The sequence below is a fragment of the Dyadobacter linearis genome (assembly GCF_907165045.1).
Taxonomy (GTDB): domain Bacteria; phylum Bacteroidota; class Bacteroidia; order Cytophagales; family Spirosomataceae; genus Dyadobacter; species Dyadobacter linearis.
The window spans coordinates 980414-1038084 of the sequence record NZ_CAJRAU010000002.1 but is presented as its reverse complement, the minus strand read 5'-3'; the positions used below and the strand labels follow the sequence as shown (position 1 = coordinate 1038084).

The window sequence follows — 57671 nt, the reverse complement described above, 5'->3', positions numbered from 1 at the left end:
TTATCAACTTGCGTATAAAAACTTCAATTTTATTGGCAGCGACAAGGAAGATTTTATGCTCGAAAATGTGGTATTTGATGCAGCAGGTAAAACGGTCGTCATTTATCAGAAAGAGATTTTGAATGGATTTACAACAAAGGCACAGTTCATCACTATTTTCGGCAGCGAGGTTGAAAGACTTTTCGAAAACGGCCAGAACGGCAATACCGTTCTCCTGCAAAGTAAAGATAGCGACGACGGGCTGATGTTCACTTTTGAGCGGGGCAGGCTCGTAAAAATGGAGTATTGGTCGCCGTGCTGAATAGTCTAATATCAAAATGTGGGCAGCTATTATGCAGTTAAAAAACTGATTGAATGAAAAAGGAAAATGGTTTGACAGCCGGCGTGTCCGAGCCCGAACAAGTAGCCGAGTTTATGCAGAATTTGGAGCATCCGCTTGCATCTACCGTCCACTATCTCCGTGAAGTAATCCTGGGCACGAGTGACGCAATAGGAGAGGGCATTTACTGGAATACCCCAACCTTTTATTATACCGGTCCGATGCAGCCTTTTAATCCCAAAGATTACAAGCGCTATCTCGTGAATTTCAACCTTTTCAAGCAGGATTCGGTGCGGCTGATATTTCTGCGCGGAACCAGCGTAACAAATGCCGGCGGACTGCTGGAAGGTGATTTTAAAGATGGACGGAAAATGGCGCTATTTAGTAGCGCCGAAGATGTAAAAGCGAAGGAACAATACCTCAAAGCGATATTAACCGAACTATTGAAAACCGCCGACAACTGATGATTTCAAAGATCTACTACCTCATTATCACAGTATTAACAATCAATACCGTCTATTCGCAGACTATTGACAAAGCGAAGCTCGACGCATATTTCCAGGCGCTGGAAACGAATAATAAGTTTATGGGCAGCGTGGCGATATCACAAAGCGGCCAGCTTATTTATAGCAAAACAGTGGGATATGCGGAAGTTGAAACCCAAAAGAAAGCGAATGCGACTACCAAATATCGCATTGGCTCAATCTCGAAAACATTTACAGCAGTGCTCGTTTTCAAGGCAGTGGAGGAAAATAAAATCGCATTGACGCAAACCATAGAAAAGTATTTCCCTACTGTCAAAAACGCCGAAAAGATCACGGTAGCGCAACTTTTAAACCACCGCAGCGGGATTCACAATTTCACCAATTCCCCCGACTACGAGAAATGGAATACGATCAAAAAGAGTGAGCAGGAAATGATAGACCTGATCGCCAAATCAGGTTCCGATTTTGAGCCCGACACCAAAACGGCTTACAGCAACTCTAACTATGTACTGCTGTCCTTTATACTGGAAAAGCTCTATAAAAAACCGCTTGCTACGCTACTTAACGAGCACATTGTCAAGCCTGCCGGTTTGAAAAATACCTCATTAGGCGGGAAAATTTTAGTAGCTGACAACCAGAGTTATTCGTACAAATACCAGGACAAGTGGATCCGGCAGACGGAAACGGATATGTCGCTTCCGATGGGCGCCGGGGCGGTAATTTCCACGCCGGAAGACCTCACGAAATTTGCCGAGGCGCTTTTTGGCGGCAAGCTGGTCTCTGAAAAAAGCCTGACGCAGATGAAAACGCTGAAAGATAATTTCGGAATGGGACTGCTGCCGATTCCTTTCTACGATAAAATAAGCTTTGGGCATAACGGGAGCATAGACGCATTTCAATCTATTTTCGGCTACTTTCCCGACCAGAAAATTGCATACGCGATAACCTGCAACGGCAATACGCTTGCGATCAACAGTATCACGATCACTTTGCTCAATGCAGCATTCGGGAAGCCCGTCGAGATACTGGAATTTAAAGTTTACAACCCGGCGCCAGCTGATCTGGATCAATATGCAGGCGTTTATGCGAGCAACCAGATCCCGATCAAGATTACCGTCACCCGTTCCGGAAATTCTCTCACCGCACAAGCGACCAGCCAGCCTTCGTTCACGCTGGAAGCTACGGAAAGACACAAATTCAAATTCGACGCAGCCGGACTGGTTATGGAATTTAACCCGCCCGAAAAGAAAATGATCCTGCGGCAGGGTGGAGGCGTTTTTGATTTTAGGAAAGAGTAGCGGTTTTTGGGAATATTGATAAAAAAGTTGGAAGCTGCTGACACACGGTTGTCACCCGCGCTTTTTAGTTTTGGTAAAAGACCTTTAACACAATGAAAGAGCACACAACAAACTACGAAAACACATTGATCGAAGTGGCTGTCGACTGTCCGGTGACTGCTGCTGAGAAGCCGCCGGTGAAAGGCGACAAGAAAACGGTGGCGAATATTGCGTTCGATCTGATCAGCAAAAATCCTTACAAGTTCACATCCGACGATGTACTGTTCCAGATTTACGCTGAAAAAAACGACTTGACAGAGGCAGAAATGGAAGGCGCCCGCAAACAATATTTTTCCAAAGGCCAGGCCTGCATGCGCGCTTCACCACTGCCGAAACGTTACGGCTGGGGCATTCATAATGATGAAAAGGGTAAGGTCGCAGTGATCGCCCGGGAGTCTCAGGAATATGAAGAAATGCTCAATGACAGCACATTGAAAAAGGTTAAGGCAATGAAATCCAGTAGGTAGTAATGCAAAAACCATAGGCTCGACCCTCAAATTTGAATGTAGGAACCTTAACGATGTGAGCATGAAGAAGCCGATTTTAGGAAAACAAACATTCCTTCCCGACAATACCGAGCGCGTGTTGTCTTTTGAGAAATTTGTAAAAGAAGTTTACGACAAGAATAAGGACGAAAAGCCGCTTTATACCGGTCGCTATTTCGTCATATTCCGTGACGGAATTTCCGGTTCACCCCGCGCGATGAGCTTTTTCAAGTCCGAATGCGGCCTCTCGGTCGCGAATACCAGGGAATTTGTAAGTACCCCGATCGACGAAACGCAGATTGGCGATGCGGACGCATTGATTTATGAAGACCTGGGCATTGCGCTCGTCGGTGGAAATGAGGAGCAGATCAGGATACTCGAAAATGCCGGGGCAGGTTATATTATTGAGCCTGAAAAGATCGTGTACGTGCCGGACGAAATGCCGGCAGTTTTGAATGTGCCTTCCACCTGGGGAATTGATGCGACGCAGGCAATGGTATCCCGATATACCGGCCAGGGTATTAAAATAGCCGTTTTGGACACCGGTTTTGACGCTACCCACCCGGACTTCGCGTCTCGCAATGTGGTAACCAATTCATTCGTTCCTGATGAAACCGCCGAAGATATGCACGGTCACGGAACGCATTGCATTGGTAGCGCGGCAGGCAATCTGGATGTGAACGGAATGCGCTACGGCGTCGCGACAAATGCTTCAATCTATGCCGGAAAAGTATTGAGCAACGAGGGCAGCGGCGCGCAAGCGTGGATATTGAACGGGATAACCTGGGCTGCCGACAATGGTTGTCAGGTAATATCGATGTCGCTGGGCTCACGCGTTTTTCCCGGCCAGAGCTATGATGTAGCCTACGAAAGGGCTGCGCAATATGCCAATTCCAAAGGTGCTGTGGTGATAGCGGCGGCGGGGAATGAAAGTCGGCGGTCCCAAAATCAGTTTAGTCCGGTAGGAAGTCCGGCGGATTGTCCGTCGATTCTCGCGGTTGCGGCTGTGGATTCTAATCTGAATGTAGCCGAATTTTCAAACCGCGGTATCAACCCGGGTGGCGAAGTGGATATTGCTGGTCCGGGCGTGGAGATCTATTCGAGCTGGCCGATGCCAATGCAATACCGCACCATTTCCGGTACAAGTATGGCGACGCCGCACGTGGCCGGGCTGACTGCCTTGCTTTGGGAAAAGTACCCGAACGGCACGCCGCACCAGATTATGAGCGAGTTACGTAAGCTGGCCAAAAGGCTGCCTGTTTCAAATATGGATGTAGGAGTGGGCTTATCACAGGCACCTGTTGAACAGATCGTATGAAAAGCATTGTCATAACCATTTCAGAAACCTACCTGAGCAACTTGCGCACTGTTGCCGACGAGCTGTGTGAAGAGGGGCTTACCATTACCAATCTGTTTGAATTTGGTGTGATAACCGGCCACGCAGACGAAGAAATTTTGGGCAAGCTACGCGACCACAAAGAGGTAATTTCATTAACTGAAGAGAAACAGGCGACCATTCCGCCGCCTGATTCTCCTGTTCAGTAATTTTATATTAAATACTATCCGAAGATGGAACGATCCTGGCTTTAAGGTCGGGATCTTTCATGTCCTTGTCGAGTGGGAAAATAGGTCTTTTTACCCTTTTATAATCCAGCCCTTCCAGATTCTGGTCCACGCCGCCGGGCGTCAGCGACAATATCCAGTCAGCGCGCATATTGTACAGTTCCGGTTCCAGATAGCCGATCTTGACCACTACCACATCCGATTTCCGCGGAGCTAATCCCAACCTTGTAAAATCCGCTTCCTTGTGATACGGCTTGCGCTTTTTGGTGACGATCACACTTACATTACCTACTTTCACCACCACCTCAGTTTCCGCATTCCTGTCTCCATGCTCGATCGCCGTAACAGTTCCGACCAGCCTGATCGGAGGCGCAAAACGGGAATCGACTTTGGCGCCAGCGAGTGCATCAATTTTTCCACCTACACCCATTTCCACTGCTTTTGCAACTAGTTCAGGTCCGGGAATGGAAGCATAAATGAGCGATTTACCCTTTTCGCCCTGAAATTCTGGCCGTTTCAATATTTCCGTAATGGTCCAGGTTACGTCTCCCGCACCCCCTGCGGTTGGATTATCGCCTGAGTCACTGATAAAAAACGGCGTTTTGTCGCTGGTAACAGCTTTGTCAAGCGCCTCTTTCAATGTGCCGGTAGGAGCCACAAACTCAAATTCGCGCCTTACGTCCCAGAAGCTTTTGGCCAGCTTTTCAGCCGTTGACGTAACTGCTTTTTTGTCGTCGCCAGTCACCATTACAACTGCGTGGTTCCGGGGCTCATCCGCCCAGGCATAACCTACCCACATCGCCGCGTCGATCACTCCTTTTTGCAGGGAAGCCGGAGTTACAGCTGCATAAATGCGTTTGCCCGGTTCAATTCTCGTGCTCGTCTTTTCACCCGGAAGCAGCACCGGAATTGGGATCCAGGCTTTGTAAGCGGGTTTTCCTTTTCCACTTTCCAGTCTTGAAAGCAAATTCGTCACCGCGCGTTTCTTGGTTTGCATGGCATCTTCGTGCGGTGCCATGCGGTAGCACGTGATCAGGTCGGTGTTTTGAGCAAGCCGCCAGGAAACGTTTCCGTGCAGGTCCATCGAGGTCGAGATCACCGTTTTTTTACCCACCACTTCCCTGATCCTGACAATGAAATCTCCCTCCGGATCATCCAGCCCTACCACGCTCATTGCCCCGTGAATATCAAAAAACATACCGTCGTAAGGTCCGTTTTTCTTCAACAAATCCAGCGTTTGCTTCACCAGCGATTCGTAAGCTTCGCGGGTAACTGCACCGCCGGGCAGCGATTTTCCCACCAATGCAGGCAGCCACGTAGCTTTCGCGCGAATACCGGAATCGGCCGACATAAAAGGATAAGCCGCATAAACCTGATCGCCGTATCTGGCGTGAAAAGCTTCTTCGGTAGTCAATGCGGGTGAAAAAGTGCTGGATTCGATACCAAGTCCGGCGATGGCAATGCGGGGCAGCGCCTTGTTTTTTGAGCTGATCTCTGCCTTATTTTCTTTAAAATCTTTTTCCTCTAACCTCGAAGAAAGAGGCTGAAACGTCGCTGCGAAGAAAGAAACAGCTAGTAAAAAAGTAGTTTTCATATATATTATTTTAACAAACCGTCTTTGGGGTTCTATTTTGTTTAAACATAGTGAAAAAAGGAGAATCTCAGTCTTTGGTCTTTACACGATGAGTTTGACAGTATCTCCCAAAATCCGAGCCGACGATGGAATTTGTTTATAGATATTACTATACCTGTTTCTATCTGCATCAGAAAACCAAAGGTATGCCGCCAGATCTTGCGTGGGCGAGGGCATTACAGCAGATAGCCGCCGGATTATGGTGTCTTTATTTCGGATTGCTCATATCCATTTCGGTTCTGCTCGATAAGGTGGATTCGGTTAAAGGCGGAAACGGCTTTCTTGTCGTGGCAACCGGGTTCATTCCTGCATTTTTTCTGTATTATTTCCTTTTCAATGTATATGAAGTCTGCAAGGAAACCGGACGTACACCAAGATCTGATTTCGAGATCACGGTTGGCTGGAAACGGTTTTTTTGGTGCTCCTGGCTTGCTGCGGCTATATTCCCGTTTATAATTGGCTTGTAATCAAACGGTTATACCTGGCACAATATCCAGGATATTCCCTGGTCTGAGTGAGATTCGGCTTATACTTCACTTGCGATTTCTTCTTTAATTCAAAAATCAGGTACCAACATGAGGCTATTCGGGATTTGCTCTACGCTGTTTTCGGTTCTTTTTTGTGTAAATGCATTCGCGCAAACTTTCACAGTCAGCGATAACAAGCGCTATATATTGAAGGAAGGCAAGCCGTTTTTCTGGCTGGGCGATACGGCGTGGGAGCTGTTTCACCGGCTCGATCGCGAGGATGCTGAGTATTATCTGAAAAAACGGGCCGCGCAGGGTTTCACGGTAATCCAGGCCGTGGCACTTGCCGAGTTCGACGGCCTAGAAGTGCCTAATCCCTACGGAGATAAACCACTTTTAAACAACGACCCGACTACTCCAAACGAAGCGTATTTCAGGCACGTAGATTTCGTCATCGACAAAGCGGCCGAAGTTGGGCTGAATATCGGTTTCCTCCCGACCTGGGGCGATAAAGTTTTTAAATCAACCTGGGGAAAAGGGCCGGAGGTATTTAATGAAGCAAATGCGGAAGCTTACGGAAAATGGCTGGGTAACCGCTACAAAAACCGCAAAAATATCATCTGGATCATCGGCGGCGACCGTAACCCGCGCGCAGGTACACGCGACGTGGAGATATGGCGCTCCATGGCAGCGGGTATTACCGCAGGTGCTGGCGGGGCGGATAAAGTGATGATGACCTACCACCCGCAACCCAACAAAGAAGGCGCAAGTGAATGGTTTCACAATGACAACTGGTTCGATTTCAATATGTTCCAGAACGGACACTGTCGCGACGCTGCCGTTTACGACAATATCAAGGGCGCTTACGACCGGCAACCAGTTAAGCCCGTGATCGACGGCGAGCCGATTTATGAAGACCACCCGGTTTGCTTCAATGCGAAAGAGCTCGGCACTTCCAATGCATACGATGTTCGCAGAGCGGCTTATCTCGATCTCTTTGCAGGTGCTTTCGGGCACACGTACGGCTGTCACGATATTTGGCAAATGCATGCGCCAAACCGCGAGGCTGTCAACGGGCCGCACTTTTTCTGGCAGCAGGCGATGGATCTGCCCGGCGCATTAGAAATGAAATTTGTACGCGGGTTAATGGAATCCCGCCCAATGCTCGACCGCGTGCCCGATCAGACGATCATCGTGGAAAATGACCTCGCCTCGCACGAACGCATTCAGGCCACGCGGGGTAAGGATTACATTTTCATTTACAGTTCAAAAGGCAAACCGTTTTCTGTAAATCCAGGTAAAATATCTGGAAACCAGCTGAATGCATTCTGGTTTGATCCAAAAAACGGAAAGACAAAAGACGCGGGACAAGTCGATAACAAAGTATTGAACAAATTCACCCCGCCCGATTCAGGTTATGGAAAAGATTGGGTACTCGTGATCGACGATGCTTCGAGGAACTATCCGGTCATTAGTAGTCACTGATTGTCATTTATTGTCATTGGTAGTCACTGATTGTCATTTGTTGTCATTGGTAGTCATTTGTTGTCATTGGTAGTCACTGGTAGTCATTTGTTGTCATTGGTAGTCATTGATGTCATTTATAGTCACTGGTAGTCATTAATAGTAACTAGTGGTCGTTCTTATTACTTACAATTCTTTCTCTCAAACAAAATTCAACAATCAATGACCACAATGACAACCAATGACAACTATTGACAATCAATGACCACTAATGACAATTCAATGACAATCAATGACAACTATTGACAATCAATGACCACTAATGACAATTCAATGACAATTCAATGACAATCAATGACAACTATTAACAATCAATGACCACTAATGACAATTCAATGACAACTAAATGACCACCAGTGACCACCAATGACCACCAATGACCCCCAATGACCAAAAACATTGCAGTAATTCGTGGTTATCTTTGACTTAATAAAGAAATACTAAACTCTTTATTAAACATTTTGCCCGGTTCCGACGCGATGCAAGAGGATTTGATACGCTGGAAAAGATTTAAGGATGGCGACGTAGCTGCTTTTGAGTCGATTATCAGGGACGAATTCCGTGCCTTGTTTGAATATGGTACCCGCTTCATACACGATCGCGACACGCTCAACGATTGTATTTACGATCTTTTTACCTCACTCTGGGACCGGAAAAAATTTCTGGCAGACACCGACCAGATCCGCCCCTATTTACTTAAAAGTCTGAGGAACAGGCTGCTTAAAGAAAAGGAACGCGCCAACCACCTGACCGGCTTCGATAGCTGGCAGGAACAAACAGAGCCTGAGGACAATGCCGAATCAAGGATTATTACTTCGGAAACTTCCGCACTTCGAGAACGCAGGATCAGTTCTGTGCTCGGCTCCCTTACGCCACGTCAGCGCGAGATCATCCATTTAAAATTCTTTGAAAATCTCTCCAACGAGCAAATCTCCGACGTGCTCGAAATCTCCCGTCCCGCCGTGTCCAACCTGCTTTCGCAAGCTTTAAGGCTATTCCGCGACAAATGGCAAGCGACTATTTCTACATTATTTTTTCTATTAACTTTCTGATTTAGAGTTAGTTATATATCATTCAGGTGTTACTGGAAAATATTTTTTCAGTTTTTCCATGATGTTTCGCCTGTTCGCTGATTATCCTCCTGTAAATCGTGAAGCTTGGTGTTTTATTATGAAAAATTATAAGGATTACAATCTGGAAGACTTTCTGCTCGACGACAGTTTCCGGCTTTGGATTACCCGGCAAGATGGATCCACGAGTGATTTGTGGGAACGGATTGCGAGGGAATATCCTGATAAAAAGGTCATTATGCAGCAGGCGGGCGATCTGATCCGTTCGTGGAAAGCGCATTCGGCGGGAGTAAGTGACTCAGAGCTGGAAGAGCAGGTGCAGCGGATCCTCGAAACTACAACTTCGAAACAACCTGAGCAGAAGCCTGTTACAATGCTAAGCCGATGGTTTGCAATGGCGGCGGCAGTTGCGGTTGTCGGGTTCGGAATAGGCTGGTATGCATGGACCGGGAGCCCCGAGAAGCACACCGCCGTCGCCTACTCCGACTATGTTGCCAAAACTTCCCTTCCCATGAAGGAAATGATCAATACCAGCAACAATATAATGCTGCTGACACTGCCGGAGGGAAGCAAAGTAAAGCTCCACCCAAAAGGCAGGATTAGTTATCCGGCTCAGTTTGTGCACGATAAAAAGCGGGAAGTGTACCTGTCGGGAGAAGCTTTTTTCGATGTGGTGAAAGATGCGCAGAATCCATTTTTTGTATATGCCAACGGGCTTGTTACCAGGGTTTTAGGAACTAGTTTTCGCGTAAAAACGACCAGCACAAACGTAGAGGTACTGGTCAGCAGCGGGCGGGTTTCGGTGTTGCCTATCAAGGATATAGATCACCCCGGCGATCATAATGCCGAACTTTTGCTGACCCCCAATCAGCAGGCGATATTCTCGGTGAAAGACCATTTGATCTCCAAATCAATCACCAATATGCCGCTGGAACTAATCAAACCTGACCCGGAAGATGGATTTGTGTTCGAAAACCAGCCGGTCAGCAAGATCTTCTCAGCACTTGAAAAAGTTTACGGAATACCGATCATCTACGACGCCTCCGTCATGGAAAATTGCTCGCTCCGGGTCGAGCTCAGCCACGAGCCATTTTTTGTAAAGCTGGACGTAATCACCCAAACAATCGGCGCTGCTTACCGGGTAAGCGACGGGCAGGTGATCGTAACCAGTGAGGGATGTAATTAAAACAGCACCTTTTCACCTAAATCCATCAATACCTTATGAAAAAAAATTGTGTACCATTTAAATATCTGGTAACTGTGATGAAAGTTACGTGCATACCGTTTCTTGTGTCCCTGTTTTTTCAAAATCTGGCCATTGCAAACGACGGGTTGGCGCAGGAGCTATTGAACCGCGAAGTTACTTTACAGGTGCAGCAGCAGGATTTGATACAAGTCCTGGCCACGCTTGAAAAAACCACGAAAGTCAAGTTTTCCTATATCCCGTCGCTTGTCCGGGACCAGAAGGTTTCGGTTGACGCTTCCAAACAAAAGCTCAGCCGGGTATTGAAAGATCTGCTGGTCCCGCTGGAAATCAGTTATTCTGTTTCAGGTAAATATATTATTCTGGTAAAAAAGCCCGATGAGGCATTTGCTACGCCCAATGCATTGAATCCGGTCCCGTTACCTTATCTGCATCCGGTGGATATTACGGTTAAGGGAAAGGTAGTCGGCGGCGACAACAATGAGCCGCTTCCTGGCGTGAGCGTGGTCATAAAAGGGTCGCAGCAAGGCGCGATCACGGGCGGCGACGGAAGTTACAGCATCGTGGTGCCAGACGAAAAAGCCGTTTTGGTATTCAGTTTCGTCGGTTATATATCGCAGGAATTTCAGGTTTCCAACCGCTCGGTGATCAATGTAACGCTGGTTTCTGACATCAAGGCGCTGAGTGAGGTGGTGGTAACGGGTTATACTGCCCAATCGCGGCGTGACATTACGGGTTCCGTGAGTGTAATTGATGCGCAAAAGTTGCTGGAAGTGCCTGCTACCAATCTGGCGCAGCAGTTGCAGGGCCGCGCGGCGGGAGTAACTGTCGGTGTTGACAATACACCCGGCGGAGGCGTTTCTGTCCGGGTGCGGGGTTATGGTACGCTGGGTAACAATGATCCGCTGTATGTGATCGACGGCGTTCCCACAAAAGGTAATCTCAATACCATTAACCAGAACGATATTGAATCCATTCAAATCCTGAAAGATGCTTCCTCCGCTTCCATTTACGGTTCGCGGGCTGCAAACGGGGTTGTTATCATTACCACAAAAAGAGGGAAATCCGGCGCACCAAAGTTCACTTTCGACGCCTATTATGGTGTTCAGAAGCTGGGCAAAAAAATGGATCTGCTGAATACCGCCGAATATGGTCAGTACCTGTGGCAGAGTAAGAAAAACGCAGGTGTGGTGAATCCGACCACCGGAAATCCCGAGCATGCGCAGTATGGAAAAGGCGCCGAGCCAGTAATTCCCGATTACATTATCCCCGACGGCGCGCCCGAAGGTGACCCGCGCGTGAATCCCGCCAATTATAGTTTCAACAGGTACAACGATCCGCAGTTTGGCAAAACCAAATTCTCGATCACCAAAGCCAACAAGCAGGGTACAGACTGGATGGAGGAGGTTTTCGATGCCGGGCCTATTCAGAACTATCAAATGGGCGTTTCGGGAGGATCAGAGGTGAGCCGCTATTCTTTTTCAGCCAATTACTTCGACCAGACGGGTATCCTGATCCACAATGGATACAAGCGCTATTCCGTCCGTGCGAATACTGAATTCACTATTAAAAAGAAGCTGCGCATTGGCGAGAATTTGCAGGTCGCTTATGGAAAGCGCCAGGGCAACTACGGCAACAATTCCGAAACCAGCCAGGTATCCAACACCTACCGCGCCCAGCCGATCATTCCCGTTTACGATATCGGAGGGAATTTTGCAGGTACGCTGGGAAGTAATCTGGGTAATGCAAATAACCCGGTCGGTCAGCTGGTCAGGAACAAAGACAACGGTTATCAAGATCTCAGGTTGTTCGGAAATGCGTACGCCGAAGTGGATATACTGAAAGACCTTACCGCTAAAACCAGTTTCGGGGTCGATTTGACGGCTAATGCAGGGAAGTACTACACGCCGGTCGAGATTGAGCTGGCACATGGTACCAATGTAAATAGTTTGAGTGAAAACCGCAGTTACAGCTATTCCTGGACGTGGACCAACTCGCTGACTTATGACAAGCATTTTGGCGAAAACCACCATTTGAATGTATTCGCAGGAATTGAATCGATCGATTCTTACGGTAACTTTTTGAATGCATACCGGCAGGGTTACTTTGCTGATAATATCGATCTGAGATATATTGATGCAGGTAATCCGGCGACTTCGACGAATAGCGGCTATGCGTCTTCGATGTGGTCGTTGTTTTCCTATTTTGGTCGGTTGGACTATGCGTTTTCGGATAAATACCTGTTGCAAGCAACCCTCCGCCGCGACGCTTCTTCCCGCTTTCAGGCGGCTTCGCGCTACGCAACTTTCCCTGCGGCGAGTGTGGGCTGGCGGATTTCGAAAGAGCGTTTTATGGCGGGCGCTGAATTTATCACCGACCTTAAATTGCGTGCAGGCTGGGGACAAACCGGAAACCAGGAGATCGGCGATTTCAATGCCTATTCCACTTACCAAAGTAATCCGGGGAGCAGCGGCTACGGCATTGGCGGCAACCCGATCGGCTACGTGCAGGGTTTTGACCTCGGCAGATTCGGTAACCCGAAAGCAAAATGGGAAACGACTACTACCTGGAATTTTGGTGTTGATGCCAATTTGTTCAAAGGCAAATTTGACCTCAGCCTGGATATTTTTGATCGCCAAACGAAAGATCTCCTTTACACAAAAGCCTACGATCCGCGACTTGGCGACGCCGCCATTCCCGCTCAAAACATCGCTTCTCTCGAAAACAAGGGGCTTGATCTTGGTTTGAATTACAATGATGCGGTCATGAACGGCGAGCTTACTTACAGTCTCGGGGTTAATTTCTCGACTTACCGCAACAAGATCATCGCATTGGATCCGCAAAATCCAAACGACTTTCTGCCGGGCTTTTCACTGCGGACACCGCCGGTGACCCGCTCCATTGCCGGCCGGCCGATCTCTTCATTTTATGGGTACATCATCGATGGGATTATGCAGAATGAAGAGGAAGTGCAGTCGCATGCGAAGTTTCCGGGATACTACGATTCCAATATCAATATCAACGGCGTGCGGACGCAGGGTGTTGGTAAATTCAAATACCGCGACGTGAATGCTGACGGTGTGATCAATGCGCAGGATCAGACTTATATCGGCAGCCCGCACCCGGATTTCACTTACGGGATCAATGCCAATGTAGGCTACAAAAACTTTGACCTGACCATATTCGCGCAGGGTGTACAGGGAAATGATATCTTCAATCACGTGCGGTACTGGACTGATTTTGAGGTATTTCAGGGAAATCGCTCTACGAGAATGTTGTACGAATCGTGGCGGCCGGATAATCCGAATGCGAAGCTGCCTATCCTGGATGCAAACGATGCGCAAAGCGGCGAGCCTTCCACTTACTTTGTTGAGGACGGATCTTATCTGCGCTTTAAAAACATCCAGCTGGGCTATTCATTGCCAAAATCGGTATTGAATAAAATCGGTGCAGACCAGCTGCGGTTTTATGTGCAGGGACAAAATCTGTTCACATTCACCAAGTATTCCGGCCTCGATCCGGAAATCAACCTGCGCAATTTCAACAGCGGTTCCGATCGCCAGATCGGTGTGGATGAAGGGGTGTACCCAACTCCGAAAGCGATCATTGTAGGACTTAGTTTAGGTTTTTAAAATCGACCCATTATGAAAAAAATCATCATACTCGCAATTGTTATCCTGGCCTCTTCCTGCGGGGACAGTTTTCTGGAAAAAAGACCTCAGGGACAATACAGTCCCGATATTATATTGACTACCGCCGGAATCGAAGGCGCATTGGTTGGTGCTTACGGATTACTTGACGGAATTGGTACCAGCGGCGTAACTGCCTGGCACGGAGCGGTTTCTAACTGGATTTTCGGCAGCGTCGTTTCCGACGACGCCTATAAAGGTTCAGACGCAGGTGACCAGCCGGAGCAGACCTTTCTGGAACGCTACGTCTGGCTGTCAACCAATACCCACGTTTACGGGAAATGGCGGACACTTTACGATGGTGTTGCACGCGCAAACGACGTTTTGAAATCGCTCCCGAAAGTGACCGGGCTGGACGATGCACGCAAACTGCAAATTCAGGCGGAAGCGCGGTTCCTGCGTGCGCATTATCATTTTGAAGCAAAAAAAATGTGGGGGAATATCTCTTACATTGACGACGCGACCTGGGATACTGAAAATCCGGAAAGTGTACAAATACCGAATACAGAAGATGCTTGGCCAAAAATTGAGGCTGATTTTCAATTCGCTGCTGAAAATCTTCCTGCAAGCCAGGCACAGCCGGGCCGCCCCACCAAATGGGCTGCACTGGCGTATCTGGGCAAGTGCCACATGTACCAGGGATTCCCAAAAGGAGTACCCAATGTAACACACCTTGCAGCGGCGAAAGCGGCTTTGATTCAGGTGGTTAATAGTGGTAAATACAAACTCATGGAGCATTTTCACGACAATTTCGCGGCCGAAACGCGCAACAATGCGGAGTCTGTTTTTGAAATACAATACAGTGTGACTGCGGCCGATGGTTCGAGTGGAAATCAGGGGGATGAGCTTACTTATATGTACCCGAACGGTCCCGGCGGCTGCTGCGGATTTTATCAGGGTTCGCAAAATCTGGTCAACGCATTCAAGACTGACGCGAAAGGTTTGCCGCTGACTAAAACTTTTAACGATTCAGACGTGAAAAACGACGAAGGGCTGCTTTCTTCCGCGCCTTACGAACCTTATACCGGGCCGCTTGACTCTCGGGTGGACTGGACAGTGGGCCGCAGGGGCATTCCTTATATTGACTGGGGCGTGCATCCGGGCCGGTTCTGGATCCGTGACCAATCTTATGCGGGGCCGTATTCTTCCAAGAAACAAATTGTAAGCAAAGCTGAATCTGGTAAGACCGGTAACCCTCGCCAAACCACCAACAATTATCGGTTAATGCGCTACGACCATGTGCTGCTTTGGCTGGCCGAATGCGAAGTGGAATTGGGTAACCTGGAAGAAGCAAGGAAATATGTGAACCAGATCCGCGCCCGCGCCGCCCGGCCAGACGGTTTTGTGCTGACCGATGACGGAAAGCCAGCCGCCAATTATGTAGTGGGGCTCTACACTGCGCCCTGGGCCGATGTAACCAGCGCCCGCGATGCCGTCAGATTTGAAACGCGCCTTGAATTCGCCATGGAAGGTCACCGCTTTTTTGATCTGGTTCGATGGGGAATTGCGGTGCCCGTTCTGAATGCATATCTTGATAAAGAGAAAACAAAACGTACCTATCTCAGCGGCGCGCGGTTCGAAGAGAAACATCAATACTACCCGATCCCGCAGCAGGCGATTGTGTACAGTACAAAAGGCGGACAGGCCAGTTTGGTGCAAAACCCTGGTTACTAGCGAACTGAATACCAATCCGTCGGGTTCTTACTTTGCGGATTGGTATTAATCCGTTAATTTCATATACGATTGCCCGAAAGAATACCCATACAACATTCACCATTCATGCCTAAGTCCTTTTTAAAATACAGTCTGATATTTTCGGTTGCGGGGTTGGTTTTCACTTCCTGTGATAAAAAGGTAGAGCTGCCCGACGACGTAGCGCAGGAAATGTCCCTGCTCGTGCAGCCTGTTGACTATACTTATGATGTGAAGCCGATTTTGTCGGACAGATGTTTTGCCTGTCACGGCCCGGACGCTAACCACCAGAAAGGCGACCTTCGGCTCGATGTGGCGGAGGTAGCTTATAAAAAAGAAGCGGAAAGCGGGCTGAAAGCGATTAATCCTGGCAAGCCTGGCAGCAGTGAACTGGTGCAGCGGATCCTTTCCAAAGATCCCGAAATCCGCATGCCGACGCCCGAATCGCATCTTTCGCTGACAGCGCGGGAGAAGGCGATATTGATTAAGTGGGTGGAAGAAGGGGCCGAATACAAGCCGCACTGGGCATTTACCAAAGTTGAAAAACCAAAAGTACCTGCGGTCAAAAACAAGAAATTTGTAAAGAACGATATTGATAATTTTATTCTTAAAAAGCTGGAAGACAAGGGGATGATCCCTGCCCGAGAGGCGGACAAAACCACATTGCTGCGCCGCGTGTACCTGGATCTCACCGGCCTGCCGCCGACGCCCGAGGAAGTGACAGCTTATCTTAACGACAAATCGCCGAATGCATACGAAAAAGTAGTTGACAAACTGCTGGCATCCCCGCATTATGGCGAGCACATGGCCGTTCCCTGGCTCGATGCGGCACGCTACGCAGATACCCACGGCTACCAGGACGACGGCTTGCGAACTGCCTGGCCCTTCCGCGACTGGGTCATCAAATCATACAATCAGAACCAGCCTTATGATCAGTTTGTGACCTGGCAGCTGGCCGGGGATATGCTCCCGAATCCAACCCGCGACCAGCTGGTGGCGACCGGTTTTAACAGAATGCACCAGCAAAGTCAGGAAGGCGGCATTGTGCCCGAGGAATACCGCGTAGCCTATGTAGCCGACCGGACCGATACTTTTGGCAAAACTTTCCTGGGTATTACGGTTGAATGCGCACGCTGCCACGATCATAAATATGACCCGATCAGTCACAAAGACTACTATTCGCTTTATGCGTTTTTTAATAATAATAATGAAAACGGGCAGATCCCTTACAATGGAGAAGCGAGCCCGACGATCACTTTGCCGACTCCCGAAGCTGATGCAAAACTGAAGTTCATTCACCAGAACTTATCCAGAGAGAAAGCCGCATTGAATGCGCATACAAAAGTGGCCGATCAGAACTTTCAAAAATGGCTCGTGACAGCACGCGCTGAACCGGAAAAAGCTTTGGTTTCTGAAAAATCAGACCTGGTCGGACATTTCACTTTCGACGAACCGCAGGGTAAGGAGTTCCAAAATCTGGCTGATCCGAAGCACAAGGCGACAGCGGAAGGTGACGATAGTTTGTCTAATGTGGCTTCCAGAAATGGCAAGCTCGGGAAAGCAAGATATATTTTTGGTGAGAATGCAGTCTCGTTCGGAGATAAGTTTGCCTTTTTTGAGAGAAATCAACCTTTCAGCGTCAGTATCTGGCTTAATCTGCACGATCCTGGCGTAACTGGTTCTTTGTTCCATAAATCGAATGGCGTAATGAACGGTTACCGCGGCTGGAATGTGTTTCGCGAAGCAGACGGCCGCATTAAGCTGATAATGAGCCACGTGTGGCCGGAAAATGCGATCGAGATTCAGACGGTTGATAAATTTCCACTCAATAAATGGACGCAGATCGGTTTTTCTTATGACGGTCTGAGTAAAGCTGCCGGACTGAAACTGTACGTAAATGGCCGCCCGGCGAAAATCACTGTGCACAATGACCAGCTCACTGAAAGTATTCTTTACGGAAAAAACAAAACAAACTGGTACGTCGACAGGCTGAATATCGGCCGCCTTTCAGACCAGCGGACGAAGAATTTTGAAGTGGATGAATTTAAGATCTATACTAAAGCATTGACGCCGCTGGAAATGCTGGGCATGTATAGTTTCAAAAACGAGGTGGTAAATGCATTGAAAACACCGGCCGCTCAGCTCAAACCGGAGCAGCTCAATGCATTAAAAGAATATTATCTTGTTAACATCGACGAAGAATACAAAAAGCTAAGAGCTAAAAGCCAAGAGCTAATAGCGAACGAAACCGAAATTCTGGATAAGGAAATTGACGTAATGGTAATGCGGGAAAGAAAATATCCGCGTAAAACTTTCATCCTTAACCGTGGAGCCTACGATGCGCCGGGAAAACCAGTGACGACCGACACGCCGGACAGCTTCTTCAAAATACCCAAAGAATTCCCAAAAAACAGGCTGGGTTTGGCCAAATGGCTGCTTCATGAGGATCATCCGCTATTTACAAGAGTTTCTGTAAACCGGTTCTGGATGATGTATTTCGGGAAGGGATTAGTGGTTTCAAGTGACGATTTTGGCAACCAGGGCGAGCTGCCTACACACCCGGAATTGCTTGACTACCTGGCTGCTACGTTCCGCGAATCGGGCTGGGATGTGAAGGCAATGCAAAAACTGATCGTAACATCTGCGACTTACCGCCAGTCTTCCAAAACGAATGCGAAGTCGACCGAAGCTGATCCTGAAAACCGGTTGTATACCCACGGGCCAAGCTACCGGATGAGCGCCGAGCAGATTCGGGATAATGCGTTGGCATCGAGTGGGTTACTTACGCGTGAAGTAGGGGGCAGGAGCGCCTATCCGTACCAGCCGGCCGGACTTTGGGAGGCGCTCGCTACCCGGAACGAGGTTACTTACAAGCAGCAGCACGGCGATAGTTTGTACCGGAGAAGCTTGTACACGATCTGGAAAAGAAGCTCGCCGCCTCCTATGATGCTGAATTTCGATGCAGCTGAAAGGCATTTCTGTGTCACAAAAAGACAAAAAACGAGTACGCCTTTGCAGGCATTGGTCGTCATGAATGACCCGCAGTTTGTGGAAGCTTCCCGCGTATTAGCGCAGCAAATGCTAAAAAAGGGGAAAACGCTCGACGAGCAGATTACCTACGCATTTACTGCATTGACCGGCCGCGCCCCGGATGCAAAGGAAAGGCAGGTTTTGAAAGAATTGTACGAAGAAGAATACAGCGATTTCAGCAAGCATCCGGCCAAGGTGAAATCGATATTGGCGGCAGGGGAATATCCGGTTGACAAATCGCTGAACCCGGCTCAGGTTGCCGCAAGTACCATCGTGGCGAGCACGGTTATGAACTTTGACGAATTTTTGATAAAGAGATAAAAATCAGCAGCATGAGCTTTTACAACGAACTTGAAAACCATGTCCACGAGCAACTGAGCAGGAGAAATTTCCTCTCAAAAACGAGCCTTGGACTAGGCGCAGCGGCGATGGCTTCCCTGTTGAACGCCGATAATAGTATGGCGAAAAAGCCGGTGCAGGCAGCAGGAGAAGCCGCAGGTTTGCCGCTCGGCCACCCGCACTTCGCCCCGAAAGCCAAGCGGGTCATTTATCTGTTTCAAAGCGGAGCTCCCTCGCAGCTGGAACTCTTCGATTATAAGCCGAAACTGGAAGAAATGTGGGGCAAGGACCTTCCCGAATCCGTCAGGAAAGGGCAGCGGCTCACTGGAATGACAGCCGGGCAGAGCAGCTTTCCGCTTGCGGCGTCCAAGTATAAGTTTGCGCAGCACGGTGATCATGATATGATGATCAGCGAGTTAATGCCTTATACTTCGAGCATTGTCAATGATGTGACTTTCATCCGCTCGATGTTTACCGAGGCCATCAACCACGATCCCGCGGTGACGTTTTTCCAGACGGGCAGTCAGCAGGGCGGGCGGCCTTCGTGGGGTTCGTGGATCAGTTACGGGCTTGGCTCGGACAACCAGAATATGCCGTCGTTTGTGGTATTGTTGTCCAAAGGCCGGCCGGGTGACCAGCCGCTTTACGCCAAGTTGTGGAGTAACGGATTTCTGCCTTCTGTGCACCAGGGCGTGGTTTTTCGCTCGGGACCTGATCCTGTTTTTTACCTCAATAATCCCGAAGGTATCGACCGTACTAGCCGTCGGCGCATGCTGAATTCACTTGCCAAATTGCAGCAGGGACAGTTTGAAAAAATCCTTGATCCGGAGATCAATTACCGCATGGCGCAATATGAAATGGCTTACCGGATGCAGACGGCCGTGCCGGAAACGATGGATATCTCCAAAGAACCAGACTATATTTTTAATTTATACGGAGAAGAATCGCGCAAGCCGGGCACATTCGCGGCCAACTGTCTGCTCGCGCGCAAGCTGATCGAAAAGGATGTGAAGTTTGTGCAGCTCTATCACCAGGGCTGGGACCAGCACGGAAATTTGCCGAACGATATCAAAACAATGGCGAAAAGCGTCGACCAGGCTTCTGCCGCATTGATCACCGATCTGAAACAGCGCGGGTTACTGGATGAAACGCTGGTAGTGTGGGGAGGAGAATTCGGGCGCGGCGCTTATTCGCAAGGAAAACTTACACGCGATAATTACGGTCGCGATCACCACCCGCGCAGCTTTACAATCTGGATGGCGGGTGCCGGGGTAAAAAAGGGTTTTGTGTACGGGCAGACCGATGATTTTGGATATAATGTGATCAAAGATCCTGTTCATGTGCATGATTTTCAGGCGACTGTCATGCATTTAATGGGTGTCGATCACGAGCAGCTGATCTTCAAGCACCAGGGCCGCAGGTACCGCCTGACGGACGTGCATGGAAAAGTAGTTAAGCCGATCCTGGCATAAATTTCACTTCAGAACAAAAAAATGGCCGGATTCGCATTGGATCCGGCCATTTTCTTTAAAACGCTTCGTAATCTTTTACATGCCCTCGCAGCTCATGAAGTATACTATTGAACTTGACACTGAGATGCGTATTAAATGCCAGTAACTCTTTTTCTGATTTTAAAATGGTGCGGATCGCATTGAATTTGCCGTTTCCGACATCCAGCAGTTCCACATTGTAAATAGTCGCCCGATATTTGCGGTTAACACATTCTATTACAAGCGCATATCTGAACTGGTACAACCCACCCGAAGTCAATTCGGAGCGGGGGATATTAATGCTGGTCATAGCCTGCACGACAAGATCGCCGGTTTCTTTGTCAGAAACGAGGACTTTTCCATCAGGATGAGCCTGTGCTACCCAAAGTCTTGCGCGGCGAAAAAGGTCGATTTCAGCGACTGAGCCGCAATCAACCGTTTCTGAAATAAATATTTTCTCGTTTTGTGGTGGAGAAAGAACCGGACTTGCCTGTGTGATCATAACAGAGAAACAGATAATGAAGAAGGATAGTTTTAACATTTTGAAGGCTTTTAACATGTTTATCAGATTCGCAAAATTGAGACCGTCCGCAGACCGGTGCAATTCGACTTATCCAACGGTACAAAATCAGCCGTGAAAGGTTCTGATGATTGTAAACATGGTATTGAAGCGATTCAATTATCCTGTGAAAATATAAGGATTATTTTGCTGGGGTGTATTAAAATAGGAATGATTATGCAAAACGAATTTGGATTTCAATCTGGTTACGAGCAGGTTAACGGCATTAAAATGTACTACCAGATCCACGGTGCCGGCGACGTTCCGCTCGTTCTCGTGCACGGAGGCGGCTCTACGATCGAAACGACATTTGGTAACATTATACCTTTTTTCACAAAAACCAGAAAAGTGATCGCTGTTGACCTGCAAGCGCACGGCCGCACCGGTGATCGGGAAGCAGGCGTTAGTTTCGAGCAGGATGCAGACGATGTAGCAGGTCTTCTCAAAAACCTGAATTTCGAAAAAGCTGATTTTCTGGGATTTAGCAACGGTGGCAGTACGGTATTGCAAATTGCGAGTCGCCACCCGCATTTGGTCAGGAAATTGGTAACCGTTGCAGCGACCTGGAAAAGGGCAGGCCTGATCTCCGGATTTTTCGAATTTATGGAAACTGCTACGCTGGACAATATGCCTCTGCCGCTACAAAGTGCCTACCTCGAAGTGGCTGAGAATAAGGAAGGCCTGCAAGTGATGCACGACAAAGACCGCGACAGAATGCGCGCATTTCAAGACTGGCCGGAGGAAATTCTCACTAATCTCGACGTGCCTGCTCTCATTATTTCGGGTAATCAGGATGTGATCACGATCGATCACGCGGTGGAAACGGCGAAGCTTATTCCCCGTGCGGAGCTGCTCATACTGCCGGGTATTCACGGTGCTTGTATCGGGGAAATATGCGCAGCCCGGCCGGGTAGTAAAATGCCGGAATTCACAGCGGCGGCGATCGCGGAGTTTTTGGATAAATGATGACATTTCTCAGTTGTCACAGCAGATTCTGTCAGTTTTTTTGAATTCGGGCAGCGATACTTTTGGATGCAGATTGTTAAATCTAATCCAATAAAATATGTCGCATACCTTCCATATTCCGGTTCTCGGGCTGGGATATTCCATTGATACGCCCGTAAAAGTTGCTCACTTCGGTATTTCTTCCGTTATCTCGATTGTCGATGATGAGCTGATCGAACGAATGCGCAGATACTATTATAAACAGCTGGACGAGGATTTCGAGCCAATTTCAAAATCAACAGAAGATTACCGCGCCCGGCGGATCACAGATTACCTTAACCTGATCAGGCGCATTGCCGACCAGCGTTTTAAAAGCTTGATCCAGTCACCATTCCAAAATAATTCTGAGATCGACCGTTACTTTCAGCTGCTTCCGGCGTCGTCGTCTCTGAAAGCTGAATATGAAAAGCTTCGCCGCCTGCCTGGCACTTCGCGGACTGCTGCCGAGGCAAGGTTGCGGGCGCAGCTCACGCAGGGGGAAATTGATGTGAATATCATGTCGAAGGTCGATAAGGTGAATAGGGATGGGGAAGGCGAAAGTCTGGGAGATATGTATACCGACGCGCTGGCTGCTATGCGTGGTTTTGCGGAAAGTAACCTGCGATCTTCGCTCGTTTTGTCAGCCGGAATGAATCCCAGGCTATATAGTTATCTCGAAAATTTCCCCGACTTTTTCCCGGATTCGAAAGGCGGGTTTAAGAAAAAGCTGATCCTCAAAGTGAGTGAATTCAGATCTGCACTTATTCAAGCGAAGTTTTTGGCAAAAAAGGGAATCTGGGTTTCTGAATTCAGGGTTGAATCCGGGCTGAATTGCGGCGGGCATGCATTTGCCACGGAAGGTTACTTGCTGGGACCTGTGCTGGAAGAATTCAAAGTGAAACGAGAAGAAATGCGTTCCGAGCTTTTTGAACTTTACCGTGACTCCATTGCTAGCAAAGGATGCGAGATTTCGCAGGCTCCCAAGGTAAAAGTGACCGTGCAGGGAGGCATCGGTACAGCCGCCGAAAATGATTTTTTAATACAACATTATCAACTCGACGCTACGGGCTGGGGGAGTCCCTTTCTGCTCGTGCCGGAGGTTACAAACGTGGATCAGGAAACGCTGGATGCGCTGGCGACTTCGGAAAGTGAGGACTATTATGTCAGCGATTCGTCACCCCTCGGAGTACTATTCAACAACTTCAGGAAAAGCAGCGCCGAGCGCCAGCGGCTTGACCGCATTGCAAAAGGCCGGCCGGGAAGTCCATGCCACAAACGTTACCTCGTTTCGGATACAACATTCACAAAAGAGCCTATTTGCACTGCGTCGCGGCAGTTTCAGAATTTAAAGATCAGGGAATTACGTGCTTTAAACCCAGTCAATCTGGAAGAGCAAATTGACAAAGTAACCGAAAAACTGTGCCTTTGTGATGGGCTAACTACGGCCGCATTACTAAAAAATAACCTGCTCAATCCACGCGAAAACAAAGCGGTAGCAATTTGTCCCGGGCCAAATCTTGCCTGGTTTTCGGGCATACTGACACTCGACGAATTGGTAGGCCACATTTATGGAAAAATCGATCTGCTTTCAAGAAAGCCGCGGCCGCACATGTTCATCAACGAACTGCGGCTTTACGTCGATTATCTGAAAAAAGATATGCAGCGATTTGCAGGTTCCGCAGATGTTAAGAAGGAAAAATATTTTGCAAAATTCAAAGATCAGCTCCTCAACGGAATTGCTTATTACCGAGAGCTGATCCCGCTATTAAACGAACCTGAGGCTATTCAAAAAGAAATGCTGACACAATTGGCCAGCATTGAAAATGAGTTAGTACCGGTTAGTTCCGCATCCGAAGCAGCTTGTCATATTCCAAAACGGTGATCAGGCTGCCTTTCATATCGACCAGCTTTTCATCCTTGAAATCAGAGAGGGTACGGATCACAGTTTCAGTGGCCGTACCCACAATGGAAGCAATATCCTCACGCGTAATCGACATCGAAAACGGCTTGGTACGATCCTCCTGGTAACGTTGGACCAGCATCACCAGCGCCTGTGCCACCCTTTTTCGTACAGAATTGTAAGCGAGTTGCAGCAAACGCTCCTCCCGTTCCTTGATTTCGTTCGAAAGCATTTTGATAAACTTCGAAGCCACTTCACGGTTCCCCTGCAATAGCTGAAAAAAATCGTCTTTGGGAATCATCGCCACTTCCGCTTTTTCCAGCGCGATCGTCGATTCCTGATAAGGCTCGCCCTGTAAAAGATCGAGGTACCCGAAAAAATCGCCCTCCTTATAAAGGTCAGTAATGTATTCTTTTCCGTGATCGTTGGATTTATAAGCCTTTACCTTTCCCGTTTGAAGGAAATAAACGTGGGAGGGGTAGCTGCCTTCGGTATATACCGTTTCTTTCTTTTTTAAATGCTTAACCTTCTTGTCCTCAGCGAGTTTCGCGAACAAGTCGAAGGATTTTGCCTCTTCAATGAATCTGTCCAGTCCGTCGGCCGAGCGGTCGAATTGTTTTTTGAGGCGATCGCTTTTTTTTAGCCGCATCTCAACCGCATTCAACAGTTCCACGTCATCGTAAGGCTTGGTCAGGTAGTCGTCGGCGCCCATCGTCATACCTTTCCGGTAATCGTCTTTTTCAGCTTTGGCAGTCAAAAACACGAACGGAACGTGGGCGGTACGCTCGTCTTTTCCGAGCATGTGCAATACTCCGTAACCGTCGAGCTCGGGCATCATGATATCGCAAATGATAAGGTCGGGCTCGTAGCTGGTCGCCAGCTGTACACCTTCTTTTCCGTTTTGCGCGGTAACTACCTCGTAATTGGCCAGTTCCAGAATTTCAGCCGTATTCTCCCGCATTTCGGGGTTGTCTTCGATCAATAGTATCTTCTTGGTTTCCAAGTGAATGCGTTTTAAATGTCTGTTTCTATAACCGGGCCAGCGGGTGCGTGATTGGGTAGGAAGAGATTGAAAATAGTGCCTTTACCGGTGTCGCTTGTAAAGTCGACTTTGCCGCCCATCAGGTCCATGTAGTTTTGAACGATATTGAGCCCCAGCCCGGTACCCTGCGTATTTCCCGCATTCTGAGCGCGAAAAAAGCGGTCGAAAATATGCAGCTGGTCCGTTTGCGGAATACCGATTCCCTGGTCTTCTACCTGAATATCAATCGATTGTTCCCCGGTTTTTATTCTTAAATAGATAGATTTTCCTGCCTCTGAATATTTAATCGCATTGGAAAGCAGATTGAAAAGTACGTTGCGCAGAAGTTGCTTGTCCAGCCACACTTCCTCAGCGCCTTTATAATCAAAATATATAATTTGCCCCTCTTTACATTGATTTCTGATCTCCTCAATGAGGTTCTGAGAAAATTCGCGCAGGTTCGTCTGCACAGGAATACTTTTCACGCGGCCTTCTTCCAGTTTTCCAATGGACAAAAAATCGTTTAAGATCTCCGTCAGGTTAGCGACGGTCGACTTGATACGCTGTACATGTTTCTGGCGTTTTTCTTCATCTTCCGTTTTCGGATATCGCCCGATCAGCGATGCCGAGGACAGGATGGTAGCGAGCGGCGTGCGAAATTCGTGGGAAGCGATGGTCACGAACTGGCTCTTCATATTGTTCAGCTCGCGCTCCTTTTTCAGAGCCCTGATCACTTCCTCCTGCGATTGCTCCACACGCTGAATAGCCAAAGCCAGCTCCCTCGTGCGTTGTTCCACGCGCTCTTCGAGTTCCGCATTCAGTTTTTGTATTTCAAGATTTGCCTCGATAATGCGGTTTTCCTGCTTTTTTCTTTCTGTTATATCAATAACAAAACTCACTACAAACTCTCCGTCGGAGGTTTTAAACGGGCTCAGACTTACTTCAACCGGAAACTCGGAACCATCACGGCGCCGCGCAAATAGGTCCATCATGTGCCCCATACCTCTTGCCCGGGGCATTTCGAGGTAGGTATCGCGGTAGCCGACGTGGTTTTTTGAATAGCGTTGCGGGATCAGCGTCTCGATCTTTTTGCCTATCAATTCCTGATCGTGGTAACCAAAAAGCTCCCTGGCCTTGGGGTTCAACATTACAATACTGGCGCTTTTATCCACCACGACGATTCCTTCCGTCGCGTGTTTAAACAGTGCGTCCAGCATTTCGATGTGCCGTGTAATCACCTGGGTATGGATTAGAATATCTGTATCAAACATACCAAGGTACTTGACTCATGTGAATGGCGCAAGGAAGCGCCGGTTAAATAGTTTGGCTAAAAAGATTAGTTTGCGGCAGATCTGCCCACAATCTGGCATCGAATGCCATGCATATATTACGGACAAATGCCTTCCCTTTTTCAGTAACGCGGAGAAGAAAAGGTTCTATTTCGATCAGTTCGTCTGCTTCCAGTTCCGATAGTCTGTCCAGCGCCTGGTACACTTCTTCACTCGTTTCGGACGGAGAATGCCAGGAAGTTTCAAAACGCGTCATCAAGTTCAGTATATGTTTGCGGAGGATCAGGTCTTCGCGGCTGAGCAGGTGGCCTTTGGTAATCGGCAGCTCATTCGCGGCGATCCTTTTATAGTAATCCTCCACTTTCTTCTCATTTTGAACATAGCCCCACCAGGAGTCACTGATGGAAGAGGCACCGAGGCCGATCAGCAGCTGCGTGCGGGTGTCGGTGTAGCCCATGAAATTACGATGGAGGCGGCTTTCCTGCTGGGCAATGTAGAGTTCGTCTGTTTCCAATGCAAAATGGTCCATGCCAATATCCTGATAACCTGCGAGTTCCAACGCATTTCTGCCTGTTTCGTAAATTGCCATTTTCTTGTCGGCATCGGGAAGGTCAAGTTCGGTAAAATTGCGCTGGCCGGGTTTGATCCACGGGATGTGGGCGTAGCTGTAAAACGCAATGCGATCCGGTTTAAGCTGGATCACGCGCATCATCGTCTGCATCATCGAGCACAATCTCTGTTCGGGCAGCCCGTAAACAATGTCGTAATTCACAGAAGTATAGCCGATCTCCCGCGCTTTTTCGGTGAGGTGACGGACCTGTTCGTAGGTCTGGTGGCGATTGATCACAGCCAGCACGAGCGGGTTAAAATCCTGGACACCAATACTGATCCGCCTGAAACCTACATTAAATAGCGCGACCAGATGTTCGTCCGTCGTATTTCCGGGATGTGCTTCAAAGCTGAAACTGGCTTTCGGGTGCACGATTGCTTTTTTGAGCAAACCTTCAATTAATCGCGTGAGGTTTTTGGGGCTGAAAAAAGTGGGTGTCCCGCCGCCCAGATGCAGTTCGCGGATCACGGGTGTATTTTCACCAAACACGGAAAAATACATTTCCCACTCTTTCAGAACCGCATCGATATATTTGTTTTCTACCGCGTGATTAATCGTAATCCGTGTATTGCAGCCGCAATAAGTACACAAACTTTCGCAAAAAGGAAGGTGTACATACAAGCTGATACCCTCTGCCAGATTGGAAAATGTAAAGGCGTCGTGAACGAGTTCTTTCCATTTTCCTTCACCGGGAGGCGTTTTTTGCCAGTAAGGTACAGTGGGGTAGCTGGTATATCTGGGGCCGGGGGTATTGTATTTGAATAACAAATCCTTATCCATCGTAGTATTTGAATGTAAATGATCTTCTATCAAAACTAGCCAGGCTGTCATTTTCAAAACATGATGCACGTCATGAAAAAAACATACTTTAATGGGTTGCTGAAATGCTATTTGCAAACGGTAACCGACGTGGCTTTACCTGACTGAGGCTGCGGTAGCTCTGTCAGAAACCCACGGGCGACCAGCCAGATTCCAGCCAGCGCCAGCACGAAAGGAGTGAAATAGTTGATCTTGGATCGGATCGCCGGGGTTATCTTTTGCCGTGCGAAACCCACCGCGAGCATAGCCGGAAATGTGCCCAGTCCGAACAGCAGCATATAAACGCCGCTCCCTGCTATCGAGCCCGTTGCGACCGAGCTCAGCAGCGCCATATATACCATTCCGCAAGGCAGTAATCCATTCAGAAAACCGAGCAATGCGGATTTTTCCAGATCACCGCTTTGCAGTAACAGCGCCATTTTCTTTTTTAAATCACTTACTATTTTTACCCAAAAAACCGGCGGACGAAAGTGGCTATTGAACGAACCAGGCCAGAAAACGTACAAAAGCATTGTGAAACCCACAGCAATTGAAAGGTATTTAAGTAACCCGATCCAGGCTAGCGAAGCGCCGATAGATCCGACGAGCAAGCCCAGCAGAACATACCCGCCTGCCCGACCAAAGTTATAGGTAAGCAACCCCGCCGCCTGCCGCCACCTGCTACCCCTGTGTACGGGCATTGCGAGTGCAATCGGGCCGCACATTCCGATGCAATGCAGGCTGCTCACGAGTCCCATTGTCAAAGCCAGCAGGGGCAGGGCTGTGGTCATTTTTGGGGTTGATTTTTAGTTTGTTCCAATGTCAGCACACCTTCGTTCCAATAGGTTTCCGGGCCGGCTTGCCAGTCAAATTGCAGGATATACCTGCCGGCCGGAGTGTCTTTTAGCGAGATAAGCTGTTCGTTATGAACCGGTTCGAGCTTGAATGTCCGGTCGTTTTGGTTATTGGAAGGACAATATAAATTCAGTTTGCCTGAGATCGAATGGTCTTTAAAACCTTCGGGAAAATGAATGCGGATCTGGTCGCCTGTCAGTTCCCACGACAGGGGCTGCGGCAGTAACAATGCGCGCTTCGTCTTATCGATCTTCTCCTGAAATTTCAGTTCTGCATCGTAATATTTATCAGTAGCCAGGTCGATTTTCTGACTTGCGCTCATCCCTACGAGTACCAGGATCATGATCACAAACCCGAGATAAACCGCCGCAATTCCCGTTCCCCAATTCATTTTCAACTTTTTCATAAACATTTTCAATTAATCCTGTGGTGCCATAAATGTGGTTTCAAAGTCTTCGAGGAATGTATCACCCTGGTAAACAGACATTTTGATCACTGTTTTTCTGTTGGGTAAACTGGTTTTTGGTATCGTGACGAACACCGTTCCCTCCGCCATTCCCGCCGGCTGCATGGTAAGGTCGGGTGAGCCGGCGAAAAGCAACGTACCCTCCGGCGCATTTAGGCGGATCGTCGGTGTGATCGTCCTGTTTGTTTTATTAAATATCTTAAATGTGTATAAGTTGCTGACAGTGTTGTCTTTATTCTCGATATACCGGCTACCGGGCGTGCGCAGAAACGACGTTTGCGTGTCGCTCCTGGTGGCGATCATCCCCACAAGCCCGCCGCATAGCAGCAGCAACACAGCCGCATATCTCCACACCCGCGGACCAAAGGATTTGCCGCTTTTCCGCTCGATCTCATTCTCGGAAGTGTAGCGGATCAGCCCTTTTTTGAAATCAATCTTTTCCATGATCGCGTCGCAGGCATCAATGCAGGCGGTGCAGTTCACGCATTCCATCTGGTTTCCATTCCGGATATCAATGCCAGTCGGGCAAACTGCCACGCACTGGAAACAATCGATGCAATCGCCATTTGTGCGGATTTCATTTTTATGAAGTTTCCCCCGCATTTCGCCCCTTTCGTGGTCGTAGGCGACTGTAATCGTGTTCCTGTCGATCAAAACGCTTTGTAATCTCCCGTACGGACAAACAACTGTACAGGCTTTTTCGCGCAGCCACGCAAAATTGAAATAGAATATTGCGGTAAATGCGACGATCCCCGAAAACAGTGGAATATGGTCTTCCAAAGGTTCATGGACGATCCTGGAAAGTTCATCAACCCCCACAATATAGGCTAGCAGCAAATTGGCGATCACAAAGGAAACAGCGAGGAATATGCTGTATTTCAATGCTTTCTTGAATAGTTTGTCAGCAGTCCAGGGTGCTTTGTCCAGCAGCTTCTGTTTTCCCGCATCCCCTTCAATCGCATATTCGATCTTCCTGAAAACCATCTCCATAAAAACCGTTTGCGGACAAGCCCAGCCGCACCATAACCTGCCAAAAACGACCGTAAACAGCACGATCATCACCATGAAAGTCAGCATCATTACCCCAAAAAGCCAGTAATCCTGCGGCCCGATGAAGAGTCCGAAAATGATGAATTTCCTTTCCAAAACATTCAAAAGCAGGATAGGCTGACCACCGATCTTGACAAATGGGGTAATGAATAAAATGCTAAGCACGACCACAGAAAATACGACGCGTCGGTTATGCCACTTGCCTTTCGGTTTTTGGGGATGAAGTTTGCTGTCGGCTTTTAGCTGTTGGCTGTTAGCTTTTAGCTGTTGGCCTTTGGCTGCCGGTTTTTGACCTTGTGGAATATAATTGGGGATGCTCATGGGGTTTTGAGTTTTGGCTGTTGCCTGTTAGCTAAAACCTAATAGCTGAAACCTAATACCTAATAGCTAACACCTAATAGCTAACGGCCAAATCCGTACTCAACAGCTCGCCTTGCGGCTCTTTTGGGCTGGCGGGTTTGGTGCCTTTTAGAGAAATGACGTAGCTGGCCACCTTTTGAATGTCGGTAGGAGAGAGCTGTTTTTCCCAGGAGATCATCCCTTTTTCAGGAACACCATATTTGATCACTTTGAAAATATTCTGAATACCCGCGCCGTGGAGCCAGTAATCGTCGGTCAGGTTGGGGCCAACTGTACCACCACCGTCGGCGCCGTGGCAGGCTGTGCATTTTTCCTGAAAAATCGTTTTTCCTTGTTCCATTACCGCTGCTTCTGTGAGTAAGGTCACTGAATTTTCGTCCAAACTTGCACCTACTTTGGCCATATAGGCTTTTTTGTCTACTTCCGCCTGCGCGATCTCGTTTTCCAGCTCGGCGAGTTGCAAGTCACCAAATCCACCAAAATAATAGGCTGAATAACCGATCGCAATAATGATCGTAGCAATGAATAGGGATTGCAGCCAGGGCGGCATCCTGTTGTCGAGCTCCTGGATACCGTCGTAATCGTGGCCGTCGATCAGGATCTTCTTTTCATCGCCCAAAGCGACGCCGATACCTCTGAACTTCCGCCACCATTCCGTAAACGAAACGGTTGGTTTGCCATTTTGAACTGAAACCTTCTGCATCAGCGACCACGCATTCACCAGCAGGATCACCAGCTGAATGGAAATGAAAAACAACCCGGCGAGTACGACGTAAAACAGCAGGTCGGTGCCGGTAATAGCCCTCACTTTTTCTGTTTCCTGGGCAAATGCAGACAGCCCCGTGCAGCACAAGAATGTGACCGACAGTATTGTTTTTTTAACAATACCATCATTCAGCGGCAGGCTACGCATTTTGTTAAGCGATTTTTTGTCAATGCTGAACACATAAATCAGCAGCCCAACAAAGAACACAAAGAATATGATCAGCGAGATAAGCGGGAAAATCCCCACACCAGCGATCGTTTCAAGATAAGTCCGGAATTTCATGTTTCAATTTTGAATGATTGAATGATTGAATGATTGAATGAGGGAGGAGGGAGGAGGGAGGAAGGAGGAAAGGGAGGAAGGAGGAAGGAGGAAGGAGGAAGAACTTAAACTTTAAACTAAACATCAAGCCGGAACTACCCCAAACCACTCCGAACAATATCCAACTACACAATCCCCCTTCCTCCCTGCTTGGGCCGCCTTTCCTCCATCCTCCCTTACTCCCTTACTCCCTTCTAATATCCGTCCCCAGTCGCTGCATGTAGGCGATCAATGCGATGATTTCCTTGTTTTCGCTGGTTTTGATACCACTTTGTTTCAGACGTTCCTGGATCTGTTTTGATTGCTGGTGCAGGTTTGCATTTGCCTCGTTTTCAAACCCTTTTGCATAAGGTACACCCAGCTGCTGCATCGCTTCGATCTTCGCTTTGGTGTTGCTGGTATCGAGGTCATTTTCCAGCAGCCAGCCATATCTAGGCATAATAGAACCCGGCGACATGCTGGTAGGGTCTTCCATGTGATTGTAATGCCAGGAATCGGGATACTTGCCGCCGATCCGGTGCAAATCGGGCCCGGTACGTTTGGAGCCCCACTGGTGCGGATAGTCGTAAACGAACTCGCCGGATTTAGAATATTCACCAAACCTTTCAATCTCGGACCGGAACGGACGGATCATCTGCGTGTGACAAACATAGCAGCCTTCGCGGACGTAAATATCCCTTCCCTGCAATTCCAGCGGGGTATAAGGCTTCACGCTGGCGATCGTGGGCACATTGGACTTGATCAGAAACGTAGGTATCATTTCAATCATCCCGCCTATTGCGACGGCGATCAGGGAGAATATTGTCAGTGCCATTGGTTTGCGTTCAAAGATCCGGCGGTGCCAGTATTCGCTTTTCGGCGCGTGCCAGATCGCATTGAGCGGCATGGCTTTGGCAGTTTCAGTTGCAGAAAGATTTCCTTTCAGCGCGGTCATCCACAAGTTGTAGATCATCACGATAAATCCGATGATATATAAGGTGCCGCCCACACTTCTCAGGAAATACAGCGGTGCAAGCTGGGTTACGGTTTCGAGAAAATTAGGGTATTTGAGCAAACCTTCCTGCGTAAATTCCTTCCACATTGCACTCTGTACCCAGCCAGCCCAGTACATCGGAACCGTATAGAAAATGATCCCGAGCGTCCCGATCCAGAAGTGGAAATTGGCGGCTTTCTGAGAATATAACGGTCTGTTGTAAATGCGCGGGAAGAGCCAGTAGAGGATACCAAAAGTCAGAAATCCGTTCCAGCCGAGTGCGCCTACGTGCACGTGCGCCACGATCCAGTCGGTATAATGTGCGATGGCATTTACATTTTTTAAAGAAAGCATCGGGCCTTCGAAAGTAGCCATTCCATAAGCTGTGATCGCTACCACCATGAATTTCAGCACCACATCTTCCCTTACTTTGTCCCACGCACCGCGCAGCGTCATCAGCCCGTTCATCATCCCGCCCCACGAAGGTGCGATGAGCATGATTGAGAAAACGGTTCCGAGCGTTTGTGCCCATTCGGGTAATGATGTGTAAAGTAAATGGTGCGGGCCCGCCCAGATGTACAGGAAGATCAGCGCCCAGAAGTGGACGATCGATAACCGGTACGAATAAATAGGCCGGTTGGCCGCTTTTGGTAAAAAATAATACATCAAACCCAGGTACGGCGTGGTCAGGAAAAAGGCGACCGCATTGTGTCCGTACCACCACTGCACCAGCGCATCCTGCACACCGGCATATACAGAGTAACTTTTAAAAAGTGAGATCGGCAATGCAATACTGTTCACCACGTGCAGCATCGCCACGGTCACGAAAGAGGCGAGGTAGAACCACACTGCCGCGTAAATATGCTCGGTCCGGCGGTTGATCGTGGTCATGATCAGGTTCACCAATGCAGAAACCCACACCACCGCGATCGCGATATCGAAAGGCCATTCAAGTTCAGCGTATTCTTTGGAAGTCGTAATACCCATCGGCAGCGTGATTGCCGCGCCGACGATGATCGCCTGCCAGGCCCAAAAGTGAAAGCGGCTCAGTACCGGGCTCCACATCGGCGTGCGCAAAACCCGGGGCGCGGAATAGTAAAGTCCAGTAAAAAAGCCATTTCCGACAAATGCAAAAATCACTGCATTGGTATGCAGCGGGCGAATGCGGCTGAATGTAAGGAATGGCAGGTCCATATTCAGGTTCGGAAATACGAGCTGAAATGCGGCCAGCAGGCCGACCAGCATACCGACCAGGCCGAAAAGTATAGTAGCAAAGGCGAAGTCACGGACGATCTTGTTGTCGTACTGAAATTCGTCCAGTTCAACTTGGGCCAGGTCCGGATGGGGAACGTTTGACATGATTTGGAAGGAATTGGTAGTAAAATATTGTTCAGTTGGATCGGATAACTAGTTTGTGTCCTCGGGATTATCGTCGAGCAGGATCCGGACTGAGGGCGTGTAATCGTCGTCGAAATGGCCCCTGCGTACCGACCAGATAAATGCCCCCAAAAAGCCCAGGGCGACTATTAAACTGGCAAAAATTAAAAGATATAACGCGCTCATCGGTCAGCTGCTTGGTGTATTAATGGGTCAAAACTACGGGCGTGCCGTTTCGTAAACCCTGACTTTCAAACCTGCGCGTTTATGACATTCGTCACCTTTCGAGTCGCCCTGCCCGCCGCGATATTGCTGGCGGCTGTTGTGAAAGCAACGATGGTAATAGAACTGAGCGGCATCAGGATTGCGGCGATAACGGGCGATAACGCGCCGGTTACCGCAAAGGATAGTCCGGCGATATTATACAGCAGCGAAATCGCAAAGCTCTGTTTGATAATGCGTTGGCCGGATTTTGCGAGCCGGATATAAGCGGGCAGCAGCGACAATTGTACGCCTTCCACGATCGCGTCGCAGGCGGGAGAAAAGTTGTTAATATCGTCTGAAACCGCCAGCCCGACGTTGCTTTGCCGGAGTGCGCCTGCGTCATTCAATCCGTCGCCAACCATTAGTACGTTACCTCCCCAGTTTTGCAGGTCCCTGATAAAATCGAGCTTCTCCTGGGGTTTTTGTTCAAAATAAATAGCACTGGCGTCTCCGAAAATGCCGGTCAGGTATTCCTGGTCGGTTGGTTTATCGCCTGAAAGCAGGAAAGTTTGAATACCTGCCTTTTTCAATGCGACAATCGTTTCGGCCAACTCCGGGCGGTACTTGCTTTTGATCGTAAACTGACCGGTTACCTGCTCATTTATCGACACAAAAACCTCTGAATTACGGTTCACTTCGCCTTCGTCCAATTTAGCCCCGACCCAGCTTGCGGAGCCGATCTTTACTTCGGTTTTTCCCCAGAGTGCGCGCATCCCTTTGCCTGCCACTTCGGTAAAGCCCGTCAACGCTCGGCGGCTTACAGCAATTCCCGGCAAATGCTTGACGATCAGCCGGCTTAGCGGGTGGGAAGACTGTACAGCCAGCGTTTTAATGATCGTCAGTTCATCCATATCTAGGTCGCGGCCGACGTAATCGATCACTGCGTCATCTGACAAAGTAATAGTCCCGGTTTTGTCAAAAACAACCGTGTCAATATGGGATAGCCTTTCAATGGTGTGGGCATTTTTAGGATAAAAACGATTTTTACCAAAAAGACTTAAAAGGTTACCATTTGTAAATGTGGAAGACAGCAACAATGCACACGGACAAGCTACCAAAAGGGTAGTAGTGAATGCGAGAAAGGCAGTTTCAGGGTTGTTTAACACAAAAAACCATACAAGAAAAGTAACGACTGCGATACCGAGCACGGTAAGGGAAAAATAGCGGTTGATCCGGCCGGCCAGCGTCTGGTTCGGGTCATCTTTCTCTTTGCTAAATGCCTCATTGTTCCATAGTTGTGTAAGATAACTTTGCGAAACTCTTTGCAAAACTTCCAGCTCAATAGCTGTTCCTTTCTGCTTGCCGCCGGCGTAAATGGTATCTCCCTTCGTACGTTCCACTGGCTCGGCTTCGCCTGTCACAAAACTGTAATCGATCAATGCTTTTGCACTTTTCAGCACGGCATCGGCGGGTATCAGTTCCTCGTTCCTGACCAGAATTTGGTCACCCTTTTGGAGCTCTGTGATCGGTTTTCTGGTTTCGGTATCCACATTCAAAACAGAAACTGCGACGGGGAAATAGGATTTATAGTCCCGGTCAAATGCAATTCCCGCGTAAGTTTTATCCTGAAAATACCGGCCAATCAGCATAAAAAACACTGCGCCTGCGAAGGAATCAAAATAGCCGGGGTCGGTTTGGAAAATGAACTGGTAGAGGCTGAGCAGAAAAACGCAAAGTAAAGCCAGCGCAATAGGCGCGTCAATGTTCAGGTAACGTCCTTTCAGCGCCGACCAGGCAGATTTGAAAAAATCGGCCGCGCAGTAAAACAGTACCGGCAGGCTCAATGCAAAATTTAATGCACCAAAAAGCAGCCGCAGATCCTGGTCAGTAGTATTTTGACCCAGATTAAAATACTCCGGAAAGCTCAGCATCATAATATTCCCGAATGCAAATCCGGCAATGCCGATCTTGTATATACGTACGCGGTTCCACTTCTGTTTTTGCTTTCCTTCGAGATCGTCGAGGCTAAGGTAAGGCTCGTAACCAATGCGGGTAAGCAGGGTCGCGAGCGCGCTGAGCGGGATCTGACTGGATTCAAATGTGATCCTGACTTTCTTTTCGGGAAAATTTACGACCGAACTTCGCACGGCGGCATTGAGCCGGTACAAATGTTCAAGTAGCCAGATACACGAGCTGCAATGCATTTTGGGCAGGTACCAGTTCACGGCGGTCAATTTTCCATCTGTAAATTCGATCAGTTTTGAAGCCACTTCCGGTAAGTCCAGATAGTCGAATTTTCCATTGAAAAACCCTGGGTCGGGTGAGATACCCTGCGCGCCGTCGATGGTATAGTATCGGCATAAGTCGCTCTCTTTCAATAGGTCGTAAACCAGTACGCAGCCTTCGCAGCAAAAAGTGTGGTTGTCAGTATGTAAAACTTCATCCTTGCAATCCTCGCCGCAGTGGTAGCAAGTGTGTGAAGTCTGGGTATCGTTTTTGGAATATGAAAAGGTACTCATCGTCAGAATCTATTAATCCTTCTCCAAAATTGGGGCAATAGGGAAGGTTAAGAGATGAGCCCGGAGGGTTTCAAAAATGACTTTTATCAGATTTCACCCGATTGCCCGATTAGTTTGATGAAAAAATGCCTAATATCATGTTTCTACGGATTTATCAAAACAAAACAAACTAAGGAATGAAAACAAAACTTACACTTTTACTCCTGCTGGCAGTGACTATCTGCCGGGCGCAACTACCCGCTGCCGATGCGGTGCAAACTTCAAAAGGGCCGTTGAGTATTCAGCCACTTAACCACGCGACGCTTTCAATGACCTGGAATGGAAAGACGATTTACGCGGATCCTTACGGTGGTGCCAAAACGTTTCAGGGAATCGCAGCGCCCGATCTGATCCTGATCACCGACATTCACGGCGACCATTTTGATACGACTACACTGGGAACGCTTGACCTGAGCAAGGCGATTATCGTAGCGCCACAAGCGGTTATTGATAAAATGTCAGAGAAAATGAAAGCAAAAGCCGTGGCCGTAGCGAACGGGCAGACGGTAACAAAACTCGATATTGCTATCACGGGTGTTCCGATGTATAACCTGCCCGAATCGGCCGAATCGCGGCATCCGAAAGGCAGAGGAAATGGATATGTACTCAAATTCGGCGATAAAACGCTGTATATCAGCGGCGATACTTCGGGTATCCCTGAAATGCGCGCACTGAAAAATATCGACGTCGCATTCGTTTGCATGAACCTGCCTTACACGATGGATATCAAGGAAGCTTCTGCGGCTGTGCTGGAATTTAAACCAAAGATCGTTTATCCGTATCACTACCGCGGCCAGAATGGTTTGAGCGATACCGAAGCATTCAAAAAACTAGTGAACGACGGGAGTAAATCGATCGATGTGCGGCTCCGCGACTGGTATTCGGTCAAGTAAAGTGAAGGCATAATAATTGCTTGACACCTGCTCAACTGTTATCACATCAACAAACTGAGAAGGAAATGCAATCGTCTTCATTTTTTGGAATTCAAAATTTAAATAACCTTTCGAGAAAGAATTTTCTGGCTTCGAGCGGCAAAACATTCGCCGTCGCCACGCTAGGCGGACTGATCGGCTCGATGAGATCGGATCGGGCGCAGGCACAAACTCCGGGGAAGCCCGAGGAGGTGCCGAAAGATGTGGAAGAGCCGATCGTGCTCGAAAAGTGGAAATCAGAATATGACCAGCAAAGTGGCCCAACCCCCACACCGCTTCCTCCCGATCGTCGGGTTGGTTATGCGGTAGTCGGTTTGGGCCATTTGTCTTTGGAGGAGATATTGCCTGCGCTCGGTTCCTGCAAAAAGTCAAAGCTGGTTGCGCTGGTCAGTGGCAGTCCCGACAAAATGAAAAAAGTCGCCGCACAATATGGTGTCGCTTCCGCCAACTGTTACAGCTACGAAACTTACGATCAGATCAAGAACAATAAGGAAGTGGACGTGATCTACATTGTGCTGCCGAACAGTATGCACCGGGAGTTCACGGTGCGGGGCGCAGCGGCAGGGAAGCACATCCTGTGTGAAAAGCCGATGGCGAATTCTCAGGCGGAATGCAGGGAAATGATCGATGCCTGCAACAAAGCAAAAGTAAAATTAATGGTGGCTTACCGCATCCAATATCAGCCTCATAATCGAAAACTGCGTGAGCTGGTGCAGAAAAAGGAGTTTGGCGATGTCAAGTTTGTCGATGCACATAACTGTCAAAGCAGCGCAAACCCGGATCATTGGAGACATAAAAAAGCACTCGCTGGCGGCGGCGCATTACCGGATATCGGTTTATATTGTTTGAATACGACGCGCTTTGTATTGGGCGAGGAGCCGGTTGAGGTTTTTGCTTACCAGTATAGTACGCCTGGAAATCCATTGTTCAAGGAAGTGGAAGAAATGGTATCCTGGCAAATGCGTTTCCCTTCGGGTGTCGTCGCGAGCTGCGCAACGCATTATAATGTACATGAAAGCCGTCGCTACCGTGTACTTTGTGAACGTGGCTGGCTGAGTATGGATAAAGCCTATGCTTACAAAGGGCAGGACTTGTCGAGTGCAAAAGCTGACGGGAAAATGGAGCTGCACCAGAATATCGGCTTAGCTGAAAAGAACCAGTTCGCACTGGAAATGGATCATTTCTCCGATTGCATCATCAAAAACAAACGTCCGTTCACGCCGGGTGAAGAAGGTTTGCAAGATCATATGCTCATGGAGGCGATCTACCAATCCGCCAAAGAAGGTAAACCCGTAAAAATCACCGCGCTGGCTGACAACAAAGCACTGCACGGTCCCGAGCCGGTGTTGGATTAGTGCGTTATTTTACCGAATTCAGCATTGATGATCTGCATTACTTCTGCGGCGGAACAATTGTCTATTGTTCCCGCGTGTGATAGTACCTGTTCGATATTTCCGGGAGCTCGAAGATTGACTTTGAGACTTTGCAGAAATGCAAACAGTTGAGATTGCATCAGGTCATTTTCTGAAATCAGGTTGATATCCCGCTGTATTTGCTGTCGTAGATTCATAAAGTGACGGTGTATAGATGTTGAAATGAAGTACTAAATTAATACTTTTTGAACTCGTACAATTTAGCCAACGCACGTTTTACGGGGCTTATTAACCAAAACGGCCTTCTTGATTTTCAAGAAGGCCGTTTCGCGTATCCAGTGGTTTTTATTTTCGTTGCAGTACTTGCGGTAAGCCTGTTTTGCGGGTCGATGCGGCGGCGGCGTTGATGCCCAGGTTTTTCATAATGTCGGAGGTGAGGTTATTGGTGGAATCCTTGGCGTATAAAACTACCGGCCAGATATCGCCTCCATTCGGGTTTAAATCCATTCTGAGCAGGAATGCGTAGCCTTTTTGCCGCCCCGCGAAAATGATCGCTTCGTTCACTTTTTGCTTGATTGGCTCAAACAGGCTGGCGTAATAATTCCGTAGCTCATTCATCGAACTGGCTTCAAAATCTTCGTAGGATTTTTTAAGATTTTCAAGTTCGACCGCCTTGTCACGCAGGATCGCCGCGTCGGCTTTGGATGCGGCCAACTTTTCCAAAGCATCCGATTTCAGCCTGAATTCTTCGTATTTACCTTTCAGGATCTTGTCATATTGCTCTCCTTTTACAACGATTTCCTGGTTCAGCTTTTTGAATTCCGGCATGTTTTCAAGAATATGCTGCTGGTCAAAATAACCAATTTTTTGTTCGCTGGTCTGTGCTAAGGCTCCTGTCAGGCAAAGGAGCAGGCAGACGGAAAGTACAGTTAATGCTCTCATTATTATTGAGTTGATTGGTGAAAAGATGGAACAGAAAGCAATAACGGTATTTTTAGTTATCGTGTCAGGTTAAAAAATGTTAAATTGGCACATATTCCTAATCACCTTGAATTGAAAAATACCTACTCCTTCGCCGGTCTCGTTTTGACCGGCCTGTGCTGCATAAGTTCAGTTTCCAGCCCGGAAAGGGCATTATTCCGTGAGATCGACAATTCCGCCACCTTTGTAACCCGGCCGGATAGCATCTCAAAAGCCGCTCCGGATTCGAGCAGGTTCAGCTACAATACTTTGGTTTCGGGGCTGGATGAGCCGATGGAAATGGCAATTCTGCCAACTTATGATATTGTAGTGGCCGAGCGAAAAGGGGCTGTGCGCTATTTTAACAATGCAACCAAAGAGCTTTCGACCATTGCTCAGTTCAATGTTTTCAGCGGGATTGAAGATGGGCTGCTGGGCGTGGCGGCTGATCCCGGTTTCGCGCGCAATAACTGGCTTTATTTCTATTACGGCGTGGCCGGCGACAAGCACGTAAGCCAGCTGGTACGTTTTGAATTGAAGGATAAAAAGCTGGTGGAAGGTTCCAAAAAAGTACTGCTGGAAATACCGACGCAGCGAAAATACTGCTGCCATTCAGCCGGTTACATTACATTCGACGTGGACGGACTGCTGTACCTGACCATCGGCGACAACACGAATGCAGAGGAGATTGAGGGCCACAATCCAACCGACGAACGCCCTGGTCGCGAGCTCGCCGACGGACAGGCTTCCACTGCGAATAGTCAGGATTTCAGAGGGAAGATCTTGCGAATTAAACCAACATCAGACGATACGCCGGGAGCTGCACCTTATAGTATTCCGGACGGCAATTTGTTCCCCAAAGACGGATCGAAAGGGAAGCCGGAGATTTTTGCAATGGGGCTTCGCAATCCTTTCCGCGTTTCCATTGACCCAAAGACCAAATATGTGTACTGGGGCGATGTCGGGCCGGATACAGAGGTGCCAGCCAGCGAAGGAAAATTGAGTTATGACGAGATAAATCAGGCCCGGAAACCGGGCTTTTTCGGGTATCCCTATTTCCTGGGGGACAATGAAGGTTTTCCTGATTATGATTTTGAAACTAAAAAAGAAGGGCCGGGAAAAGATCCGAAGAAACCGATCAACGATTCGCCTAACAATACAGGTATTCAGGAGCTGCCACCCGCACAGCCTGCGTTTATCTGGTACGGAAAAGGCCCGTCGAAAAAATGGCCACTGGTAGGTAAAGGTGGCGCCAGCGCGATGGCAGGGCCGATATTTTACAGTGATCAATTCCCGAACGCGCCTTACAAGCTGCCGGATTACTATAATGGGAAGCTCTTTATTTTCGATTGGATCCGGAAATGGATCATGGCGGTGACGATGAATGCGGCCGGTGATTATGTAGGTATGGAGCCGTTTTTGCCGCAACTTAAAGTGGTCGCGCCCATTGATATGCAGTTTGCCCCCGACGGGTCTATTTATCTGCTCGCTTATGGTACCAATTGGTTTGCGCGCAATACGAATTCAGGCATTATCCGGGTCGAATATTCGGAAGGAAACCGTAAACCGGTGGCTGTGGTAAGTGGCGGCCGGCGGATCGGCGCGGCTCCGTTCGCAGTTTCATTATCTGCCAAGGAATCAAAGGATTACGACCCTGGCGATCAATTGAGATTTGAATGGAAGATTGGAGAGAAAAAAGTGTCGGGCCAGGAATTGAAGCACACTTTTACCAAACCGGGCATTTACAATGTAGTTCTAACAGTGACGGATTCGCAGGGCGCAAAGGGAACGGCAACTACGGAAATCAAAGTTGGCAATACCCCGCCCTCGGTGCAAGTGGAGACAGCGGCCAACCGGAGCTTTTACTGGGACAATACCACATTGGATTACCAGGTAAAAGTGGCCGACAAGGAAGACGGGAAGATCAGCCCGCCGAAAGTGGCCGTTTCGTTCAGTTATCTGCCATTCGGGAAAGATCTAGCAGGTGCATTGAGTACTCCGGCCGGGAATATGCAGTTTGCTGCAACCGAAAAACTATACGCGTCGCTCGATTGTAAAGCCTGTCACACGATGAATACCAAGTCGGTTGGCCCGGCTTTGACGGAGATTTCAAAGAAATATGCGGCCGACGAAACTGCGGAAGAAATGCTTGCCGGAAAAATTATCAAAGGCGGGAGCGGCAACTGGGGTTCGTATCCAATGCCGCCGCACGCTGATCTGCCGAAAGAAGATGCCAAACAACTCGCTGCGTATATTTTATCTTTAACCAAAACACAGAAAACCAGGCCGCTTACCGGGAATATCGAACTGGAAGAACACAAAGGAAAAGGTAACGAGGGCGCGTACGTACTGCTGGCGAGCTACACCGACAAAGGTGCAAATGGTATCGAGCCGCTTAAATCCTCCGATTATATCGTACTCAAAAATCCGCTTATTCAAATGGAGGACTATTTCGAGGGAAATGCGGGAGTGGTCGTAGCTACTTTGAATACGGGTTTTAATTCTTATATCTCCAATATTACCAACGGGAAATTTGTACGCTTTAAGGATATTGATCTGAAAAATGTGCGCACGATCCGGCTTCGGGTTCAGGAGCATGGCGCAGGCGGGACGATTGAGTTCAGGCAAGATTCAAAAACGGGGCCGCTGGTAGGGAACACAAAGCTGAGCGGAGGCTTTCTGGACGATTTGAAAACGGGTTGGAAAGAAATAGTAGTGCCTGTCGAAGGTGCCGGTGGACTGCACGATCTGTTCCTGATTTTTAAAAATGAATCAGCCAAATCGCCCTTATTTCATATTGACTGGATGTATTTTGAGCAATAGAAACGCAGCGCTGCCAACTAAAACCAAATAATTGGTGTTGAAATTGGCAGTGAACTACGTTACTTATGATGAAATCTTACTGGCCTCAAAAGCACACCACACCGGTTTTAAAGAAAAACCAACCCGACGATTCTTACAAATTTCAGCCGCTCCCGGCCCCTTCCGGCGAATATCCCTACCACCTTCCGCTTGAAAATGTATTGCCGGAAGTCGATTCCGACAAGCTGGTTTTTCACATGCTGGGAGATACCGGCAGCGTCCATAACCCTGAATTTCAGAAGTTGGTTGTAGCCGAAATGGTGAAGCAGTACGAGGCGCAGGATGATACCGAGGATAAACCGCGTTTTTTATATCATCTGGGGGATATTGTTTACAACTTCGGCGAGGCGAGCCAGTATTCAAGGCAGTTTTTTGAGCCTTTTCAAAAGTATCCCGGCCCAATTTTCGCAATTCCCGGTAACCACGACAGCGACGTAAATCCTTACGGAAATGTGCGTTATAAGAGTCTGGAACCATTTTCTGCCGTTTTTTGCACTCCGAAATCGCAGACAGTTTCGTTCAGTAACAATGCGGCGCGAAAGAGTATGGTGCAGCCGAATGTATACTGGACCCTCGAAACGCCGCTCGCAAATATCATCGGGATGTATGGAAATGTGACCAAGTTCGGCCTGATCACGCCGGAGCAGCGCGCCTGGCTGATCGAAGAACTGAAAACAGCCGGCAAGCAGCGGCCGGAGAAAGCGGTTATTCTCTGCGTGCACCATGCGCCTTACTCAGCGGATGTAAATCACGGATCAAGTCTGTATATGATTGATTTTCTGGATAAGGCTTTTGCGGAAGCAGGTGTGCGGCCTGATCTCGTTTTTAGCGGGCATGTGCATAACTATCAGCGATTTAACAAAAAATATCCCGATGGAAAGAATGTGCCGTTTGTCGTGGCGGGTGGTGGCGGATATGACGAACTGCACCCGGTGGCCACTAACTATGACACGCGCTTTACGAGCGAACACAAACTATTTGCGGGTGTAACCCTCGAAAATCATTGCGATACCAAGCACGGTTTTCTGAAAGTTTCGATCGAGAGAAAGACGAAAGGATTGGAGATCAGGGTCAATTTTTATACCCTCCCGCACGAAAAGCGCAGCAGGCCGGGGATAAACGCCGACCTGGCTGACCACTTTTCTCTGATGGTGTGAGCTACGGTTTATTGCAGGAATTTGATTTTTGTGACCGACATTAATGGTTCGATCGGCTTTGCATTGTCATTTTTAAATACAAAATAGAGGTCGTGCTTGCCTTTGGTTGGCTCGACTTTGATCACGATCGGCTTACGAACGGGACGGGTGAAAGTCTTCGGTTTTTCACCGGGTTGCAGATTTTTGTTCTGATTTTCCAGATCTGCCATAATCTTGGCCATATCCAATTCCGGCGCGACTTCCACTTCCTGTTTGCCGATCAAAGTGCCTGTCGGACTATCGAGGTGTACTTCGATGATGCCGCCTACTGCGCCTTCCCGTTTCTGTGCGGCCCCTGCGATTTCCAGTTTTTCAATGCTTGTAAGGTCGATTTCGTTGAATGTCAGGAAGCTGTTTGCAAATGGCATTGCCAGAAAACCCGCGCCTTGCGACCCGATCGCTTTCATTTCAGCGCCTTTCACCACAGCTGCATCCGACACGGTCAGTTCCGGACTTCTCAAAATGATCATTTCTTCGCTCGTTTGCGCGGGAACCGCTTTGGTGCCGCTCACAGCACGATCAGTAAATGCGGCGCGGATCAGCAATGTGCCTTTTCCATTGTCACGTGCCGGGATCTTTGGCGTGTATTCGCCTTTTACCGGTAATGTACTCAGCGTTTTGTCGGTGCTGTTCAAAATGTATTTCACGATCACCTCGGCGTCTGCCACGGGCAGGGCAGGGTGGGCCGCCATCGCTACTTCTCCCCAAACGCCCGAGCCGCCTTCGAGTACCTTTTTAACCAGCATTTCGGTCACGCCGGGTTTGCCTTTGTATTTGTTTGAAATGTCCGCAAATGAAGGGCCAACCGATTTGGTATTAGGCTGGTGGCAGACTTTGCAATCACTTTTGCCAATTAAAACTTGTGCAACTGCAAACTGCGTGGAAGCATCCACACTGCGCTGACCCTGGATCACTTCTGCATAGTCAAACCCTTCCGAAGCGTAATCAATACTGACCGCAACCTGATCGGGGCTTATTTTTCCATCTGCAAGGCTGCCATCTTCCTTGTCAGTTACATCGATATTGTATTCAATAGGTTTATCTGCGAAAAAGAAAGTCTGATTTCCGCCTATATTCACTGCAACCTTCGGCGGCTCGTTACCTGCGATGATTTTCAGCGACTGGCTGTTGCTCGCGCCTTTTGAATCAGTCACTAAAAGATTTGCTGTATATATGCCGGGTTTATCGAAGCTGGCCGTCGCATTCTCGGTAGTGTAAGTTTTGATCGTACGGCCCGGTCCCATTACTTTCCAGCTGTATTTCAATGCATCACCATCATAATCTTTGGTGCCCACAGCGGATAATTTTGCCTGAAAAGGTACGGTACCTCCCTTTTTGTCCACTGCAACCTGAACAACCGGCTTCCTGTTCCCACCATTATATTCAAGCCGGATCAGCCGGGAATTCTCACTCTTTTTGAACCAGTTACTGCCGTATTCCAGCACATAAAGGTCGCCGTTCGGACCAAATTTAATATCGATCGGCTGCACCGGGTGATAGTTAGGCGCAACGCGTTCCATAGACTGATAATCGCCCTCTGCATTCATTGAAATCGCCATGATCCAGCCGCGTGAGAAATCAGCCGCGATCCATTTTCCTTCGTAATAAGCCGGCCAGGGACGTTTTGGAGCTTTGAAATCAGACCGGTGAAAAACAGGCCCGCCCGTGGCGCTGCGAGAGCCTGAACCTACCAGCGGAAATTTCTCGGAAATGCCATAAGGGTAATAGATGAAACTTGGCGCAGTCGGCATCAGATCGGTCAAACCCGTATTGTTCGGCGAGTTATTGACCAGATTTTTCGGGTCTTTCTTCGCAAGCGGCTTGTTGGTTGCATAGTCATAAACCGGGAATGCCTGATCATTTCCGACAAACCACGGCCAGCCAAAATTGCCCGGCTTACGCGACTGGTTCAGCTCGTCGTAACCCATTGGCCCGATCTCCGAATCTTCGGCCGCATCGGGGCCCACTTCGCCCCAATATAAGTAGCCTGTTTTACTGTCTACCGAAATCCGCCACGGGTTCCGGTGACCCATTGAATAGATTTCCGGCCGCGTTTTAGCGGTTCCTTTCGGGTAAAGATTGCCTTCCGGAATTGTATAAGTACCGTCCGGTTCAGGGTGTATTTTCAGGATTTTCCCGCGGAGATCATTGGTATTGCCGGCGTGGCCCTGGTCGTCCCAGCTGCTTCTGCCCGGGCGCTCGTCGGTTTGCGCGGCTTTCTGGTTCCCGGTGTTGTTACCTACTGTCAGGTACAGGTTACCGGCTTTGTCCCAGGTCATCCCGCCGCCGGTGTGGCAGCAAACTTCGCGTTGCGTTTCCACTTCCAGCACCACTTTTTTAGAACTTTCAACCAACTGATCTTCCTTCATTTCCCAGCGTGCCAGGATATGTTTCTTCTCGGTAGGATGTGCGTAGTAGAGGTATATCCAGTGATTTTTGGCATAATTCGGATCCATTGTCAGTCCCATTAAACCTTCTTCCGCCTCGCGGCTCACACCTTCCGCACTGGTGTATTTGGTATTGACCGGAATGGTCGCGATCAGGTCAGTCGCTTTCGTTGCGGGATTGTATTTTTTCAGTGCACCCTTTCTTTCGGCGATGAAAACGGATCCGTCGGCAAGTACCTCAAAAACCATTGGCTCGTCGAGGTTATCGGAAACCACGATCGGCGTGAAGCGGCTGTCGTCAGGTTTTTTGGGACCGTCTTCCTGTGTAAAGGCGGCTAGTCCGAGCAGGGTTATTACTTTAAAAGTATTCTTGAAAAGCCGTGTTGAGCCGGCATTGAACAGGAGAAATTTTGTCATATTCCAGTATAAAAGAGTATACTGGAAATATAGCAATATTTTGATAAAAAATGACACGATCCTATTTCCCCATCCAGTACTTAAAGTCGCCTACTTTCTCCCTGCTTACTAATGCTTCTTTGTTATGTGCCGGCCGCAATGTGAGCGCAAGCCGGTTGCCGAAATATGGGTCTATTTTGTCAACTGCCCTGTGACTCACCATCATACTCCGGTTAATTCTGAAAAACCGGGCCGGGTCGAGCGCCTCGGACAACTCGTCGAGGGTATAGTCCACGAGCAGTTTCTGATTGGTGTCGGTCATGAAAAAGGTGTACCGGTCGTCGGTGAAGAAATACGCGATTTCGCCCACTTCGATCGATAGCATTTTCTGTCCTTGTTTGACCAAAAACCGCTGCCTGTATTCCACAGCCGTCGTCTGGCGAAAATCTTCCAGCAACTTTTTAATACCCGCAAGCGAATCAACCTCCGGCTGCGCCTTCAATCTCTCAAATTTTTGAAGACTCCGTTGCAAATCTTCCCGGTGCACGGGTTTGAGCAGATAGTCAATACTATTGAGCCTGAATGCCTGCAAAGCGTATTCGTCGTAGGAAGTCGTGAAAATGATCGTACTGGTTACGTCGGTTTGGTTGAATATCTCAAAGCTTTGACCATCAGATAATTCTATATCTAAAAAGATCAGATCCGGGTCGGGGTTGTTTGCTTTTCGGTTATTTTGAAGCCACTCCACTGTTTCCTGAATACTATCAGTCACACCGGTTATTGAAAGCTGCGGCGCAGTTTCGGTCAGCAACTTTCTCAGTCTTCTTACGGATAGATCTTCGTCTTCTACAATTAATGCGTTCATTGATGGATTTTAGGATATTAATGGCAAGGTTACTGTAAAAAATTCGTGGTTGCTTTCTATCTCCGGCTCGGACAGACCGGGTTTGTATGTGTTCAAAAGTTTGTATTTGGTTATGATATTAGTCAGTCCAACGCGGGTCGATTCGAGGTTTTCGGTGCCGGCTGTGAAGGTCTTTTTCTGCAAATTATTTCGGACCATGAGCTGGCCTTCCTGCGTGCTGAGGATGAATATGGTCAGCGGCTTACTCGCACGGATCACATTATGCTTCACCGCATTCTCAACCAGCAGCTGCAATGTCATGGGCGGAATGCGGTAGCTCAGGTAATCCGGCTCCACATGAATATATAGCTTCATTCCTTCGCCATAACGCGTTTTGAGCAAATGCCCGTAGGATTCTATAAAGGAAAGCTCGCGCTGCAATGTAGTAAGTTGCCCGAATGCTTCCTCGTCGAGCGAAGCGTGGTTTGTTTGCAGCAGATACCGGTAAACTCGCGCCATTTCGTCCACAAATTGTTCGGCTTTTTCAGGATCTTCGGCAATCAGTGTCGATAGTGAATTTAATGTATTGAATAAAAAATGCGGACTGATCTGCGCCTTCAAACTTTCCAGTTGCCCGTTTACATTTTCTTTCATCAACCGCTCTTTATTTATCTCCTGCTGTTTCCAGCGGCTGAATGCATAAAACGATTCCTGAATACCGATTACCAGGGTGATCGCGCCCAGATTAAAAAAGTAAACCAGCAAAATCGTGCTGATTTTGAGCGTAGAACCAAAGAGCTGGTATTGAATGTAAAGTGCGGCAATAATTGAAAGAAAGATAGCAGAGAGAAGCGCGTGGCCGCAGATCAAAATGAAGATCCGCCGAACAGTATGTTCCAGACCGGAATATCGGGTTGCGATGCGTGCATGTAATTTTTGCTGGATCGAAAAAGTCACGGACAAGAGCGCGAGGTTCAGGAGCGTAGCGGCGGCAAATGTTTTCCAGTCGGCGAATACAGCCGGGCCGATCATCAGATAATTGAAAAACAGCAGGAATACCGGCATGGTCAACACGAATGACCAGCGGCTCGGCGAGCTGAACGCTCCTGTTATTTTTTCAAAAAGCGATTTTTTCATGGCTGCCTGGCCGGGTTCCGGTTCGGGGGAAAACTGACTTGTACGTATTTCAAAAATAGGAGAAAGTAAAACAATACATAGATACGCGCTGTGCCAATTGTCATTTTGAATGCATGAATTGTATCCGCACAACTTACGCATTCACGCGGTAAGGCGCAGTAAGTAAGGGAAGGGAAACTGCATAGTGGTTGATATCTTGTTCGATACTGATCTGCCGGTCGCTGACAGGCGCATATTTTGCTTTCAATTCGGTTAGTCCCCCCTGATTGGTGCCCATCGGGCGTATTTTGGCCTGGATATTATTTTGTACACTAATCCGGTGGTGGGAGATATGGATACTGATTTTGAGCGGTTTTAATGCGGACATTATATTGTATTTAATCGAATTGTCGATCAGAATTTGCAGCGAAAGCGGCGGAATATGCAGATCGGCAGGCACATTTTCCGGCAGCTGCAATTGCAAACTTTCGCCGTACCTGACTGACAGCAAGCGATGGTACGTTCTCATAAATCCGATTTCTGCTTGTAATGTTACGAGCTCCGTTTTTGCAGCCTGCAAGGTATATCGGTAAATTTTTGCCAGATCTTCTACAAAGTTTTCAGCCTTGTCCTGATCTTCGCCAATCAGTGATGAAAGGGTGTTGAGGCTATTAAATAGAAAGTGCGGATTTACCTGCCCTTTAAGTGAATCAAACTGATGCTGCAATGCGAGTCTTTCCAGCTTTTCACTCTCCGCCTGGTTCTTTTTCCATTGTTCCAATGAATAAAACAGCCCCAGCATTGCTACCAGGAAAACGTCAAAGAAACCTCCCAAAATCATAATTGGCCAGATATTTTCCCAGGCAAATGCAACCTGAATTCCGGGCATAATACTGTAAATCCAAACGTCGAAAACCGCCAGCGTCATTGTAACACTTCCGACGATCAGGATCATGACGGACAGGCGCCGGACAGTCTGATCAAAATGCGGGTAACGTGCAATCACCCAGCGTACTATGATCGTGAGCGTGATAATAGAAATCCAGTAAAGTATAGTAACGATCAGCGTTCCTATCAGAAATGAATTCAAATCCGTAAAATACGAGGGGCCAATAAAATAATAGTTACCTACCGCAAAAAGTACCGGCATCATTGCAAGGTGGTACCACCATTCGTATTTGGAAAAAAACTGCGGTTTCATGAAATTTAGGTCCGAGTAGGAGATTTATTCAAAAATAATAAACCTGAATAATTTACTTCAAGTAATATTAAATCCGGTTCAACAAAAGCGATATAAAATGGGGAGTCAAAGTGCAGGGATATTAATGTACCGGAAATCGCCGGAAACAGAAGTGCTACTGGTTCATCCCGGAGGCCCGTTCTTCGCTAAAAAGGACTTGGGCAGCTGGTCAATACCGAAAGGGGAATATGTGGCGGGTGAAGATCCGCTCGCGGCTGCAAGGCGGGAATTTCAGGAAGAAACGGGCAGCGAAGTAAGCGGTGAATTTTTGGTCTTAACAGCGATCAGGCAGAAAGGAGGAAAAGAAGTAAAAGCCTGGGCGATTGAAGGAGATATTGATCACTCGCAAATTGTCAGTAATACTTTCGAAATAGAATGGCCGCCCCGCTCGGGCAGGAAGCAGGTTTTTCCCGAAGTAGATAAAGCAGGCTGGTTCCCGCTTGATGAAGCGAGGCAGAAAATCAATGAGAAACAGGCAGCTTTTCTCGACGAACTTGAATTGATATTGCAGTCAGGTTCGTGAATTAAATAACATTTAATACCGGTAAAAAAATGAGCCCGGTTGTACAGTAAATGAATGTCATATTTAAATAGATTTTTAATTTAATTAGTATATACAAGTATATCTATCAACCGCATTTTGTAGAAATTCTGCGAAAGATTTTAATAAGACGATATCCTTTCTATTTTTGTAATTATACAATCAAAAAAGTAACCCATAATTTGAAGATGAAAGCAAACACTATCAAGTTCTTTTCTCCCGAAGAGAATGTTCAGGTAACGAAAAAAGCAAAGGCGGAGAACAAACCTACGGGCTATATTTCCGGTACAGGTAAATTGGTACTGCCTCCAAAAACGCTGGAAGAGCTGGATATCGAGCCGCTCACCAGCCGTTTTAAAATTGGAACCCAGGAAGGAAAGAGAAACTTGAAATATCTTTATTTAATTCCAAGTTCTGACACCGAAGGCACTTTCGCAATGACCAAAAGCGGCCGCGGATTCTCAATTCCACTTGACGTAATTTTGAGAAAAGGCGGAGTGGATTTTGAAAAAACGAAATACACATTTGAGATCACTCTTTTTAATTATGAAGAAGGCGTAGTAGGCTACGAACTCGCACTCGGAAGCTCCGAGCCGAAGCCGGAATACACCGGCAAGCCGCGGGGACGGAAGCCCAAAAAAGATGTGATAGAAGGATAAGCAAAAGGAGTTTCGGAAACGAAACTCCTTTTTTGTTAAAGTGGCATAGTTCTTATGTCTGCATGCGCAAGTATCAATTTACTTCATCACCATGCTAACAGAATTAACCGAACCTACTACTTTAAAGGCGAGCCAACCGGTAAACCTCGTGGTCAACGGAACTCCTCTTCAACTCAACCTGCTACCATGGGTGAGCCTCCTGGACGCACTGCGCGATTATTCCGGGCTAACCGGCACGAAAAAAGGCTGCGACCACGGACAATGCGGCGCCTGTACCGTGATCTGTGACGGAAAACGTGTACTGAGCTGCCTGAGCCTGGCAGTTTCCAAAGACGGATCTGAAATTACTACCATTGAAGGAATTGCCCCGGAAGGCGATCTTCACCCACTCCAAAAAGCATTTATCGAACACGATGCATTTCAATGCGGGTATTGTACGCCCGGCCAGATATGCAGCGCGATTGGTATGATGAAGGAGGGAAAGGCCAAAACACGGGCCGAGGTGAAAGAGCTGATGAGCGGCAACCTATGTCGCTGCGGGGCCAACACCAATATCATTGACGCGATCATGGAAGTTCAAAACCAGTCGGTCCATGAATAATTTCACCTACAAAAGAGCGGAGAGTATCGAGGATGCACTTGCTCAAAATAACTCAGGCGGCAACAGCAGCTACCTGGCCGGCGGGACCAATCTGGTCGATCTGATGAAATATGATCTCACGCGCCCGGATTCGCTTGTTGACCTAAACAGAGTCGACGGTCACCACGAAATTTACGAAACACCGGAGGGCGGACTTCTGCTCGGCGCTTTTGTTACCAATGCAGACACCGCCTGGCATCCGATCGTGGAAGAGCGTTACCCGCTGCTTTCGAAAGCAATACTTGCCGGGGCTTCTGCACAAATCCGCAATATGGCGACGAATGGAGGGAATCTGCTCCAACGTACACGCTGCTATTACTTCTACGATGCCAATGTGCCGTGCAACAAGCGCGAGCCTGGTTCGGGTTGTTCAGCAATACCAGGGTACAACCGGATTATGGCCATTTTGGGTACAAGCGAGAGTTGCATTGCGGTTTTCCCTTCGGATATGTGCGTAGGGTTGGCGGCTTTGGATGCTACTGTACATGTGGAAGGCCCAACTGGTAGCCGAAGTATTCCATTTGCCGATTTCCACCGGTTGCCCGGAGATACGCCAGAGATCGACAACACGCTGCTGCCGGGCGAGATCATCACCGGCATCGAGCTCCCTGCCAACGGTTTTTCAAAGAATTATTCTTATCTCAAATTGCGTGATCGCAATTCCTACGCTTTCGCACTTGTCTCTGTTGCCACCGGGCTTGAATTGGACGGTAATGTGATCCGGGAGGCGCGCATTGCATTGGGCGGCGTTGCGCACAAGCCCTGGCGCGTGCGGGAGGCGGAGGAATTCCTTGCAGGCAAAACTGCTGACGCGGCGAGTTTCGGTCAGGCGGCCGAGATTATATTAAGAGGTGCCGTAGGCTTTCCGCACAATGCTTTTAAAATAGAACTGGCGAAAAGAGCGATCGTTCGTAACTGTATGATGGCACTCGATCCCGAATCGCAATTGCCTGGTGCACAGCCTTCTGTTTAACACTTCATCAACATTATGGAACCATATAAATCACAAATAGGCCAGCCGGTCAGCCGGCTGGAAGGTCATTTGAAAGTGACTGGTACGGCCAGATATGCAGGCGATTACAGTGTGCCGGGGTTGCTTTACGGTTATGTGATCAATAGCACGATCACCAAGGGAAAGATCATCAGTTTTGATACCTCCCGCGCAAAAGCGCTGCCGGGCGTGCTGGAAGTTTTTACCCACGAAAACCGCCCGTCGCTTGCCTGGTTCGATTTGCAATATGCCGATATGGACGCTCCTCCGGGTTCGCCCTTCCGACCATTGCAGGACGCCGATATTCTGTATAACGGACAGCCGATCGGGCTGGTCGTGGCTGAAACGTTTGAGCTGGCACGTTATGCGGCCACGCTGATGGATATTGAATACGAAGAAGAAGCATTCGACACCGATCTGCGCAGCCAGCAGCATCTTGCCCGCTCGCCGAAAATAGGTATGGCGACTATGCTGAAACCGCTTCCGCCGAAGCCGAAAGGTAATTTTGAAAAAGCATTCAATGCATCACCCAATCAGGTAAGCGCCGAGTTTTTTCACGGAACCGAGCACCACAACCCGCTCGAACTCTTCGCAACGACCACCGTTTACGAAGGAAAAGGAAAGCTCACGATTTATGACAAAACGCAGGGGACTATTAATAGTCAAATGTATGTGGCTAATATATTTGGGTTGAAATTCAAGAACGTGCGTGTGATTTCTCCGTACGTTGGCGGCGCTTTTGGCTCGGCACTGCGACCGCAATATCAGCTGTTTCTGTCAGTTATGGCGGCATTGAAGTTGGAGAGATCGGTTCTTGTGACGCTGGACCGGCATCAGATGTTTACCTTCGGGCACCGGCCGCCTACCGTTCAGCGCACGCGTTTCAGTGCGGATAACAATGGTATTATAACGGCATTGAATCACCTGGCAATAGGGGAAACCTCGCGGTTTGAAGATTACACCGAGGTGGTGGTAAACTGGTCGCACATGTTATATCCGGCTGCCAATACTTTAATGCAATATAAGCTCGTGGAACTGGACGTTTACAGCCCGCTTGATATGCGCGCCCCTGGCGGTGTAACTGGTATGCACGCGATTGAAAGTACGATCGATGAGCTGGCCCATAAATCCAAAATTGATCCTTTACAGCTTCGCTTAACCAATTATACTGAAATTGATGTGAGCCTGAACCGCCCTTACAGTAGTAAAGAGCTGCGTGAATGCTATTTACAGGGTGCTGAAAAGTTTGGCTGGGACAAGCGCAATCCCGAGCCGCGCAGCATGCGGCGCGGAAATAAGCTGGTGGGTTATGGTATGGCCACGGGGATCTGGGAGGCAAATCAGCTGCCGGCCAAAGCCGAGGCGATCCTGACGGGCGACGGGAAATTGAAGATTAATAGCGCCGTAACCGATATTGGAACGGGTACTTTGACCGTCATGACGCAGATCGCGGCCGACGAGCTGGGCTTGCCTGTGGAGGATGTAGAGTTTGCTTATGGAGATAGTAAAAAGCCTTTTGCGCCTATTCAGGGAGGTTCATTTACTGTTTCTACGGTAGGCTCTGCGGTAAAGGCAGTCGGCGCGGCAATGCGCAAGAAGTTATTTTCCATTGCTAAAAAGATGAAAGGCGGCGTATTCGACGGCGCGGATCTGAAAGATGTAAGCTTTGAAGGCGGGAGAGTTTTCATTACAAATGATCGCTCCCGATCGGTTTCATTCCAGGAAATTATAGCCGCTAATGACAACAAGCCGGTCAAGCTTTCGAAGTTTTCAGTTCCGTCTATATTGAAGCTGAAAAAGTACTCCCGGGCGGCGCACAGCGCTGTATTTGTGGAGGTAGAAGTGGACGAAGAGCTGGGAGTCATTAATGTGACCAGGGCTGTGACTGCTGTCGCAGCGGGCAAAATCATCAATCCTAAAACAGCCCGCAGCCAGATTCTCGGCGGCATGATCTGGGGTATCAGTAAAGCGTTGCGCGAAGAAACGATCCAGGATGATGGATTGGGGAAATATATGAACCAGAATTTGTCTGAATACCATATTCCCGTTCACGCGGATATTCACGAGCTGGACGTCATTTTTGTGGACGAAAAAGATACAGTAGTGAATGAGCTGGGAACCAAAGGGGTAGGGGAGATTGGTATCGTGGGAATGCCCCCGGCGATTACCAACGCGATTTTTAATGCGACCGGCAAACGCATTAATCAACTACCAATTCATTTCGATATGCTGTTGTAAAAAAGGGTTGAATTAATGTAAAACTGAGGATAGCTGAGAAGTTTTGCGAACCAACAATGGTCGCTAACTTCTCAGTTACATTTCCTGCGTTCTTGTTATTTTTCGAATAATATTTGTAAATCGAATGGCAGTGGGTATAGGGTGAGGCGTTAGCTGCAATTCATCTGATAATTTACCGTCTATGCAAACAGATTTCAATTTTCGCCTCCGACAAGTATTCTTCCTGATTGTAGTAATTGCTTTTGCTATAACTATTTTTCATCAGCTTTATGTATTCTTCCCCGGCTTTCTTGGTGCACTGACACTTTACATTCTTTGCAGGAAATACTACGTCATACTTACTCAGAAAAAGAATTGGAATAAAAGCCTGACCGCGCTGTTATTCATGGTATTGTTCATGGCCTGTATTGTTGCGCCAATATATGTTTCACTGCAAATGATCTTTTCAAAGGTCGAAATGATCCTGAAAGATCCGGACCAGATCAATCACGCAATCGACGCGGTTTCAAAACAATTGAGAGAATGGACCGGTCAGGATTTGCTTACCAAAGAGGCTACATCCAATATTGGTAAAAAAGCGGGAGGCTTCATTCCCGGTGTCCTTAATAGCTCAGCTATGATGTTGGGGAATTTATTGATGATCCTTTTCCTGGCTTATTTTATGTTTCTGAACGGACAGACGATCGAGCGGGTATTGCACCGGTTAATCCCACTTAACTCGCGGAATATCGATCTTCTGGCCGACGAAACCGTGAGTATGGTGCGTGCAAATGCAATCGGTATTCCGCTCGTTTCGCTGATCCAAGGACTTGTTGCTGTGATAGGTTACTGGATTTTTGGCGTGAAGGATTTTATATTATTAGGATTAATCACCGGTTTTTTCGCCTTCTTTCCGGTAGTGGGAACTGCGGTGATCTGGTTGCCGATCGTGATATTTATGTTTTCAAAAGGCGATAGCGGCAAGGCGATCGGTTTGGCTATTTATTGTTTGGTGGCGGTAGGTAATATTGATTATCTCGCCAGGGTAACGTTACTTAAAAAAGTAGGTAATGTGCATCCGGTCACCACGATCCTTGGATTAATAGTCGGCCTCAGGTTGTTTGGTTTCTGGGGATTTATTTTCGGACCGCTGATGATCAGTCTTTTATTGCTTTTTATAAAAATATATAAAACTGAATTTGGAGATCCTCCTGCCGAAAAAAAAGTCGGCACCGCTGGTTAGCGCGTGCCGACTTTGTCAATTCAATATCTTTAAATTTCCGCGTCTTGCTTCGAATCAATTTCATAATCCGCAAAATCTTTCTGGTTATCTGACCATTTATAAACGATTTTTTTAAATCGAAGATCATATACGATTTCGTGAATATTCTTCATAAAATCCTTCTGCATTTTTTTAGGTTCAAACATCTGGCCGCTGAAAGTGAGTACATCCTGTTTCTCACCGGAAAGCGAAATGTCGATATGTTCCTGTCCTAATATTTCTTTTTTAGACTCTACATAAGCGCCTCTTAGTGCCGGAAATTCTTTGGTCTGCACTTTTACGATCTTTTGTTCCAGCTCTTTACGCTGCGCGTCAATCGTTTTATCGGGACTATTTTTTACCTCGTTGTAAAGTGCGGTATTCGATTTGTGCCAGGAAAGCCGGGTTGCAATATCGGTTTCATCTTCGCCTTTATTCAGTTTTTGGTCAATGTCGATGATCTTGTTCTCAATAAACAAAGCCATATTATCGTGTGAAGCAGTGTCAACTGGTTTGGGTTTTAAAAAATGCCAGGCAATACCCGCTGCTGCACCGATCAGCAAAATATAAACAATGTATTTTCCAACTTTTCTATTCTTATAGTTTTCGGGTTCCATTTTAATTTTGGTTTGAAGTAAAGTTCGTTTTCAGGAAAGGTTTGCGCCCGATCAGGCCGGTGCATTTTGTACTGCATTTCAAAAAATATGCCATTCGCATATGAAAAGCCACTAGCTGCGCGCAGGTATATTGATTTTTAGCATAAATACTTAAGCTATACGCAGCCGAACTGGAACGGATTTTTCGGGCTATCGGATATCTTTCAATCAACACCCCATTTGAAATAATGAAACTGCAGCAATTCTATAACCAGGTTTACGCCTGGCTTCTCAGGACCGGTCCATCGTTTTTGCTAGGAATCGGTGTGCTCATTGTCGGGTTCTGGCTCATCAGAATACTGTCCCGCTGGCTTACCAATCATTTATATAAAAGGAAAATTGACCCGTCGCTCACACCATTTCTGCTTAGCCTGAGTATCACAACTTTACGCGTGCTGCTGATCATTTCGGTCATGCAGATCATCGGTATACAGATGACCGTTTTTGCGGCGATCATCGGGGCGATCGGTGTAGCTGCGGGCCTGGCGCTGTCGGGGACTTTACAGAATTTTACAAGTGGGATCCTGATATTGCTATTGAAACCATTTGAAGTAGGCGATAATATCCTCGCGCAGGGACAGGAAGGCACTGTGACCGCGATCAAGATTTTTTATACGATCGTGCAGACATTTGACAACCGCACAGTCGTGATCCCGAACAGTAAGTTGTCTAATGAAGTGATTATCAATATCAGCCGATCTGGTACGAGAAGGCTTGATGTGGAGATGAAATTCAGTAACAGTATCGACTATCAGACTGTTAAAAGTACGATTGAAAATGTGCTCGATGGTGCCCAAAATGCCCTTAAAATCCCCGAAAGGCGCATTGGTATCTCATCGATCGAGGCCGACGGCTACAAAGTAATGGTAAATGTGTGGCTCGATGCGCACGGATTCATTGATACAAAAATGGAGATTCAGGAGAAGATGATGGAGGCGCTCCGCGGTTCGGGCTTGAAATTGCCCGGACTAGGTTAGTAGCT

At 48.0% G+C, this 57671-nt stretch carries 46 protein-coding genes (1 of these 46 cut by a window edge); 27 read left to right on the top strand and 19 right to left on the bottom strand.

Features of this window, described 5'->3' with window-relative positions; genetic code table 11:
• From KOD92_RS10380 to KOD92_RS10355, 6 genes are all read left to right on the top strand, one after another.
• Positions 1 to 301: the 3' portion of a hypothetical protein gene (locus KOD92_RS10380; protein ID WP_215233468.1), read on the top strand. The gene continues 224 nt to the left of window position 1, outside the view; 301 of the gene's 525 nt are visible here — the last part of the coding sequence; the start codon falls outside the window, past its left edge; the stop codon is at positions 299 to 301.
• A 53-nt stretch (positions 302 to 354) separates the two neighbouring features.
• On the top strand, positions 355 to 783 hold the full coding sequence (locus tag KOD92_RS10375; protein WP_215233467.1) for a DUF1801 domain-containing protein: 429 nt from the start codon (positions 355 to 357) through the stop codon (positions 781 to 783).
• Positions 783 to 2102 (top strand): serine hydrolase domain-containing protein, encoded by a 1320-nt coding sequence (locus tag KOD92_RS10370; protein WP_215233466.1) that lies wholly within the window; start codon positions 783 to 785, stop codon positions 2100 to 2102. Before KOD92_RS10375 ends, KOD92_RS10370 begins: the two co-directional genes overlap by 1 nt.
• Before the next feature lie 92 nt (positions 2103 to 2194).
• A complete protein-coding gene (locus KOD92_RS10365; protein ID WP_215233465.1) occupies positions 2195 to 2608 on the top strand; it encodes a DUF6157 family protein in 414 nt (137 codons plus the stop codon).
• A gap of 61 nt (positions 2609 to 2669) precedes the next feature.
• On the top strand, positions 2670 to 3944 hold the full coding sequence (locus tag KOD92_RS10360; RefSeq protein ID WP_215233464.1) for a S8 family peptidase: 1275 nt from the start codon (positions 2670 to 2672) through the stop codon (positions 3942 to 3944).
• Positions 3941 to 4171: a hypothetical protein gene (locus KOD92_RS10355; protein WP_215233463.1), complete on the top strand. Its 231-nt coding sequence runs from the start codon at positions 3941 to 3943 to the stop codon at positions 4169 to 4171. The genes KOD92_RS10360 and KOD92_RS10355 overlap by 4 nt, the downstream gene beginning before the upstream one ends.
• A 7-nt stretch (positions 4172 to 4178) precedes the next feature.
• On the opposite strand, the gene KOD92_RS10350 is transcribed toward KOD92_RS10355, so the two are convergent.
• The gene (locus tag KOD92_RS10350; RefSeq protein ID WP_215233462.1) at positions 4179 to 5783 is read right to left on the bottom strand and encodes a M81 family metallopeptidase; all 1605 of its coding nucleotides are present in this window, start codon (positions 5781 to 5783) and stop codon (positions 4179 to 4181) included.
• 125 nt (positions 5784 to 5908) lie between these two features.
• Between KOD92_RS10350 and KOD92_RS10345 the strand changes: the two genes are divergently transcribed.
• The 8 genes from KOD92_RS10345 (at position 5909) to KOD92_RS10310 (ending at position 20309) form a co-directional block, all read left to right on the top strand.
• Positions 5909 to 6289 carry a hypothetical protein gene (locus KOD92_RS10345; RefSeq protein WP_215233461.1) on the top strand — a complete coding sequence of 127 codons (381 nt, stop codon included), beginning with the start codon at positions 5909 to 5911 and terminating at the stop codon, positions 6287 to 6289.
• Positions 6290 to 6397: 108 nt separating this feature from the next.
• Entirely contained in the window at positions 6398 to 7774 is a 1377-nt protein-coding gene (locus tag KOD92_RS10340) for a glycoside hydrolase family 140 protein (RefSeq protein ID WP_215233460.1), read from the top strand.
• Positions 7775 to 8274: 500 nt separating this feature from the next.
• The gene (locus tag KOD92_RS10335) at positions 8275 to 8865 is read left to right on the top strand and encodes an RNA polymerase sigma factor (protein ID WP_215233459.1); all 591 of its coding nucleotides are present in this window, start codon (positions 8275 to 8277) and stop codon (positions 8863 to 8865) included.
• A gap of 118 nt (positions 8866 to 8983) precedes the next feature.
• Positions 8984 to 10069, top strand: a complete 1086-nt coding sequence (locus KOD92_RS10330) for a FecR family protein (RefSeq protein WP_215233458.1) — start codon at positions 8984 to 8986, stop codon at positions 10067 to 10069.
• A gap of 35 nt (positions 10070 to 10104) precedes the next feature.
• Positions 10105 to 13719, top strand: coding sequence for a SusC/RagA family TonB-linked outer membrane protein (locus tag KOD92_RS10325; RefSeq protein ID WP_215233457.1), 3615 nt, complete (start codon positions 10105 to 10107; stop codon positions 13717 to 13719).
• A gap of 12 nt (positions 13720 to 13731) precedes the next feature.
• Positions 13732 to 15450 (top strand): RagB/SusD family nutrient uptake outer membrane protein, encoded by a 1719-nt coding sequence (locus KOD92_RS10320; RefSeq protein ID WP_215233456.1) that lies wholly within the window; start codon positions 13732 to 13734, stop codon positions 15448 to 15450.
• A gap of 105 nt (positions 15451 to 15555) precedes the next feature.
• On the top strand, positions 15556 to 18819 hold the full coding sequence (locus KOD92_RS10315; protein WP_215233455.1) for a DUF1553 domain-containing protein: 3264 nt from the start codon (positions 15556 to 15558) through the stop codon (positions 18817 to 18819).
• 11 nt (positions 18820 to 18830) lie between these two features.
• Positions 18831 to 20309, top strand: coding sequence for a DUF1501 domain-containing protein (locus tag KOD92_RS10310; protein WP_215233454.1), 1479 nt, complete (start codon positions 18831 to 18833; stop codon positions 20307 to 20309).
• Between the two features lie 55 nt (positions 20310 to 20364).
• On the opposite strand, the gene KOD92_RS10305 is transcribed toward KOD92_RS10310, so the two are convergent.
• Positions 20365 to 20868 carry a DUF4468 domain-containing protein gene (locus KOD92_RS10305; protein WP_215233453.1) on the bottom strand — a complete coding sequence of 168 codons (504 nt, stop codon included), beginning with the start codon at positions 20866 to 20868 and terminating at the stop codon, positions 20365 to 20367.
• A 195-nt stretch (positions 20869 to 21063) separates the two neighbouring features.
• On the opposite strand from KOD92_RS10305, the gene KOD92_RS10300 reads away from it, so the two are divergent.
• Positions 21064 to 21852, top strand: coding sequence for an alpha/beta fold hydrolase (locus KOD92_RS10300; RefSeq protein ID WP_215233452.1), 789 nt, complete (start codon positions 21064 to 21066; stop codon positions 21850 to 21852).
• A gap of 97 nt (positions 21853 to 21949) precedes the next feature.
• Positions 21950 to 23752 (top strand): hypothetical protein, encoded by a 1803-nt coding sequence (locus KOD92_RS10295; RefSeq protein ID WP_215233451.1) that lies wholly within the window; start codon positions 21950 to 21952, stop codon positions 23750 to 23752.
• On the opposite strand, the gene KOD92_RS10290 is transcribed toward KOD92_RS10295, so the two are convergent.
• The 10 genes from KOD92_RS10290 to KOD92_RS10245 form a co-directional block, all read right to left on the bottom strand.
• Complete coding sequence (locus KOD92_RS10290) at positions 23709 to 24773, bottom strand: response regulator (protein WP_215233450.1); 1065 nt, start codon at positions 24771 to 24773, stop codon at positions 23709 to 23711. The two genes, KOD92_RS10295 and KOD92_RS10290, sit on opposite strands and share 44 nt — an antisense overlap.
• An 11-nt stretch (positions 24774 to 24784) precedes the next feature.
• On the bottom strand, positions 24785 to 26062 hold the full coding sequence (locus KOD92_RS10285; RefSeq protein ID WP_215233449.1) for a PAS domain-containing sensor histidine kinase: 1278 nt from the start codon (positions 26060 to 26062) through the stop codon (positions 24785 to 24787).
• A 43-nt stretch (positions 26063 to 26105) separates the two neighbouring features.
• On the bottom strand, positions 26106 to 27470 hold the full coding sequence (hemN, locus tag KOD92_RS10280; RefSeq protein ID WP_215233522.1) for an oxygen-independent coproporphyrinogen III oxidase: 1365 nt from the start codon (positions 27468 to 27470) through the stop codon (positions 26106 to 26108).
• Between the two features lie 107 nt (positions 27471 to 27577).
• The gene (locus KOD92_RS10275; protein ID WP_229254615.1) at positions 27578 to 28279 is read right to left on the bottom strand and encodes a sulfite exporter TauE/SafE family protein; all 702 of its coding nucleotides are present in this window, start codon (positions 28277 to 28279) and stop codon (positions 27578 to 27580) included.
• Complete coding sequence (locus tag KOD92_RS10270; protein ID WP_229254614.1) at positions 28276 to 28749, bottom strand: FixH family protein; 474 nt, start codon at positions 28747 to 28749, stop codon at positions 28276 to 28278. Before KOD92_RS10270 ends, KOD92_RS10275 begins: the two co-directional genes overlap by 4 nt.
• Before the next feature lie 12 nt (positions 28750 to 28761).
• Positions 28762 to 30180 (bottom strand): cytochrome c oxidase accessory protein CcoG, encoded by a 1419-nt coding sequence (ccoG, locus tag KOD92_RS10265; RefSeq protein WP_215233448.1) that lies wholly within the window; start codon positions 30178 to 30180, stop codon positions 28762 to 28764.
• Positions 30181 to 30253: 73 nt separating this feature from the next.
• Entirely contained in the window at positions 30254 to 31267 is a 1014-nt protein-coding gene (locus KOD92_RS10260; RefSeq protein WP_215233447.1) for a cbb3-type cytochrome c oxidase N-terminal domain-containing protein, read from the bottom strand.
• Positions 31268 to 31490: 223 nt separating this feature from the next.
• Positions 31491 to 33638 (bottom strand): cytochrome-c oxidase, cbb3-type subunit I, encoded by a 2148-nt coding sequence (gene ccoN / locus KOD92_RS10255; protein ID WP_215233446.1) that lies wholly within the window; start codon positions 33636 to 33638, stop codon positions 31491 to 31493.
• A 48-nt stretch (positions 33639 to 33686) separates the two neighbouring features.
• The gene (gene ccoS / locus KOD92_RS10250) at positions 33687 to 33842 is read right to left on the bottom strand and encodes a cbb3-type cytochrome oxidase assembly protein CcoS (protein WP_215233445.1); all 156 of its coding nucleotides are present in this window, start codon (positions 33840 to 33842) and stop codon (positions 33687 to 33689) included.
• A gap of 65 nt (positions 33843 to 33907) precedes the next feature.
• On the bottom strand, positions 33908 to 36379 hold the full coding sequence (locus KOD92_RS10245; protein WP_215233444.1) for a heavy metal translocating P-type ATPase: 2472 nt from the start codon (positions 36377 to 36379) through the stop codon (positions 33908 to 33910).
• 176 nt (positions 36380 to 36555) lie between these two features.
• Here KOD92_RS10245 and KOD92_RS10240 point away from each other — a divergent pair, with 176 nt between their 5' ends.
• A complete protein-coding gene (locus KOD92_RS10240) occupies positions 36556 to 37311 on the top strand; it encodes an MBL fold metallo-hydrolase (RefSeq protein WP_215233443.1) in 756 nt (251 codons plus the stop codon).
• A gap of 65 nt (positions 37312 to 37376) precedes the next feature.
• Positions 37377 to 38705, top strand: a complete 1329-nt coding sequence (locus tag KOD92_RS10235; RefSeq protein WP_215233442.1) for a Gfo/Idh/MocA family protein — start codon at positions 37377 to 37379, stop codon at positions 38703 to 38705.
• Here the strand turns inward: KOD92_RS10235 and KOD92_RS10230 are convergent.
• Together KOD92_RS10230 and KOD92_RS10225 are read right to left on the bottom strand one after the other, a co-directional pair.
• Positions 38702 to 38920, bottom strand: a complete 219-nt coding sequence (locus tag KOD92_RS10230) for a hypothetical protein (RefSeq protein WP_215233441.1) — start codon at positions 38918 to 38920, stop codon at positions 38702 to 38704. The genes KOD92_RS10235 and KOD92_RS10230 overlap by 4 nt on opposite strands.
• Before the next feature lie 148 nt (positions 38921 to 39068).
• Positions 39069 to 39665 carry an OmpH family outer membrane protein gene (locus tag KOD92_RS10225; RefSeq protein ID WP_215233440.1) on the bottom strand — a complete coding sequence of 199 codons (597 nt, stop codon included), beginning with the start codon at positions 39663 to 39665 and terminating at the stop codon, positions 39069 to 39071.
• Between the two features lie 111 nt (positions 39666 to 39776).
• On the opposite strand from KOD92_RS10225, the gene KOD92_RS10220 reads away from it, so the two are divergent.
• Both KOD92_RS10220 and KOD92_RS10215 read left to right on the top strand, forming a co-directional pair.
• Positions 39777 to 42506, top strand: coding sequence for a PQQ-dependent sugar dehydrogenase (locus KOD92_RS10220; RefSeq protein ID WP_229254613.1), 2730 nt, complete (start codon positions 39777 to 39779; stop codon positions 42504 to 42506).
• Between the two features lie 65 nt (positions 42507 to 42571).
• The gene (locus KOD92_RS10215) at positions 42572 to 43702 is read left to right on the top strand and encodes a metallophosphoesterase family protein (RefSeq protein ID WP_229254612.1); all 1131 of its coding nucleotides are present in this window, start codon (positions 42572 to 42574) and stop codon (positions 43700 to 43702) included.
• A gap of 8 nt (positions 43703 to 43710) precedes the next feature.
• Here the strand turns inward: KOD92_RS10215 and KOD92_RS10210 are convergent, their stop codons facing one another.
• The 4 genes from KOD92_RS10210 to KOD92_RS10195 all read right to left on the bottom strand — a co-directional run bounded on the left by KOD92_RS10210 (position 43711) and on the right by KOD92_RS10195 (position 49685).
• Complete coding sequence (locus tag KOD92_RS10210; RefSeq protein WP_215233439.1) at positions 43711 to 46545, bottom strand: PQQ-dependent sugar dehydrogenase; 2835 nt, start codon at positions 46543 to 46545, stop codon at positions 43711 to 43713.
• A 61-nt stretch (positions 46546 to 46606) separates the two neighbouring features.
• Positions 46607 to 47389, bottom strand: coding sequence for a LytR/AlgR family response regulator transcription factor (locus tag KOD92_RS10205; RefSeq protein ID WP_215233438.1), 783 nt, complete (start codon positions 47387 to 47389; stop codon positions 46607 to 46609).
• Between the two features lie 9 nt (positions 47390 to 47398).
• Positions 47399 to 48505: a sensor histidine kinase gene (locus KOD92_RS10200; protein WP_215233437.1), complete on the bottom strand. Its 1107-nt coding sequence runs from the start codon at positions 48503 to 48505 to the stop codon at positions 47399 to 47401.
• 133 nt (positions 48506 to 48638) lie between these two features.
• Positions 48639 to 49685, bottom strand: coding sequence for a sensor histidine kinase (locus tag KOD92_RS10195; protein WP_229254611.1), 1047 nt, complete (start codon positions 49683 to 49685; stop codon positions 48639 to 48641).
• 97 nt (positions 49686 to 49782) lie between these two features.
• Here KOD92_RS10195 and KOD92_RS10190 point away from each other — a divergent pair, with 97 nt between their 5' ends.
• From KOD92_RS10190 to KOD92_RS10165, 6 genes are all read left to right on the top strand, one after another.
• On the top strand, positions 49783 to 50247 hold the full coding sequence (locus KOD92_RS10190; RefSeq protein WP_229254610.1) for an NUDIX domain-containing protein: 465 nt from the start codon (positions 49783 to 49785) through the stop codon (positions 50245 to 50247).
• A 206-nt stretch (positions 50248 to 50453) separates the two neighbouring features.
• Positions 50454 to 50924: a hypothetical protein gene (locus tag KOD92_RS10185; protein ID WP_215233436.1), complete on the top strand. Its 471-nt coding sequence runs from the start codon at positions 50454 to 50456 to the stop codon at positions 50922 to 50924.
• A 91-nt stretch (positions 50925 to 51015) separates the two neighbouring features.
• Entirely contained in the window at positions 51016 to 51525 is a 510-nt protein-coding gene (locus tag KOD92_RS10180) for a (2Fe-2S)-binding protein (RefSeq protein ID WP_215233435.1), read from the top strand.
• Entirely contained in the window at positions 51518 to 52537 is a 1020-nt protein-coding gene (locus KOD92_RS10175) for an FAD binding domain-containing protein (RefSeq protein WP_215233434.1), read from the top strand. Before KOD92_RS10180 ends, KOD92_RS10175 begins: the two co-directional genes overlap by 8 nt.
• A 15-nt stretch (positions 52538 to 52552) precedes the next feature.
• Entirely contained in the window at positions 52553 to 54793 is a 2241-nt protein-coding gene (locus tag KOD92_RS10170; protein ID WP_215233433.1) for a xanthine dehydrogenase family protein molybdopterin-binding subunit, read from the top strand.
• A gap of 181 nt (positions 54794 to 54974) precedes the next feature.
• Complete coding sequence (locus tag KOD92_RS10165) at positions 54975 to 56015, top strand: AI-2E family transporter (RefSeq protein ID WP_215233432.1); 1041 nt, start codon at positions 54975 to 54977, stop codon at positions 56013 to 56015.
• A gap of 29 nt (positions 56016 to 56044) precedes the next feature.
• Here the strand turns inward: KOD92_RS10165 and KOD92_RS10160 are convergent, their stop codons facing one another.
• A complete protein-coding gene (locus tag KOD92_RS10160; RefSeq protein ID WP_215233431.1) occupies positions 56045 to 56650 on the bottom strand; it encodes a hypothetical protein in 606 nt (201 codons plus the stop codon).
• A 227-nt stretch (positions 56651 to 56877) separates the two neighbouring features.
• On the opposite strand from KOD92_RS10160, the gene KOD92_RS10155 reads away from it, so the two are divergent.
• Positions 56878 to 57666, top strand: coding sequence for a mechanosensitive ion channel family protein (locus KOD92_RS10155; protein WP_215233430.1), 789 nt, complete (start codon positions 56878 to 56880; stop codon positions 57664 to 57666).
• The last annotated feature ends 5 nt before the right edge of the window (positions 57667 to 57671 follow it).

Bases quoted from the DNA above. Each gene is read 5' to 3' on its own strand.
- KOD92_RS10275 (WP_229254615.1), bottom strand. From the start codon at position 28,279: ATGACCACAGCCCTGCCCCTGCTGGCTTTGACAATGGGACTCGTGAGC.
- KOD92_RS10245 (WP_215233444.1), bottom strand. From the start codon at position 36,379: ATGAGTACCTTTTCATATTCCAAAAACGATACCCAGACTTCACACACT.
- KOD92_RS10195 (WP_229254611.1), bottom strand. From the start codon at position 49,685: ATGAAACCGCAGTTTTTTTCCAAATACGAATGGTGGTACCACCTTGCA.
- ccoG (WP_215233448.1), bottom strand. From the start codon at position 30,180: ATGAGCATCCCCAATTATATTCCACAAGGTCAAAAACCGGCAGCCAAA.
- KOD92_RS10180 (WP_215233435.1), top strand. From the start codon at position 51,016: ATGCTAACAGAATTAACCGAACCTACTACTTTAAAGGCGAGCCAACCG.
- KOD92_RS10285 (WP_215233449.1), bottom strand. From the start codon at position 26,062: ATGTTTGATACAGATATTCTAATCCATACCCAGGTGATTACACGGCAC.
- KOD92_RS10170 (WP_215233433.1), top strand. From the start codon at position 52,553: ATGGAACCATATAAATCACAAATAGGCCAGCCGGTCAGCCGGCTGGAA.
- KOD92_RS10225 (WP_215233440.1), bottom strand. From the start codon at position 39,665: ATGAGAGCATTAACTGTACTTTCCGTCTGCCTGCTCCTTTGCCTGACA.
- KOD92_RS10320 (WP_215233456.1), top strand. From the start codon at position 13,732: ATGAAAAAAATCATCATACTCGCAATTGTTATCCTGGCCTCTTCCTGC.
- KOD92_RS10330 (WP_215233458.1), top strand. From the start codon at position 8,984: ATGAAAAATTATAAGGATTACAATCTGGAAGACTTTCTGCTCGACGAC.
- KOD92_RS10185 (WP_215233436.1), top strand. From the start codon at position 50,454: ATGAAAGCAAACACTATCAAGTTCTTTTCTCCCGAAGAGAATGTTCAG.
- KOD92_RS10350 (WP_215233462.1), bottom strand. From the start codon at position 5,783: ATGAAAACTACTTTTTTACTAGCTGTTTCTTTCTTCGCAGCGACGTTT.
- KOD92_RS10345 (WP_215233461.1), top strand. From the start codon at position 5,909: ATGGAATTTGTTTATAGATATTACTATACCTGTTTCTATCTGCATCAG.
- KOD92_RS10235 (WP_215233442.1), top strand. From the start codon at position 37,377: ATGCAATCGTCTTCATTTTTTGGAATTCAAAATTTAAATAACCTTTCG.
- KOD92_RS10295 (WP_215233451.1), top strand. From the start codon at position 21,950: ATGTCGCATACCTTCCATATTCCGGTTCTCGGGCTGGGATATTCCATT.
- KOD92_RS10310 (WP_215233454.1), top strand. From the start codon at position 18,831: ATGAGCTTTTACAACGAACTTGAAAACCATGTCCACGAGCAACTGAGC.
- KOD92_RS10325 (WP_215233457.1), top strand. From the start codon at position 10,105: ATGAAAAAAAATTGTGTACCATTTAAATATCTGGTAACTGTGATGAAA.
- KOD92_RS10340 (WP_215233460.1), top strand. From the start codon at position 6,398: ATGAGGCTATTCGGGATTTGCTCTACGCTGTTTTCGGTTCTTTTTTGT.
- KOD92_RS10375 (WP_215233467.1), top strand. From the start codon at position 355: ATGAAAAAGGAAAATGGTTTGACAGCCGGCGTGTCCGAGCCCGAACAA.
- KOD92_RS10300 (WP_215233452.1), top strand. From the start codon at position 21,064: ATGCAAAACGAATTTGGATTTCAATCTGGTTACGAGCAGGTTAACGGC.
- KOD92_RS10240 (WP_215233443.1), top strand. From the start codon at position 36,556: ATGAAAACAAAACTTACACTTTTACTCCTGCTGGCAGTGACTATCTGC.
- KOD92_RS10215 (WP_229254612.1), top strand. From the start codon at position 42,572: ATGATGAAATCTTACTGGCCTCAAAAGCACACCACACCGGTTTTAAAG.
- KOD92_RS10270 (WP_229254614.1), bottom strand. From the start codon at position 28,749: ATGAAAAAGTTGAAAATGAATTGGGGAACGGGAATTGCGGCGGTTTAT.
- KOD92_RS10230 (WP_215233441.1), bottom strand. From the start codon at position 38,920: ATGAATCTACGACAGCAAATACAGCGGGATATCAACCTGATTTCAGAA.
- KOD92_RS10355 (WP_215233463.1), top strand. From the start codon at position 3,941: ATGAAAAGCATTGTCATAACCATTTCAGAAACCTACCTGAGCAACTTG.
- KOD92_RS10365 (WP_215233465.1), top strand. From the start codon at position 2,195: ATGAAAGAGCACACAACAAACTACGAAAACACATTGATCGAAGTGGCT.
- KOD92_RS10260 (WP_215233447.1), bottom strand. From the start codon at position 31,267: ATGAAATTCCGGACTTATCTTGAAACGATCGCTGGTGTGGGGATTTTC.
- KOD92_RS10210 (WP_215233439.1), bottom strand. From the start codon at position 46,545: ATGACAAAATTTCTCCTGTTCAATGCCGGCTCAACACGGCTTTTCAAG.
- KOD92_RS10190 (WP_229254610.1), top strand. From the start codon at position 49,783: ATGGGGAGTCAAAGTGCAGGGATATTAATGTACCGGAAATCGCCGGAA.
- KOD92_RS10165 (WP_215233432.1), top strand. From the start codon at position 54,975: ATGCAAACAGATTTCAATTTTCGCCTCCGACAAGTATTCTTCCTGATT.
- KOD92_RS10160 (WP_215233431.1), bottom strand. From the start codon at position 56,650: ATGGAACCCGAAAACTATAAGAATAGAAAAGTTGGAAAATACATTGTT.
- ccoS (WP_215233445.1), bottom strand. From the start codon at position 33,842: ATGAGCGCGTTATATCTTTTAATTTTTGCCAGTTTAATAGTCGCCCTG.
- KOD92_RS10200 (WP_215233437.1), bottom strand. From the start codon at position 48,505: ATGAAAAAATCGCTTTTTGAAAAAATAACAGGAGCGTTCAGCTCGCCG.
- KOD92_RS10360 (WP_215233464.1), top strand. From the start codon at position 2,670: ATGAAGAAGCCGATTTTAGGAAAACAAACATTCCTTCCCGACAATACC.
- KOD92_RS10155 (WP_215233430.1), top strand. From the start codon at position 56,878: ATGAAACTGCAGCAATTCTATAACCAGGTTTACGCCTGGCTTCTCAGG.
- KOD92_RS10175 (WP_215233434.1), top strand. From the start codon at position 51,518: ATGAATAATTTCACCTACAAAAGAGCGGAGAGTATCGAGGATGCACTT.
- ccoN (WP_215233446.1), bottom strand. From the start codon at position 33,638: ATGTCAAACGTTCCCCATCCGGACCTGGCCCAAGTTGAACTGGACGAA.
- KOD92_RS10315 (WP_215233455.1), top strand. From the start codon at position 15,556: ATGCCTAAGTCCTTTTTAAAATACAGTCTGATATTTTCGGTTGCGGGG.
- KOD92_RS10370 (WP_215233466.1), top strand. From the start codon at position 783: ATGATTTCAAAGATCTACTACCTCATTATCACAGTATTAACAATCAAT.
- KOD92_RS10205 (WP_215233438.1), bottom strand. From the start codon at position 47,389: ATGAACGCATTAATTGTAGAAGACGAAGATCTATCCGTAAGAAGACTG.
- hemN (WP_215233522.1), bottom strand. From the start codon at position 27,470: ATGGATAAGGATTTGTTATTCAAATACAATACCCCCGGCCCCAGATAT.
- KOD92_RS10305 (WP_215233453.1), bottom strand. From the start codon at position 20,868: ATGTTAAAACTATCCTTCTTCATTATCTGTTTCTCTGTTATGATCACA.